The following is a 55,418-nucleotide window of genomic DNA, read 5'->3' as shown; positions in this document are numbered from 1 at the left end:
GCCGATGCTCGGAATATCAGGCCAGTAGCGCCTTCCTGTTCCCGGATCGAAAAAGCTTCCCGTCTCCTGATCGAACTGCAATATCTCGCTCTTTTCGCCGATGAAGGCAGTAGCGGTGTGGGCCAGAACGACCTCCGGATTCCGTTCGAGCAAGCCGACGCACGTTTCCAGGTAAGCCGTATGGTGCAGATCATCATGGGCCGCCCACTTGAATAGTGGCGCCGTCGAGAGCTCGAACACCCGATTGAAGTTTGCGATGGCCCCCAGATTCCGGCTATTGCGAATATAGCGTATGCGGGAATCGCGCCGCTCATATTCGCAACAAATCCCCGAAGTTTGGTCGCTCGAGGCGTTGTCACAGATCACGATCTCGAAGTCTCCGAACGTCTGCGCCAGTAGACTGTCGAGCAGTTCCGGCAAGAACTGCTGCCCGTTGAATACGGGAACTCCGATCGAGAGCTTAGGCATCGAGCTTCCGCCTTGTGCGTTGATCCACCGATCAAGTATGTCGCCCGGGGTGACCTCACTCAACGAGCGCCTGTGCGCTACTACCTTGAAGGCATCGATTCTGTCCCCGGCTTTGGGGGTAACCCTTCGGGAGATTCATCCAACAGCAGCCGGCCATTCCGCTCGAGGCCCCTGCGTCGGAATCCGGCCCAGTCGGTAACGTCGCGTCCCCAAACGAAGCGAGTTGGGCCGCTTGTGCCGCGAACGCGATATGTATTGCCGTCGAACTGGTTGTTGCCAGTGGAAATGATCGAAAAGTTTTCTTCGCCGCGCTTGGTATCCGAGGCGCCTCCTGCGCAGGGAGCGCCCTCGAATGTCATTTCGTTGGCATGAATTGTGTTGTTGCGCGTCTTGTAAGTCGCGCCTTTCTCGCTGCGGCGTCCTTGATCGATCAGCATGATCCCGCATCCGCCAGGCTCGATGGTGACGGTGTTGCCAGTCACCTCGACGCCTTCCGAGGCGGCCACAAGGATATCCGCATACCAGAACCAGCCCCTTCCCCTGCCATTGTGCCGCACCACGTTCCGCCGGATCACCGCATTGAACGAAATCTCGTGAAAGATGCCGGAGTAAAGATTGTTTTCCACGAAATTGTCCTCGAACAGGACGTTCCGGCATTCGATATCGCACCAAAGTCCGACGCCGTTGTTGTCCGTCACGCGGTTGCCACGGAATGTGACGCCATTGCTGATGGCGATCTTGACTCCACCGGCTTCCCACTCCGGATCGAAGCCGTAGATATTATTCGACCAGATGCGGTTTCCATCGATGAGGATATCCTTGCCCTCGCCTTCGATGCCGATTTGGCCATTGTGGTGCACATCGCAGCCACGGACACGTGTGCCGGTTCCGACGCTGATTCCTGCACCACTGTTGAGCTGCGCTACACAGTTCTCGATGACCCATCGCAGGCCTTCTCGGGCATGGATCGCGCCTTTTTGCGCGCGACTGCCGTACTTCTCCACCGTAAGGTTGTCGATCAGCACATCGGCCGCACTGCTTTCAAAAGCGAATCCGGCGATCGTCACCTCGACCTTGTGGACCGTCGGATCGTCGACGAGAAAAATCCGACCGCTTGCGTAATCGACATAAAACTCACCCGTTGCAAGCGCATCCTTGCTCGGCACCCTGGTCATCGGCTTGTCATCCATGAACACTGCCTGTGGGTGGTTACAGGCGGGCGCGCTCGGCAGACATTCGCCGTGTTGGGCGACGCGCTGAAGCTGGCTACGCGCCACCCAATAGCGTTCCTCGCGCGTGAAACGCTCGAGCAGGAGACTGCCATTCAGCACAGTCTCCCCTTCCCCATGAAAGTGTTGCCTCGCCCGCGGTCGGACGGCCTGCGCCCTGTGAACTCCTTTCTTCAGGCAGAGCACCGCCCCCTCGCCTGATCGATCGACCGCAGCCTGGATCGAGCTGCCGGGTTCAACCGCGATCGATCCGAGTGGACAAGACAAAGGACGGACGCCAGCAAGGGCTGCCAGTATCAACAAGCCGTAGATCGCTATCGCGGCAGCTCCCGTCCTTACCACTGTTGAACATGGTATCCACGCCATCATCGCGATGCGCGCCCAGTCTTGTAAGGGTACTTGGCGCGATAAACCATTACCGATCCAATGCCGAAGCCGAACAGGCACCAGAACCAGATGCCCTGCATCGGACCTTCGAGGGTAACGTCGAAACTCGCGTTGATGAGGATCGCCATCACGTAGCAGAAGACGAACAGAAGCAAATTGCTCCACACCTCATGTCCGCGCGCGCGCGCGGTGATGATCCACCTTGCGAGCATCGCGAACCATGACACCAGCATCAGTGCCCAAAGAACGACGGCAGGAACCCCGCCGCGCGCGAGCAGCGTCATGTGCACGCTATGCGGACTTCGCGTGAGCGGCCGATCGTTGCGCCAATTTCCCGTTTCGGCGAAGCCGTCGGCGACGGCAAGATTGATTCCGAAACCCCTGCCGGTCCAGAAGTTCGGGCCGCGAATGGTATCATTGATGATGATCTCCCACCAATTTAGCCGCCACTGCTTGGTCCCTTCCGTTTGATGGCCAGATTGTCCGACCAGACTCTGGGCGTTCTCCATGATTTGGTGCGCGCTGACCGGACGATCGATTGAATTCTTTGCCTCCTCGTGTTCTCCGAACGTCGACTCCAGTGTGAGAAGGACGGCGAATAGACCTATCGCGGTCACCATCGTCGTGAGCAGGAGGCGGAACCGCCCGAGCACGAGCATCGCTATCGTAACCGGCACGATGACGGCAAGCGTCGCACCCCGGGTCGTCGCACCGACCAAAGCGAGGGTGATGAACCAGACGAGAAGCCAGACCAATGAGACCCTGCGAAAGCCGATCAGGACGAAAACCATGGCCCCCGCCAGATGCGTTCCGACCGCGCTCGCCCCGATCTCCACGATCGGCACCGAACCGTATAGCCGGGGAATGTAATCTCCCCAGTATTTCGTCAGCCAGAAGCCTACCGGGATGGCCGGGAAGCTCAGCAGCATAATTCCAAAGTAGCGAAGCAAGGTGTTGATGCGGCGGGCATCCTGCAACAGCAAACCGATCACGAAAAAGGCGAAACAACCGTAGATCACGACCACGCTGTCGCGCAGGGACTCGAGCCCATACAGACCAACAAATGGGATGGTGCGCGCCAGAACCCAGACCATCAGCACGACAAGCAGGAGGGCCGGCAGAGTCACGAATACGCCGGCAAATGTACCTATCCGAAAGAAGATTGCGATGCCGGCGAGAAAGGCGATCTCACCGACATAGAGCGGCGGAACGCCGAGATAGGCAAATCCCTTGCCCATCAATGCGTAGCCCAGCAACACGATCGCAAGCAGAGTGAGATACCTGTCGCCCCAGGTGAGCGCCCCCCGAGAACCCTTTCTCGAGGTGCTGGACAGCGCGGCTGATACGTGGGGCATCGCCTTGACCTCACTGTTCAGCCGGGGCGCCGACGATCTTTTCGATCCGGGCGGGGCGAGTGGGACTCGCGGCCCACCCCGGCGCGCGAGATTGTTCGGTAGCGATCAGCCAGGCGATTGCAATCAGCGCGCAGGTCGTGCGCACCACGTTGGCGATCACGAGAGCGAGGCAGGCGCCGGAAACGCCATACGGACCAATGAGCAGAAAGGCCAGCACGGCTACCGTGACAACGCCTGCGACATTTACCAGGGAGGCAAGCTTGCCAGCTTCGACGCCGAGCAGCGTCTTGCTGATCATTTCCGCGATGTATTCGAGCGCACCGGCGATCAGGAGGAGCTGCAAACCGCCGGCGACCGCCAGATAGGGGGACGACGGACCATAGACAGTCTGCAGGAGCAGCCCCGGCATCAGGATGCCTGCAACGGCAATGAGCAGGATCGGGCTCAAGCCGAAGAGGACATAACCAAGGGCCGCGCGCGAGGCACCGATGATACCACCGGTACGGTAGGCATGAGCGGTGACCTGCGGTATGGCGTTGCCGATCCCGAAGATGATCGGGTTCATCATATTGGCGATGTTCAGACCGGCTTGAAGCGACGCGGTAGCCGCAGTGCCCGCGAAAGCTGCCAGCATCCACGAAAGGAGCTGAACGCGAGCGAGGACGAGCTGGTAGTTGACCAGAGACCACTTCCCGACTGAGACATATTCACGAGCCAGCTGTCGCGCTTCGGCAATATCCGGCCAGGCGTATCGCAGCTTCGACGCATGCATCATGGCGCCAACCGCAAAGGTTATCGACATCATGTAGAGCGAGGTCGCGAGCGTGACGGTGTCAAGCCAGGCCACGACTGCTATGATCACGGCCTGTCCGACATAAGCGGCGCCATCTCCTGCCACTGCCGCGCGATAGCGGAACTCGGCCAGCAGGAATCGCCGCGTTGTCTCCTGCGCCTGCCAGCACAAGAAGCAGAGGCACGCCGGCAGCACGATACTGTCGACTCCCAGCAGCTCGGTTGCGAGCGCCATGACCACCGCCAGCCCGAGACTCAGAACCCCCGTGAGCAGGACCGTGTTCCCGAGCAGCCTGGGGCGCTCCTCGTCGCTGGCAACACTGAGGCGTATCGACAGCGGATATGAGATCAGGGAAAAATCGATCGTCCGCAGGACAAAGATCGAACCGAGAAAGAGCGCAAATTCCCCGTAATCCTCCTCACCGAGCGCGCGAGCGAGTAGCACGTTCAGCAGGAAATTTCCGAGGCTCACCACGCCCTGGTCAATGAGCGTCCATGATGCTCTCGTGATGAGAAGCCTGACGGCCATGGAAACTGCCCTCTACCCATCCGGTGTGCAACGGAATCCGGGAACCTCCGCTATCGCGAAAGCGCCTGGTAGGCGAGCGTTCGCCTGCGCTCTGTTTCCTTGCCAGGCGGCAGGTAGCCCGCTGCAGGTGCAAATTTCCTGCGATCACGCCAAATTGCGAGGCCGACGCCGGCGAGCAAGGCAAACAGCATCGACAGCCCGAAGATGACAGTGCCCCTGGGGCTGGTCGGCGTATGGTTGGCCACGGCCAGTCTGACGCTCTGGTCGTCGGCGACCTCGAGTTGATCGCCATCAAGCGCATTGGTCACGGCTGCCAATGCTTTCCGCTGGGCGTCGAGGTCGTCCAGGGCCTGCAAGGTCTTCGGATGCTTGTCGCCGAAAAGCGCCTGCCGTTGCCGCAGCTCGGCTTCGGCGGCAACGACCTTGTTTTGCCTGCGCTGCCTGACCTTGTCGCGGAGATATTCGGCGACGACGGCGTTGACGACCCGCGCCGCCTCCTCCGCGGACGAGGACGTGAAGGAGATCGAGATCAGATACGAACGCGTGTCGTTCATGATGACGAGCTTGTTGCGCAACATCGCAACCGCGCGATCGAACGGCGTCTGGTTGCGGGTTTCCGGGAACCAGGCAATTCGGACGCTCTCGGACATGCGTGTCAGCCACGAGTTCGGCCGGGCCGCATTGCTATCTTCGCCGAGCCGTTTCGCGGCTTCGCGCAGGATCGCATCGGAGCGAAGGACACGGGCCTCGCCGGTGACGAGCGCTGCCCCATCGACGCTAGCCAGGGCCACGACCTTTCCTTGCTCGCCGGAGAGCAGATCCGGGTGGATCAGCGCCTCCGCCGAGTATTTGCGCGGCAGCAACGGTATCAGAATGCAAGCGAACATCAGGCCCAGGGCAACGAAAAGCGCGATAAGCCTTCCGTGCCGGATGACCGACCGGAGCATGCTCGCGCCCACGTCGTCATAATGGATGCGATAGTCCGAGTGATCGAACTGGAGATCCGGCTGTTTCTCGCGATTTAGCTTTGTGGGGGCGGTCATCGCCGACTTTATTAGCGGATTGCAAGGCAACACGGGCGGCGCTTCGGGGCGACCTCCGCGCGGCAAAGGGACTACCTCCAACGAGACGAACCGTTTTCTGAATAGACGAACGGGCCGCGATTCCAACGGGAGTACCCCTGACGTTTCGTTGACACCGTGGACCGCCACCGACAGGCTTTGGCCGGTGCATGGTGAGCTGACCCCTCATAATCGCAGCTGATGAAGCACGGCCGCCGTCGCGGATTTCGGCAGGCGCGGTTCCGTCTGTCCGCGATCGAGGCGAGACGAGGAAAGGCCGCTGAGATGAAGACGGTGCTGTTCTGCGGCGGACTGGGGGCCCGGATTCGGGACGTCTCCGAAAGTATCCCCAAGCCGATGATTCCGATCGGGGACAAGCCGATCCTCTGGCATCTGATGCACTATTACAGCCAGTTCGGGCACAAGGACTTCATCCTGTGCCTCGGCCACAAGGCCAACGTCATCAAGGAATATTTCCTGAACTTCCGGCCGCAGACCTATGCCGACTGCGTCGTCAAGGGCTTTGGCAGCCAGGTCGAGATCCTCGGCGATCCGCAGCAGGACTGGCGCATTGCCATGATCGATACCGGGATCTGGCGCAACATCGGCGAACGGCTGTGGGCGGTCCGCCAGCATGTCGCGGGCGAGGAGATGTTCCTCGCCAACTACAGCGACGGCCTGTCCGATATCGATCTCGACGAGATGACCAGGGTGTTCCGCGCCAGCGGCAAGGTCGCGTGCTTCACCGCGGTGCGGCCGTCGTTCAGCCTGCACCTGGTCGACATGTTGCCCGACGGCAAGGTCGAGCGCATGCGCGCGAGCCAGGATGCCAACCTCTGGATCAACGGCGGCTTCTTCATCTTCCGCCAGGAGATCTTCGACTACATCGAGGAGGGCGACGAGCTGGTCGAGGCGCCGTTCCGACGGCTGATCGCAGCCGACCAACTGATGGCCTTCCAGCACGAAGGCTTTTGGCGCCCGATGGATACGTTGAAGGACAAGCACGTGCTCGACGATCTGGTCGAGAAGGGCACGATGCCGTGGCTGCTCAATCAGACCCAGCGGCGGCCGCAGTTCGAGGCCGAAAGGAAAGCCGGATGAAACCGGTCGCACTCGCCGAGCCGGGTCAGCGTCTTTCCCTCCTCTGCATTGGCGCGCATTCGGACGATATCGAAATCGGCGCCGGCGCGACCATCTTGGGCTGGATCGAGCGCGGCGTCCGCCTGGACGTGCACTGGGTCGTGCTCAGCGCCGCCGGTCCGCGGGCCGAAGAAGCCCGCTCCTCGGCGCAGGCGTTTCTGACCGGTGCGGCAAGATCGACAATCGAGCTGTCGGAATTTCGCGACGGCTATTTCCCGTACCAGGGCGCCGCGATCAAGAACTGGTTCGAGGAGCTGAAGTCGCGCACGTCCCCCGACGTGATCCTGTGCCATGCGCGGGGCGACGCGCATCAGGATCATCGGGAGGTCTCCGCGCTGACCTGGAACAGTTTTCGCGATCACACCATCCTCGAATACGAGATTCCGAAATGGGACGGTGATCTGAGCCAGCCCAATCTGTTCATCCCGGCCAGCCGCGCGCTGATGGAGCGCAAGGCAAAGCTGCTGCATGACCATTTCGGCACGCAGCGCGCCAAGGACTGGTTCGACGCGCAGACCTTCATGGGGCTGGCCCGGCTCCGCGGTGCGGAGTGCCGGGCGCCGGACGGATTCGCCGAAGCCTTCCATGCGCGCAAGATCGTGGTGCAGTGAAGAGGTGAAATCATGAAGGTCATGGTAACCGGGCATTTGGGATACATCGGAACCGTCATGGTTCCGCTTCTGCTGCGCTCCGGTCACGACGTGGTCGGCCTCGACAGCGATCTCTATGCCAACTGCACCTTCGAGGCCGGCGGCCGCATCGCCTCGGTGCCGCATATCCGCAAGGACGTCCGCGACGTCGTCTGCGCAGACCTCGAGGGCCTCGATGCCATCATCCATCTGGCCGCGCTGTCCAACGACCCGCTCGGCAATCTGTGCCCCGCCCTCACCTACGACATCAATCATCACGGCAGCGTCCGGCTCGCCACGCTGGCCAAGCAGGCCGGCGTCGGCCGCTTTCTGCTGGCGTCCTCATGCAGCAATTACGGCCGCGCCGGCGAAGCGATGCTCGATGAAACCGGAGACCTCAACCCGGTCACCGCCTACGGCGAATCCAAGGTGCGATCGGAGCGCGACATCTCTCCGCTCGCGGACGCCGGCTTCTGCCCGACCTATCTGCGCCCGGCGACCGCCTACGGCGCCTCGCCGCGCATCCGCTTCGATATCGTGCTCAACAATCTGGTCGCCTGGGCGGTCACCAAGCGCCTGATCTATTTGAAATCGGATGGCTCGCCCTGGCGCCCGATCGTCCATATCGAGGATATTTCGCGCGCCTTCATCGCGGCGCTCGAAGCGCCGACCGACCTCGTCTTCAACCAGGCGTTCAACGTCGGCCAGACCGCGCACAATTACCGCATTCGCGATATTGCGGCGATCGTCGCTGACGTGGTCCCCGGCTGCCGGCTCGAGACGGCTCCCGATGCAGCTCCGGACACGCGATCCTATCGCGTCAACTTCGACAAGATCGCGCGACTGCTGCCGGCCTTCAAGCCGCAATGGGATGCCCGCCGCGGTGCCGAGCAACTCTACAATGCCTATCGTCAATCGACGCTGACGCTCGAGGAATTCGAAGGGCCGCGCTACCAGCGCATCGGTCATATCCAGAAACTGATCGCCGACGGCATCCTTTCGGAGGATCTGAGGCACCGCCGGACAACCGATCGCGGAGCGCGCAAGCTGGTCTCTGCCAGCGGCTAGAGGGAGGCAACCAATGATCTTCACCGAGACGAAGCTTAAGGGCGCCTACATCATCGATCTCGACCGCATGAAGGACGAGCGGGGCTTCTTCGCGCGGGCCTTCTGTCAGAAGGAGTTTCGCGACCATGGGCTGAAGGCCGTGATCGCGCAGGCCAACGTTGCCTCAAACGCACGGAAAGGCACCCTGCGGGGTATGCACTTTCAGTATCCACCCGCCGCAGAGAGCAAGCTGGTTCGATGCACGCGTGGCGCCATTCTCGATATCATCGTCGACCTGCGACCCGAGAGCTCGACCTACCTGGAGCATATCTCTATCGAGTTGAACGAGGACAATATGACAGCGCTCTATGTGCCCGAGCGCTTCGCGCACGGTTATCAGGTGCTGCTCGACAACACGGACACGACCTACCAGATGGGCGAATTCTATACGCCGGGCGCTGAAGGCGGGCTTCCCTACGACGATCCGTGGCTGGGGCTCAGATGGCCGCTACCTGTCTCCGTGATCTCATCAAGGGATCAGGCGTTCCGCCCATTGCGTGAGGTCGAGGACGAAATTGAGCGCAGGATGTCGCCTACAAAGTCGGCCGCGTGACGACTTCTGCGAACACAGCGCAGAATCTGCGAGAGAGTTGAGCGCCTGCAAAGGGCGGCATCGCACGATGTCAGATTGCTCGGAGAAGCACCTATGAATCTGAATCTGCCAACAGTCGTCGGGACCGAACCCAAATGCCGCCATTGTCGGTCGAAGCTGACGCTGACACTCGTCGACCTCGGCCTCTCGCCGGTCGCCAACGACTATGTCGACCCGGCGGATTGCGCGAAGGCCGAACCGTTCTATCCGCTCAAGGTGTTGGTCTGCCGCAACTGCCGCCTGGTCCAGACCCTCGATCTGCTGGCGGCAGACAAAATATTTCGCGCCGACTATGCGTACTTCTCCTCGAATTCGAGCTCGTGGCTGAACCACGCTCAAACCTATGTTGAGGATGTTACCAGGCGCTTCGGCCTCGCTGCCGCCTCCCGCCATGTCGAGATTGCGTCGAACGACGGCTATCTGCTGCAGTACTCGATGGCAAAAGGCATCAAGTGCCTGGGTATCGAACCATGCGAAAGTGTTGCGCTGGCCGGCCTGGCAAAAGGCATCGACACGCGCATTGAATTTTTCGGCGAGGCCTATTCACACAAATTGGTCAGCGAGGGCTGGACCGCGGATTTGATTACTGGAAACAACGTTCTAGCGCACGTGCCAGACATCAATGATTTCGTGTCTGGTGTGAGAATATTACTCGCCCCGGAGGGCGTGGCCACGTTCGAAGTACAGCACCTCCTTAGACTGATGCAGCTGCATGAATTTGACACCATCTATCATGAGCATTTTTCCTATTTGTCGTTGATTGCCGGACAACGCATCTTCGCAGCAGCCGGCTTGCGCGTCTTCGATGTCGAATTGCTCAAGACCCACGGTGGATCCATTCGGTTTTTTGTGTGTCATGCGCAGTCCAATCATGCGCAAACTTCTCGCGTGGCGCAGGTTCTCGCGGATGAGCGGGCCTACGGTCTTGATGACGACGCTACCTACGTCGCCTGGAGTGAATCGGTCAAAGCGACCAAGCGCGATCTTCTCGAACTCCTCATTGAGTTGAAGTGTGACGGCAAGAAGGTCGTAGGATACGGCGCGCCCGCCAAAGCCGTGACGCTTCTAAATTATTGCGGAATCGGGAGCGACTTCCTTGACTTCACCGTGGATCGTGCGCCGTCAAAACAGGGGCGGTATCTGCCGGGTGTTCGCATTCCAATCTTTCCCCCCGAAGCGATTTTTGAGGCAAAACCTGATTTCGTTCTGATTTTACCTTGGAATCTGAAGGACGAGATCAAGGATCAGATGTCGGCAATCAAGTCATGGGGAGGCCAATTCATTGTGCCGGGGCCGAAGGCATTCATCGAGAACTAGCTAGTGTGGCACCGTTTCAAGGGTAGGCTTCGGGGCGCCAGTCGAAAGATGTCTCCATGATGGTGGTGGGTTCGCAGCTGGCCTCGGAACAGGTTTTGGCCCGGCAATGTCCAAGGGGAATTTTGATGTCCAGATCCCTGGAGAACATGACGGCCTTGGTCACAGGTGCAAGTTCCGGCATTGGGCGTGCGACAGCCTCAGTTCTCGCTCGCTCCAAAGCAAGGGTTGTTCTGATCGGGCGGCGCCAGTCAGTTCTTGAGAAACTCGCGATGGAGTGTGGCTCCCTCGCATCGGCTTATCCGTGCGATATGACTGATGATGCGCAGCTGGAGGAACTTGCTAAGAAGATACAAGCCGATTTTGCTCGGATCGATGCATTGATCCATTCCTCAGGAATAATAAAATTAGGGAGGACAGAAACTGCGCCCGTGGCTGACTTTGACGCGCAGTATGTGACAAACGTTCGTGGACCTTACATCTTGACCCAGCTCTTGCTGCGTTCCTTGCGCGCAGCATCCGGACAGATTGTTTTTGTCAACTCATCGATAACCCGCGCAAGTAAAACCGACGGCCGCGGTACTTACGCAGCCACCCAGCAAGCGATGCGATCGATCGCGAACGCTTTGCGGGACGAGGTCAATGAAGCCGGAGTTAGGGTGACGACGATCTTTCCCGGCACCACCGCAACTCAAAGGCAAGTCGACCTTCACGAAATCTCCGGTAAACGATATGATCCAGATCGAATGCTGCAACCGGAGGACGTCGCTGAAGCGGTGCTGTTCGCGCTCACTATTGGGAGAACGGCAGAAATTACCGATCTGTATCTACGGCCCATGCTCAAACCCCTCGACTAGGGAAGGCATGCTGCCATGTAGTTACCCGCTGCGCACGAGGGTTTGTCCGCTATGATGCTGGCCGAATTTCCGGTCAAGGGAGTGAGCAGCTCATGTCGGTAAGGAAAAACCTATCCAACTCAGTGGAGGCTCCCCCAATCGATCTTCACGGTTTGGTTCGGGAGCTTTTTCCGATTAATCGAAGCATTACCGGCGCCGGCGTTCGCAAAACGCTGGCGATCTTGGCTCGACATAGTCAATTGGAGATCAGAGAAGTTCCTAGTGGCACTGCGGTGCTTGATTGGGAAGTCCCGCTGGAATGGAATATTCGGAGCGCTACGATTAGATCACTCGACGGTCGCTGTCTCGTTAATTTTGCGGACAACAACCTGCACGTCGTAGGTTACAGCAAGCCGATTCACAAGGAGGTCAGCCGCGCTGAGCTTGCGCAACACGTCCATACGCTTCCCGACCAGCCCGAGCTTATTCCCTATCGTACCGGATATTTTGCCGACGATTGGGGCTTCTGCATGACGGACAATCTTTGGCAAGCGATGCAAGACGAATCTTACCGCATCGACATCGACAGCGATCTTTCGCCGGGGTCGCTTACCTACGGCGAGTTGTTTCTTCCCGGCGAGCTGTCGGACGAGGTGCTGATTACCGCTCATATCTGCCATCCGAGTTTGGCGAACGATAATCTTTCCGGAATTGCCGTAGCTCTAGCGCTGGCACTGCGACAGGCGCAGCGCGAGCGACGATTGAGCTACCGCTTTTTATTCATTCCAGCAACGATAGGCGCAATCACCTGGCTCGCACACAACGAGAGCCGTCTCGATAGAGTTTGCCATGGCTTGGTACTTACGTGTGTCGGCGATCGTGGTCGCTTTCACTACAAAAAGAGCCGGAGCGGCGCATCGATAGACGGTGCCATGGCGCACGTTCTGCACCATTCAGGTCATCCTCACGAAATCATGGCGTTCAATCCATATGGCTATGACGAACGACAATTTTGTTCACCGGCCTTTGACCTTCCGATGGGCTGCTTGATGCGCAGCGTTCACGGGACTTTCCCGGAGTACCACACATCGGCAGACAATCCCGATTTTGTGAGACCCGAAGCACTCGATCAATCCTATGCGGTGGTGGCTACTTTGCTCGACCTGCTAGACGCGAACCGCACCTACGTAAGAACCGACGGAAGAGGTGAGCCCCAACTCGGGCGGCGCGGACTATATCGGGCGATTGCAGGGCAAAAGGAGGCCGGCGGCGCCAGTCAAATGGAGCTCTTGTGGGTTCTGAACCTGGCTGACGGCAAACACAGCCTACTGGAAATGGCAGATCGCGCTGACATACCCTTTCGTCGCCTGCAGAAAGCTGCGCGGCTCGCCCTTGATGCGGAACTCATCAAAGAAGTGGGTGGCTTGAGGAGCTATCGACCACCTCAACTAGTTCCGAACAGGCGCAAGCCGCGGCATTGTCCGTAGCCGGCTGACTGGCACGCGTGGCGGGGCAGCCCGGAGCGCTGCCATAGGTCGCAGCAAATCCCGCAGAAGATCGAGGATGATCGCGTTCTCTGCAGCTGCGGCGGCGACTGCCGCCCTAGTTCCGGGCTTTCGATGGGGCATCGCCCGCTACCAAGGTGGGGCATCGCCGACCCGACCACGCAAAAGGGTTTTGCCGAACGCTGGGGACAGAACCCCGCGATGGTGACGAGCTTCGCCGACGGCACCAAGATCAGCTTCGAGCAGAGCATCGTGGCCAACGCGACCGGCTTCAAGGTGCGCACGCGCGGCATGTCACGCGGACGGCAATACACCGGCGACGTGCTCAAGATCGGTGAATTGTACGACATCGAGGAACTGCGCAGGCTCGGCGGCGCGATCGATTACGTGGTGGGGACGCCGCTGACCAAGGTCTATTGCCTGGCCGAGCACCCCGATCCGAAGCAGCGGCACTACCTCGAACTGTACAAGATGGGGCCAGGACCGCTTTATTCGTTCTTCATCCCCTATCATCTGGTGCATTTCGAAGCCCCGAACGCCATTGCGCGGGCTTTCCTGTTCAGAGATCCGACCACCACGCCGCTCGGCGGTCCCGTGGTCGAGGTCTGCGCCGTCGCCAAGCGCGACCTGAAGGCGGGCGAAATCCTCGACGACTACGGCATGTACATGACGTATGGCGAGGCGGTGAACAGCGACGAGATGTGCGCCCGCCGCTACTTGCCGGAAGGCCTCGTGGAGGGGTGCCGGCTGAAACGCGATATCGCCAAGGACGCGGTGATGACGTATGACGACGTCGTGCTTCCGACCGGGCGTTTGGCCGATCGATTGCGTGCCGAGCAGTATCGCAGCTTCCGGGGCGAAACCTGGCTGGAAGAGCTGTTGAATGCCGCAGGGAGCCCCGAACGCAGCGCATCGCAAGATGATCGCACCAGCAGCTACGCGCCGGCGGACTAGAGCATGATCCGGAAAAGTGCGCAGCGGTTTTCCGAAGAAGATCATGCTCAAACAAGAAGCTAAAGCGCGATGATCAACCTAGTCGCATCGCGCTTTAGGATTTTGGCCGGGCCTCGGCGATCAGCCGGCGCCGCGTCGGAAACAGCGTCACATCGTAGCGCTCGGCGACGAGGCCCCAGAGCCCTTTCGGCGCGAACAGCATGACGAGGATGCCGAGGGTGCCGAGGAGAATCAGATACCAGGCGCCGAAATCGGCGAGATAACGCTGCATGAGATAGAAGATGATGGCGCCGATCACCGGCCCCTCCATCGTGCCGATGCCGCCGATCACGACGATGAAGATGACATAGGCGGTCCAGTCCAGCACCGCGAAGCCGGCATCGGGCGAGATCCGGGCCTTCTGCAGATAGATCAGCGCGCCGATCATGCCGGTCATGGCGGCGGTTGCGACATAGACGGCGAGCTTGACCCGATAGATGTCGACGCCGAGGCTCGCCGCAGCCGCTTCGTGGTCGCGGATCGCACCGAGCGCAAGGCCGCGGCGCGAGCGCAGGATCAGATAGACGGCCGCGAGCGTCGCCACCAGCAACGCCAGCGCAATCCAGTAGGAGACGATGTCGCGTGCCGCGGGGGTGCGCACGTCCAGCAGCGCCTTGACCCATTCGATGCCGGGCACCGACGAGGTGACGGCCGGCGTGAGCGACGTTCCGGTGCCGCCGCCGAGCGGCTTGATTTGTGCGAAGGTCAGGCGATAGACCTCTGCCACCACCCAGGTGCCAATCGCGAAATAGGCGCCGCGCAGGCGGAACACGACCAGCGCAGTCGGCAATGCGAACAGCGCCGCGATCACACCGGCGAGCGGAATCGCCAGCAGCGGATTGAGACCGCCGATCAGCGTGAGCGCGAACAAGAGATAGCCGCCGAGGCCGACAAAGGCTTGCTGGCCGACCGAGATCAGGCCGGCATAGCCCGCAAGCAGGTTCCAGCACTGCGCCAGCGCCAGCATGTAAAACAGGAAGATCAAATCCTGGATCAGGGTGCGGCCCGCGAACAGCGGCAGCAGCGTCAGCACCAGCAGCGCGACGATGACGGCGGCCAGGGCCGCGTGCGAGCCGCGGCCGGCCGTCTTGATGCGAAAGCTATGGGATGGACCGGCTGCGGTGTCGTCCATCGCTTCAGTCCTGCGCGCGGGGAAACAGGCCGCGCGGCCTGATCACGAGAACCACCAGGAAGGCAAGATGCCCGGCCAGAATCTGCCACTCCGGATCGATGCGCGCGCCGATGGTCTGCGCGAGCCCGAGCACAATGCCGCCGGCGAGCGTCCCCCAAAAACTGCCGAGACCGCCGATGATCACGGCCTCGAACGCATAGAGCAGACGCGCTGGTCCGATGGTCGGATCGAAATTCGCGCGCAACCCGAGGAACAGCGCCGCGATCGCGATGACGACGAAAGCGACGGCCATGGCGGTCGCAAAGACGCGGTTGATGTCGATGCCCATGAGCTGCGCCACTTCGAGATCGTCCGAGGTCGCCCGGAAAGCGCGGCCGATCGGGGTGCGGTAGAAGATCAGATTGAGGAACACGATCACGGCGATCGCCGACACAAGTGTCAACAGCGGCACGACGCCGACCGCAATGCCGCCGCCAAGCGGGATCGACGCCGTCTCGATCGCGCCCGCGCGCAGGCGCTGGCTGTCGGCGGAGAACAACTGCAGCAACCCGTTCTGGATGATGATCGACAGGCCGAAGGTGACGAGCAGCGGCGCCAGCAGGTCGCGCCCGAGCGTCCGGTTCAACAGCACGTATTGCAGCGCAAATCCGATGACGAACAGGATCGGGATCGCCACCAGCACCGCGACAAAGGGATCGAGGCCGAGCTTGCCCGCGATGACGAGGATCGCGAAAGCGGCGAGCACGATGAGGTCGCCATGGGCGAGGTTGACCAGCCGCATCACGCCGAACATCAGCGACAGTCCCGCCGCGAACAGGGCGTAGAGCCCGCCGAGCAGCACACCTTGAATCAGCGCATCGATCCAACCGGTCATGTCACGAACCAAAATAGGCGCGGTGGATCTGCTCGCGCGTCAGATCGCGCGGGCGGCCGGTCAGCGACAGCCGGCCCTCCTGGAAGCAGTAGACCCGATCGGCGACCTTCATCGCCTGCACGATGTCCTGCTCGACCAGGACGACGCTGGTGCCTTCCGCCTTGATCTGCGGCAGGCCGGCATAGATGTCCGCGATGATGATCGGCGCGAGGCCAAGGCTGATCTCGTCGCACAGCAGCACGCGCGGGTTGGACATCAGGGCGCGGCCGATCGCGACCATCTGCTGCTGTCCGCCCGACAAGGTCGGTGTCGCCGAATGGCGGCGCGCCTTGAGCACCGGAAACAGTCCGTAGACGCGATCGAGCGTCCACGGCCCCGCCATCTTGCGGCCGTAGCGGCCGATCAGGAGGTTCTCCTCCACGGTGAGCGAGGGAAACAGCCGCCGCCCCTCCGGTACCAGCGCAACGCCAAGCCCGACGATGTCGGCGGCGGCGCACGCGCCGATCGGCGTGCCGTCGAGCAGCACGCTGTCGGCCGCACCATGAATGAGGCCGGCGATCGCCTTGAGGAAGGTCGACTTCCCTGCCCCGTTGGCGCCGATGATGGCCACGGTCTCCCCGGCATCGAGCGTGGTGTCGATGCCGTAGAGCGCCTGGAAATCGCCGTAGAAGGCCGTGAGCTGGCGTGTCTGCAGGATCGCCATGCCTCAGGCCTCGATGCCGATATAGATCTGGTGCACGTCGGGCCGCGCCATCACCTCGCGCGGCAGGCCCTCGGCGATCTTGCGCCCGAAATTGAGCACGACCAAGCGGTCGATCACCGCAAGCAGCGCGTGAACCACATGCTCGATCCACAGGATGGCGACGCCGGTCTTGCGGATATCGCGAATGGTCGCGACAAGCTCGCCGCATTCGGCTTCGGTCAGGCCGCCGGCGATCTCGTCCAGCAGCAGCAGCCGCGGCGCGGTGGCGAGCGCGCGGGCCATCTCGAGACGCTTGCGTTCCAGCAGCGTCAGGGAGCCGGCCGGCACATTGGCTCGCTTGAGCAGGCCGAGCCGGTCGAGGATCTCGCCGCAAGACTGCGCCGCTTCGCGCTCGGACTTTTGACGGCCGTAGACCGCGCCGACCAAAAGATTCTCGAACACGGTGAGCTTTTCGAACGGCAGCGGAATCTGATGCGTGCGCGCAATCCCGGCGCGGCAGCGCCCCTGCGGCGGGACGCCGGCGAGGTCGCGGCCCTCGAAGCGGATGTGGCCTGCCGCCGGCGCAAGTCCGCCGCCGATCAGATTGAACAGCGTGGTCTTGCCGGCGCCGTTCGGCCCGATGATGCCGACCGCCTCGCTAGGAGCGATCGACAGATCGAGGTCATCGGCAACGATGATCGAGCCAAAACTTTTCTTCAGGCCGGCGACGTCCAGCAGCATGCGATGTCAAAGCGCCAGCGCGATCAGGCGATGGCCTCCATCTGGCCGCCGACGGGAATCGCCGGCGCCGTCTTGTTGTCGGTGATGACGATATCGTATTTGCCGTCCTTGAACCGCCATTGCCCGCCGACCAGCGGCGTCTTCGCAACATTCTTTGCGGCGAACGGCGGCAGATTGGCGCCGCCCCACTGCACCTTGCCGACGACGGTGTCGAGATTGGTGGCGGCGATCGTCGTCGCGATCGCCTTGCCGTCGCGGTCGGGCGCGCGCTTGAGCACATCGACCGCAACCTCGAACAGCGCGTGGATGAAGCCGATCGGCTGCGTCCACTGCTTCTTGGTCGCGGCCTGATAGGCAGCGGCGAGATCCTTGGCGCTCATGCCGGTCAGCGACGACTCGAACGGATGGTTCGGCGACCACCAGACCTCCGAGGACAGATTGTGGCCGTCCTTGCCGAGCGCCTCGACGGCGACGGGAAACAGGATCGCCTTGCCGATCGAGGCGACCTTGGGCTTGAAACCCTGCTGCAAGGCCTGCTTCCAGAACGTGGTGAAATCCGGCGGCAGCACCACGCCGGTGATGATCTCGCAATTCGCGGTCTTGAACGCGCCGATCTGCGCCGAGAAATTATCGGTGAGGTTCTGGTAGCGGCCGGGATCGGTGAGCTTGTAGCCGCCCTTCTCCAGCACCGGCGGAAAGCCGACCACCTTGTCGCCCCAGGCATTGCCGTCGCCGTCGTTCGGAAACAGCCCGCCGACGGATTTGTTGGTCGCGACCTGGCCCCACATGTTGGTGAAGACGGCGATGACGTCCTCGAGCCCCCAGAAGAAGTGATAGGTGTAGTTGAACCCCTTCCACGCTGGCGGCCCGCCGGCGGGATTGGCCTGGCGGCCGATGAACCAGGGCTGCCACGGCGCGACCGTGGAGATGCAGGGCACCTCCTCGATCTCGCACTGGGTCGAGACCGGGTTGGTGGTTTCCGGCGTCGAGGCGACCAGCATCAGGTCGACCTTGTCCTGGACGATCAGATCCTTCGCAACTTCCGCGGCACGGTTCGGATTGGACTGGCTGTCCTTGACGACGACCTCGACCGGCACGGTGGCGCTGCCGATCTTGATGCCCGCTTTCGCGGCGTCCTTGAAATTGGCGATGATGAAGTTGTCGGCTTCGGCGAAGGCGGCGAGCGGACCGGTGAGCGGCGAGACATAGCCGAGCTTGATCGCGCGCGTCTGGGCGATCGCCGGCGCCTTCAATCCGACCGACAGCGCGGCGCCGGTCGCGGCCGAGTATTTCAGGAGCGTGCGGCGGTCGATGGAATGACGATGAGTCGAACTGGTCTTGTGGCAGGTCATCTGCGCGTCCTCCCCTCTGGATGCGCCGGATTGCCATCGTGGATCGATTGACACACGGGCCGGCGTTCGATATTCGAACATACGTTCGTATGTCGACCAGTCTCCGTCAGAGGCCCAAGGGAGTCAACACAGGGAGTTACAGACCGCGGCATGAGCCAAGCTCCGCCACCCCACAAGAGCAATCCGGACGACAAGGAGTTCATGACGACCCTCGCCAAGGGCCTCGCGGTGCTCGGCGCGTTCGGCCGGCAGCGACCGACCATGACCTTGTCGGAGGCGGCCGAGATCACCGACCTGTCGCGGGCCACCGCGCGGCGCGTGCTGCGCACTCTCACTCTGCTCGGCTATGTCGAGCAGGACGGACGCACATTCTCGCTGTCGCCGCAGATCCTCGAGCTCGGCTTCGCCTATCTGTCGACGCAAAGCTGGATCGATCGCGCGCTGCCGCTGATGCGCGAGCTCAGCGAGCGGCTCGGCGAATCCTGCTCTGCGGCGATCCTGCAAGGCAACGACATCGTCTATGTTGCGCGGGTGCCGGCGCGCAGGATCATGTCGGCGGCGCTGTCGGTCGGCAGCCGCCTGCCGGCGCTGCACACCGCACTCGGGCGGATCATGTTCGGCTATCTCGATGAGGCCGAGATCTGGCGGCGGCTGCGGGCGCAGCGCATCGAGGCCTACACGCCGCAGACCATCACCGACCTCCAGGCGCTGTTCGATCGCATCCGCGCCGACCGCGCCCAGCGCTTCTCCATCGTCGACGAGGAGCTCGAGCGCGGCCTGCGCGCGCTCGCCGTGCCGGTGCTCGACCGCAGCGGACAGGCGGTCGGCGCGATCAATCTGTCGACGCACTCGACGCGCACGACCCGCAACGAAATGCGCGAGCGCTTTCTTCCCGAGCTCAACCGCATCGCGGAGCAGCTTGCCGCCATGACGGTCTGATCCGCCTTCCCTTCCCAAGCTCCTTGCCAAGCCTCTCTTGCCAACGCGCGGGGGCGGCCGTATCGTTGCGCAAGTTCGGAATACGGACAATAGTTCGATAATCGAACACGAGGGGAGATACGCGATGGCAAAAAACGGTCAGAACGCGGCGCTGGCGGCGGAGCACACCGGCAACGTCAAGGTCAGCCGCCCACAGACCGGCGCGGAATATCTGGACTCGCTGCGCGACGATCGCGCCGTCTACATCTATGGCGAACGGGTCAAGGACGTCACCACGCACCCGGCGTTCCGCAACACCGCGCGGATGGTTGCCCGCCTCTACGACGCGCTGCATGACGACAAGCGCAAGGACAGACTGCTGCTGCCGACCGACACCGGCAATGGCAGCATGACGCACGCCTTCTTCAAGGCGCCGAAGACGATGGACGACCTGCTCGCCGGCCGCAGCGCGATCGCCGAATGGGCCAGGATCACCTATGGCTGGATGGGCCGCGCGCCGGACTACAAGGCGGCGTTCCTCGCCACCCTCGGCGCCAATGCCGACTTCTACGAGCCGTACCAGGACAATGCCAAGCGCTGGTACAAGTTCAGCCAGGAGCGCGTGCCCTTCATCAACCACGCGATCATCCACCCGCCGGTCGATCGCGACCGCCCGCCGAACGAAGTCGCCGACGTCTGCTGTCATGTCGAGAAGGAAACCGACGCCGGCATCATCGTGTCGGGCGCCAAGGTGGTGGCGACCGGATCGGTGCTGACCAACTACACCTTCGTCGCGCACCACGGCCTGATCCCGCTGCAGGACAAGAAGTTCGCGGTCGTGTTCATGGTGCCGACCAACGCGCCCGGCGTGAAGTTCATCTGCCGCACCTCCTATGAGATGAGCGCGAGCGTGATGGGCAGCCCGTTCGACTATCCGATCTCGAGCCGGCTCGACGAGAACGACGCCGTGTTCATTCTCGACAAGGTGCTGGTGCCCTGGGAGAACGTCTTCGTCTACGGCGACATCGAGAAGGCCAACAACTTCTTCCCGCGCACCGGCTTCCTGCCGCGCTTCGTCGTGCACGGCTGCACCCGCCTTGCGGTCAAGCTCGACTTCATCAGCGGGCTGCTGCTCAAGGCGACGGAAGCCGCCGGCACCAAGGATTATCGCGGCGTGCAGGCCAATGTCGGCGAGGTGATCGCATGGCGCAATCTGTTCTGGAGCCTGTCGGACGCGATGGTGCGCGATCCAAAACCGTGGATCGGCGATTATGTGCTGCCGAACATGGATCCCGGCAACGCCTATCAGATCATCGCCACCATGGCCTACACCAAGGTGAAGTACCTGATCGAGCAGACCGTCGCCTCCGGCCTGATCTATCTCAACAGCCATGCCAGCGACTTCAGGAACGGCGAGATCCGTCCCTATCTCGACCGCTATCTGCGCGGCTCCAACGGCTACAAGGCCGAGGAACGCGTGAAACTTCTCAAGCTGCTGTGGGATTGTCTCGGCAGCGAGTTCGGCGGACGTCACGAGCTCTACGAGATCAACTATGGCGGCTCGACCGAGGAGATCCGCCGCTATTGCCTGTTCGGCGCGCAAGCTTCAGGCAATGCCGACCGCTTCAAGGGCTTTGCCGAGGACTGCATGGCCGAATACGACCTCGACGGCTGGAAGGTGCCCGATCTAACCGACCCCGGCGAGCTCAGCTATCACATGCTGCGCAAGTGAACGACATCACGCCGGAGCGGCGGATCGCCCGCTCCGGCAACCCTTGAGGACCCGTCTGACGTGAACATGCAGACCATCGATCCCGACCGCTTCCGCTCCGTCATGGGCGCCTTTCCGACCGGCGTCGCCATCGTCGCGACCGAGTGCGACGGCGAGCTGTTCGGCGTCACGATCAATTCCCTGACCTCGGTGTCGCTGGAGCCCTGCCTGTTGTTGTTCTGCACCAACGAGGGCAGCGCGACTGGAGCTGCGATCCGCAAGCGCGGCCTGTTCTCGGTGAACATTCTCGGACTGCATCAGTCCGCCCTCTCCACCCGCTTCACGGGGACGCTGAAGCGCCGGTTTGACGATCTGCCGATTGCGTTCAGCGCGGACGGCCTGCCGCTGATCCAGGGAACCGCCGCGCAGCTCTGCTGCCGGGTCACCACGGTCCACAAGGCCGGCGACCACGACATCATCCTCGGCGAAGTGTTTTCCGGCGACGAGGCCGCCTGCAGTCCGCTGGTGTTTCACCGCGGCGCCTTCGGCAGCTTCCAGCGGGCCTGATCGCCGGATCCTTCCCCTCAAGCAGTTGACGAGTCCCGCGGGCGCTGGTCAGGGCCCCTCGATCTCGGCTAGGATCAACAAAAAACGCCTGGGAAGATCGGGAGGGAGCGATGGCTGGTCGTCCTGCATTTTCGCACGTATCGGGCTGCAGCGTGAAGGCCGTCGGCCGGCGCAAGGCGTTCATGACGCGAGACCCGGCCCCACGGCAATTGCAGCAAGACACAACCGCATTTATCGCGTGCGAGGCAGCGCCGGCTTAACTCCGGCACAGCCAAGGCCGTGCCACGAGCAGCAACACGAGCTCAAGCGCGCTCTGCCCCGGTCGGCAGACCCCGCCGCAGGAACGAGACCGCCGACAAGGAGACCAGTTCACTTCTGAGCGCAAAGGAAACGGCAATGAAGGGAGTCGTATTCAATCTGCTCGAAGCTGTGGTCAGGCGCGACTACGGCGACGATACCTGGGAAGCACTGCTCGAGGCGGCCGAAGCCGATGGTGCCTATACCTCGCTTGGCAACTACCCCGACGACGAGATGATGCGACTGGTCGGCGCGGCGTCCGCGGCGCTCAAATTGCCCGCCGACGACGTCGTTCGCTGGTTCGGCCGCAACGCCTTGCCGCTGCTGGCGCAAAAGCATCCGAATTTCTTCACCGCCCACAAGTCGACACGCCCGTTTCTTCTGACCCTCAACGACGTCATCCACTCCGAGGTACGCAAACTGTATCCGGGCGCCGATGTGCCGGTGTTCACTTACGACACCTCCTCCTCGGACGTTCTCGTGATGCACTACAGCTCGCCGCGCAAGCTCTGCGCGCTCGCCGAAGGCTTCATCGAGGCAACCGCCGGCTACTACGCCGAAGAGGTTTCGCTCGATCAGCCGGAATGCATGAACCGCGGCGATCACCGCTGCGTGCTGCGCGTGGCCGTCAGGAAACCGGGGGCCTGACGCATGGACAACCTCGGTGATGCCGATGCCCAGCTTGCCCGGCTGAAGAAGCGGTTCGATCGGGAGCAGCGGGCGCGCGCTGAAAGCGAGGCGATTGCCGAGAGAGCGCTCAGTGAGCTCTACACCAAAAAGAAGGAGATCGAGCTGCTGCAGCTGATCACCGTCGCCGCCAACGAGGCTTCAACGGTGGACGACGCGATGCGAACCGCGCTCGATGGCGTGTGCGCCCATACGCGGTGGCCAGTCGGTCACGTTCATCTCACGGACCCGGCGGGCGCGCTGCTGTCGACCAAGCTGTGGCATCTCGATCATCCGGAACGCTACAAGGCCTTCCGCGACGTCAGCGAGGCCCTGACGTTTGCGCCCGGGACCGGCCTGCCGGGTCGCGTGCTCGAGGGCGGGAAGCCTGCCTGGATCGTCGACGTGACCAAGGACGACAATTTTCCTCGGTCGAAGGCAGCACTCGACTGCGGACTGCGCGCTGCCTTCGCCTTCCCGGTGCTGGTCGGGGACGAGGTCGCCGCCGTCATGGAGTTCTTTTCCGACGAGCCTGCAGAACCCGACGATGCCAAGCTCACGATCATGGCCCATGTCGGCAGTCAGCTCGGGCGCGTCATCGAGCGGCGACGCGCCGAAGACGCGCTCAGGCTTGCGAGCCAGCACAAATCGCAGTTTCTCGCCAACATGTCGCACGAATTGCGCACGCCGCTGAATGCCATCATCGGCATCACCGAGATGCTGCAGGAGGATGCGCGCGACGCCAACCGCGAAGACGAGTTCGAGCCGCTCGACCGCGTCGTCCGCGCGGCCCGCCATCTGCTGGCTGTCATCAACGACATCCTCGACCTGTCGAAGATCGAGGCCGGAAAGATGGACCTGCATGTCGGGTCGTTCGCCATCGCCTCCGTCGTCGAGGACGTCGTGCACACGGTCGGAACGCTCGCCGCGAAGAACAACAACGCCCTCAGGCTGGAATGCCCCGCCGACATCGGGGTCATGAGTGCGGACCAGACCCGCATCCGCCAGGCCTTGCTCAATCTCGTCAGCAACGCGGCCAAGTTCACCGAGAACGGCACCATCACCATCAGCGTCGATCGCGCCGTTGCAGAGACCGGCGAGTGGATCGTGATCGCCGTCGCCGATACCGGCATCGGCCTGACCGCCGAGCAGAAGGGACGGCTGTTTCAGGACTTCGTCCAGGCCGATGCCTCGACCACCCGCAAATACGGCGGCACAGGGCTCGGGCTCGCGATCAGCCGGCGCTTCTGCCAGATGATGGGCGGCGACATCACGGTCGAAAGCGAACCCGGTAAAGGCTCGACTTTCACGATCCGCTTGCCGGCCGGCGGGACATCGTCAGCGGCGCCGGTGCAGCCGGCAACTCCTCAGCCTACGCCCCGCGCCAGATCTATCGACCGGGCTCCACTGATTCTGGTGATCGACGACGAGGACTCGGTGCGCGACGTGACAACGCATTTTCTCAGGCGCGAAGGGTTTGCCGTGACGACGGCTAACGGTGGACGGGAGGGACTTCGGCTCGCGCGCGAGCTGCAGCCGGCCGCAATCACGCTGGATGTCATGATGCCCGATCTCGATGGCTGGACCGTGCTGGCCGCGATCAAGGGCGACCCCGCAACCGCCGGCATTCCGGTCGTCCTGATGACGATCGTGGACGAGAAGAACCGCGGCTATTCGCTGGGCGCCGCCGATTACATGGTGAAACCGGTCGATTGGAGCGCGCTCGCGGGCGTATTGCGCGCCATATGCCAGTCGGCCGGGCGGAGTGTGCTGGTCGTCGACGATGACGACACCATGCGATCCGGTCTGCGCCGCGTGCTCCACGAGAACGGCTGGCAGGTGGCGGAGGCCGAGAACGGCCGCGTCGCTCTGGCGCGCCTTGCGGAGGCGCGGCCCGACGTGATCGTCGTCGATCTCCTGATGCCGGAAATGGACGGCTTCGAGCTGCTCGACGCGCTGCGCAGCAACGGCGCATGGCGCGACATCCCCGCACTGGTCCTGACCGCCAAGGACCTGACGGACGACGACCGCACGCGCCTGAACGTTGGAATCGAGCGCATCCTTCAGAAGCGCGATCGGCACGAATTGCTGGGCGAAGTCCGCGACGTCCTCGACCGATGCATCGAACGCCGCCGCGGGGAGAACGTTGCCGTGCCATGACCAAGGTCCTCTATGTGGAAGATAACGAAGACAACGTCTATGTCGTCAAAAGCCGGCTGACGCGCAAAGGCTACACCGTGCTGGTCGCCTCCGACGGAGCCCAGGGCGTCGCGATGGCCGCGACCGAGCAGCCCGAGGTCATCCTGATGGACATGAGCCTACCGGTGCTCGACGGCTGGGAGGCCACGCGCCGCATCAAGGCCGGCGCAGGGACCCGGCACATTCCCGTGATCGCCCTCACCGCTCACGCCATGACCGGCGACCGCGAACAGGCGCTGGACGCCGGCTGCGACGACTTCGACACCAAGCCGGTGGAGATCGCCCGTCTGATCGAAAAGATCCAGGCCCTCGTCACGAAAGGCCGCGTGTCGTGACCGCGATCGAGGCTGCACTTCTGGTCGTCGACGACAATGAGGACAATCGCTACACGCTGACGCGCCGTCTCGATCGTGAGGGCTACAAGAACCTCACGATAGCGACCAACGGGCGGGAGGCGCTCGAGAAGCTGAAGGCGCAGCCGTTCGATCTCGTCCTGCTCGACATCATGATGCCCGACATGAATGGCTATGAGGTGCTCGAGCAGGTGAAGGCCACGCCGGCGCTGCGCGACATTCCTATCATCATGATCTCGTCGCTCGACGAAATCGAGAGCGTGATCCGCTGCATCGAGCTCGGCGCCGAGGACTACCTCAACAAGCCGTTCAATCCGACGCTGCTCCGCGCGCGCGTCGGCGCATCGCTGGAAAAGAAGCGCCTGCGCGACGAGGTCCGCAGCAACATGGAGCGGCTGGCCCAGGAACTGGAGGCCGCGCGCGCCTTGCAGCTGGCGATGCTGCCACGCCAGTTCCCGTCCTGCTCGCCCTCGCATCCGATCGCCGTTCACGCCGTCATGGAGCCGGCGAAGGAAGTCGGCGGCGACCTGTACGACTGCTTCTATGCCGGCGAGCACACCTTCTGCTTCCTGGTCGGCGACGTCTGCGGCAAGGGGGCGTCCGCGGCGATGTTCATGGCGCGCGCCCGCAGTCTGGTACGCATCACCGTCAATCTCTGGCGGCAATGGCGCGCCGACGATCTCGATCCGGGGGCGCTGCTGGACGCAGTCAACCGCGAGCTGTGCCAGGACAATGACGACTGCATGTTCGTCACGATGTTTCTCGGCCTGATCGACACGCACAGCGGGCTGCTGTCGTTCGCCAATGCGGGCCATCCCCGGCCCCATCTGATTGCGAGCAGCGGCGAGACCGGGCAGATCGACGCCAAGGCGGCGCTGCCGCTCGGCGTGCGGCGCGACGCCCGGTTCCCGACACTGACGCTGCAAATTCATCCCGGCGATGCGCTGTTCCTGTGCTCCGACGGCGTTTTCGAAGCGGCCAACGGCGACGGCGAGCTGTTCTCCGTCGAGCGCGTCGGACAGCTGTTGCGTCAGGCCGCTGCGGCCGAGCCCGTCGAAATGGTTCGTATCATCAAGGACGCCGTCGATGCCTTTACGGGAGGCACGTCAAGAACCGACGATCTCACGGCGCTGGCGCTGCGGTGGCGGCCGGCCCTGACCACCGCCGCGTGATCACCATGCCCCACGCCGTCGATGTCCGGATCCGCAACGACGTCTCGGACATCGTCATCCTGCGCGACACCCTGGATCATCTCGCCCGCGAGTTCGGCATCCCTCAGCGCGCCCTGACCCAATTGCAGGTGGCCCTCGACGAGGTCGCCAGTAACGTGATCAAATATTCATGGGACGACGGGGGGCCGCACGAGTTCCTCGTCCGGATCATCGTGCAACCCGACAGGGTAGATCTGGAGCTTTTCGACGACGGCAGGGAGTTCGATCCGGTGACAGCACTTCCCCCAACCCAACCCGCAGCGGGACAGCGGCCCCGGCCCGGCGGGCTCGGCATTCACCTGATCAAGCAGCTGGTCGATCGTTTCGCCTACGAGCGCATCGACGGGCGCAACCACACCACATTGAGCAAGACATGCGAGGTCGGCACGGCCGTGCAAAGGAGTGAGGAATGAATGCTCTCAGTATTGGCCAGACCCGCGCCGGCAATGTCTGTATCGTGACGTTGACGGGTCGAATTGACAGCACCAGTGCCAGCGACGTGATGGCCGAGCTCACGCGCCTGATCTCCTCAGGCGAAAAGTCGATCCTGGTCGACCTAGGCGCGGTGCTGTACCTCACCAGCGCCGCATTCCGCGCGCTGCTGGTCGCAACCAATGAAGCCGAACGCCGCGCGGCGAAGCTTGCGCTGTGCAACCTCGCCGGCCACGTCCGCGAGCTGTTCGAAATGGGCGGACTGCTCGACGTCTTCGCAATTCACAACTCGCGCGATGAAGCGCTGAAGCAGCTGGCCGGGCCGCACGCGTGACCACCCGGCCGCCCGGTTTGATCTACGCCGTCGACGATCAGCCGCCATTGGCGATCCTGGCGGTCTCGGCACTGCAGCACATCGCGCTGATGGCGATCACGCTGATCTTTCCGATCATCGTCGCGCGCGAGGCCAATCTCTCCAGGACGCAGTTTCTCGACCTCGTTTCGCTGTCGATGCTCGGGCTCGGCGTTGCCAATATCTGCTTTTGCCTTCGATTGCGCTTGATCGGCTCCGGTTATCTCTGCGGCGCCGCCTACACCGCGATCTTTCTCGGCCCTTCCCTGTTCGCGTTGCAGCAGGGCGGCCTCCCGCTGGTGTTCGGCATGACGGTGGTCGGCGGGCTCGTGCAGGTCGCCATCGCCCCGCTGCTGCGCCGGTTGCGCGCGCTGCTGCCGTCCGAAATCGCCGGTCTGGTGATTGCCGTGGTCGGTCTCACGCTGGCGGGGCTCGGCGTGCGCTATGGCCTCGGCATCGATGCGCAGCAGCAGAAGATCAACCCGGAGTATGTGATCGTGGCCGGCGTCTCGCTCGTCACCATGACGGTGCTGAACGTCTGGTCAAAGGGCTATGGCAAGATGTTCTGCGTGTTGATCGGAATGACGGTCGGCTATGCGGTCAGCGCTGCTCGCGGGATGTTTGATCCGGCCGCGATCATCCCGGAAGGCGGCTTGAGCATCGTACGCGTGCCGCAGCTTCAGCACATGGGCTTGTCGTTCGATCCGGTGCTGATCGCCCCGTTCGCGGTTGCGGCGCTGGCCGCCACGCTCCGCGCGATGGGCGATGTGTCGAATGCGCAGCGCATCAACGATGCCGACTGGGTCCGTCCCAACTTCGCTTCGCTGGCGGGCGGCGTAATGGCCAACGGCGTCGCCGTGATGTTTTGCGGGCTGGTCGGCAGTTCCGGCATCAACACCTACAGCTCGTCGATCGGATTGTCCGGCGCGACCGGCGTGACCAGCCGCAGCGTCGGCTATGCGATCGGACTGGGCTTCTGCGTTCTCGCCTTCGTTCCGCCGGTGGCGGTGGCGCTGGCGGCGATGCCGCTGCCGGTGATGGGCGCCGCGCTGTTCTTCACGGCCGCCTTCGTGTTCACCAGCGGGTTGCAGATGATCACCGCGCGCATGCTCGACGCCCGCAAGACCCTGGTCATCGGCTTCTCCTTTGCGATGGCGATCGTGGCCGACCTCTATCACGAGGCGCTGATGGAAATGCCGATCGTTCTGCAGCCGATCTTCGGCAATTCGCTCGTGCTCGGCACCGTCTGCGCCGTAGTGCTGAACCTGTTGATGCGCATTGGCGTGCGTCAGCAGGTGTCCCTCAAGCTCGCGCCCGGCGGCATCAATCGCGACGCCGTGGAACGGTTTCTGACCGAGCAAGGCGCGCGCTGGGCCGCGCGGCGGGACATCATGCAGCGGGCCATCTTCGGCGTGGTCCAGCTCCTCGAGGTGGTCGGTGATCCGCCCGGCGGCGTCGAGGTCGAGGCGAGTTTTGATGAATTCAACCTCGACATCCGAATCCGCTATGTCGGCGTGCCGCTGACCATTCCGGATCGCAGGCCGACGCCAAAGGAAATCCTGGAGAGCGAGCACGGCGAGACGTTGCTTGCCGGCTACCTGCTCCGTCAAAGCGCCGACAGTATCAGCGCAAGCGGCGATGACGGGTTCGTCGAAATGATCCTGCACTACGACCACTGAGACGTAGCGGCGGCGCAGCCGGATGCTCGCGCCGGCCGGGTCTGCGCCGAAGTCCATAGCGACGTGTCCCATAGGAACCAGGCCGCAGCGCGGATGTTGTGACGTCGCCGACCTGCGAAAGCTCGGCGACATCGCCGACGTGGAGGCGAAGGACGCACCCTGGGATACGCCAATGGCGGACTATGTGCCGTGGATCTTGGTTGCCGGCGGGATTGTGGCGCTGATCGTCGCGGCCCTGATCTGGCGGGCCCACTATGTCAGCTCCGACTAGAGCCGAATCCGACGAGAGCGGGCTCCGCGACCGGCGCTAGCTCGCTTGCTTGGTCAGGGCCGCCTCGCCCTCCGCGCGCCCGGGCACGCTGACATGGACCTCGTGGCCCATCCTGATCGCGAGCGCCGCGGCGGCGGCGGCCGACTCGAACGCGGCTTCCTTGGTGGCGTACCCGGTGTTGAGATTGCCATCGTGCAAGACGCCCCATTCCTCGCCGGCGGCAACCACCGCATATTGAGCCAGTCCCATCACTTTCTCCTTAGACAAGAGGTCGCTGCGTCATGTCTCGTTCCGCTCGTATCTTTCGCGGGTGACATCGTCGCCGGTTTGCGCCGCTCGGCGGCTGCGGAAATGATACTGAAGCACCGCGAAGATCAAGGCAGTCAGGAGCACGAACGCGCCGACGCCGTAGATGATTTCAAGGCCCATATCCATCGGTCCCTCCAGGATCGTTCCAGGATCTCCAAGATCTCTCCAGGTCTCGCCGATCACGCCGAGCAATCGACCGGCCTCGTGCGCATCACGGCTTCGCGCGCAGCAACTGCCTGAGATAGCGGAGCCCGTCGAAGGTCAGCCGGGATTCGCGCACCTCGCCGCGCGCGACTTCCGCCTCGAGAAAGGTCTCAAGTTCGGGAAGCGCGCGATCGAACGTGTCCGCGATGCCGGCCAGCTCGCAGGTCTGCTTGATGCGCGCGATCGGTTTTTCCAAGACGTCGACCTGAACCATGTGAATTTAAATTCGCCCGGTGCACTTGGTTCCTACACGCGCTGCGGCTGCCCGACGCCGAGGCGGCACATGAGATGGCGCTTGGCGCGGTGATCGATGCCGCTCGCGGCGCGGTGATAGAAGACCCGCTTGACCAGCATTTCGCAGTAGAGCTCCGCAACGGGACCGACCCGGTGCGGAGGTTGTGGCCGTCTTCAGGCGATTGCTCTTCCAAAAAGAAACGGCCCCAGCAAGGGGGCAAGGCTGAGGCCAAGTTTGCATTTTGATTGTCCAGCGCCGCCACTGGACAGCACCGGACATGTGATAACCGCCATCGACTTCGCTTCGTTCCGGTTCCCGATTGATGACCCCATCAATGTCCCTGATGGCGAAAAGGACACGTTTTTCGCGGAACCCGGAGGTTCGGACCCGCGAGCGTTGCAAGCCATGATTCTTCTGCGCTATACGGGACCCGCGACGCTTTGGGGAGACCGTCGATGTTGCGTATCGGCCTGATGCTTTTTCTGGTAACGGTGGGGCTTCTTGCACTGCTCTCGCTGCCTGATCCGGACAGCCCGGATCGTCCAATGGCGACCGCCGGCTATAGCCTCATCTGGCGCTAGGCGGGCGATACTCCCGTTCACTCGCGCGCACCAAAGAAAATGGCCCCGACGCCGGTTCCGGCACTAATTCGATAATCGAAGCCAGCAAAGTTGACCAGCGCCTTCCCTTCGCAAAGTGACAAAGCGTTGTCACCGAACGGAACGACCATGCGCAAGCGCCGGATCAGCCGCGCTGCGGCATCTCGGCAACGGTGTTAAGGCCTGGGGCATTTCGCCCGGCACGAAATGCCCGACGAACGTCAGCCGCCGGCGAGCGTTCCTCGGCGGGCGCGGCGGTGCGCCTCAGCCGTGCCGCTTGGTGTGAAGATAATGCGGCGTGAACATCGCAGTATCCTGCAGCGCTTTCAGATCGTGGATCGTCAGCAGCCGGTCCCGCAACGTGATGAGACCGGAGCCGCGCAGCTCCTGCAAGGTTCGATTGACATGAACGGCCGACAGGCCGGTTGCATCGGCCAAGTCCATTTGCGTGACCGGAAACGAGCAGGACCCGTCGTCGACCATTCCGACCGGATACAGCCGGTCATGCAGCTCGCACAACAAATGTGCGACCCGTTCCAGCGCCACGCGCCGCCCGATATTGACCGTCCATTCGCGCTGGATCGTGCTGCTCACCATGGTTTCGCACCAGAACGCCTCTGCGATCGACCGGTCGCTGGCCAACAGTTTCTCGAACGCGGCGCGCTTGATGTCTGCGTAAACGACGGGCGTCAGCGCGCCGATCGAGTGATCCATCATCGTCAGCAGATAGACGCAGGCATCGCAGGTATCGCCGGGCAGCACGAAATTGACGATCTGACGGCGGCCGTCCTCCAGTGTCTTGTAGCGACAGAGCCAGCCCGAGAGAATGATCCTGATGCTCTCGACCGGATCGCCTTCACTGGCTATGTCCTCGTCGGGGCCGGCACGTTGCAATCCTTCGAGAATCGCCTGCTGCAAAAATGCGATCCCCAGCTTCGACAGCGACCGCAACGAATTGAGCCGCAGGATCACCGGTTGCGCCAGATTCCCCTCGGGGATCGGAGGGCGCATCGCTAGCTCTCCACGGTCGGCGTATGGATGACGCGCGAGTTCATCGGGATCGTGATCGTGCCTTGCAATCCCGACCCGTTGAAGGAAAGCACGGTCTTGCCCTTGAACTCGAACGCCAGCGTCCGCTCCAGCAGCTCGGTGCCGAATCCCTTGCGCTTGGGCGCCGTCACCTGCGGACCTCCCCGCTCCTGCCATTCAAACACCAGCTGCGGCGCACTGGCTCCATTGTCGATGCGCCACGAAATCTCGACGCGTCCCGTGGTCTGGCTCAACGCGCCGTATTTCAGGGCGTTGGTGGCGAGTTCATGGATCGCGAGCGCGAACGTCTCCGCGGCCTTCGGCTGCAAGCGTATCCGCGGGCCGGAGACGTTGAGCTGCTCGCCCTCATGGGCGTTATAGGCCAGCAGCTCCTCGACCACGAGATATTCGAGATCGACGCCACCTTCCGGATCGCGCGTCACCAGCGACTGCGTTCGCGCAAATGCGTTGAGGCGACCGTCGAGATGCGAGGCATATTCCTCAACGCTGGAGCTGGTTTGCGCCGACCGCCGCGCGATCGAGCGGACCACGCCGAGCGTGTTGCGGACCCGGTGCTGCAACTCCGCAAGCAAGAGCCGCTGCCGCTCCTCCGCCCGCGTGATCGCGGTGACGTCGATGAAGGTGATCACAACGCCGGCGATGAAATTGTCGATGCTCCGGTACGGCAGGATGCGCACGATGTAGCGGGTGCCACTGTCGGGCGCGGTCAGCTCCCGCTCGGCGCTGGCCAGCGTGCGCAGCACCCGCCGCACGTCGTCGTAGAGCTCCTCGATCGGGATCCGCGCCTTGATGTGGGCGATCGGACGGCCGACATCGGTCTCGACCAGATGCAGCAGCTGGGTGATCGCCGGGGTGAAATTCATCACCTTCAGATCGTTGTCGAGGAACACCGTCGCGATCTGGGTGCTTTCGAGGAAATTCTTCAGGTCGCTGGTAGCCCGGGTCAGTTCCTGCACCCGGTGCGCCAGCTCGCCATTGACGGTGGTCAGCTCCTCGTTGACCGACTGCAATTCCTCGCGCGAGGTCTCCAGCTCCTCGTTGGCCGATTGCAGCTCCTCATTGAGCGACTGATACTCCTCGTTGGAGGATTTCAGCTCCTCATTGGTGCTTTCGAGCTCCTCGATCGTGGCCTGCAGCCGCTCGCGGATGGCGCGTAGTTCGCTCTCCAGCCGTTCGACGTGCTCGGTCCTGACCAGCGCATTGGGATTGTTCTCGGCGTGCTCGACCGGGCGGATCGGGCCGTCCTTGAACAGCACGACGAAATTACGGTGGCCGGCACTGCCATCCTGGATCGGTTCGACCGTGATGTCGACCAGAACGCGATGGCCATTGACACCGAGCTGCACCTGCTCGGCATGCGCCGCCTCATTGGTTTCCACCGCGAGGCCGAGCGCAGTGCGCAATTCGAGCCTGAGGTCGCGATGCACCAGTTGCAGCAGGTCGAGCGTCGCCGTGCCTGCGGTCGGCTCGATATAGCGGCCGGTGCGGCCCGAGAAATGCAGGATGTGGAAGCTGTCATCGGTGATCACATAGGCCGGCGCGTAGCGCTCGGCGATGCGCTGGGCGCGGCGCTCGAGGCCGACATCGGGGCCCACCGCCCGGATCGGCGGGATATCGACCGCGGCCCGTCCCGCCGCCGTCGTGATCGGAAATTCCGGCGGTAGCCGCGTTCCTGTCTCGAGCTTCCTGAAGATGCGCGCACGGCGGTCGACCGGCGTAAACAGTTTTGGATGCCGCGTGACGTTCTCGGAATTGCCGAGGAACAGGTAACGCTCCGGCAACAACGCAAAGTGGAACAGCGGGATTACGCGGTTCTGCAACTCGGCATTGAGATAGATCAGCAGGTTGCGGCAGGAAATCAGGTCGAGCTTGGAGAACGGCGCGTCCTTGATGACGTTGTGCTGCGAGAAGATGCACATCTCGCGCAGCTCCTTGACCACGCAGTAGGTATCGCCCTCGCGGACGAACCAGCGCGCCAGCCGCTCCGCCGACATGTCCTGTTCAATGCTGGTGCGGTAGCGCCCGACGCGTGCGGCGGCGAGCGCGCGGCCGTCGATGTCGGTGGCGAAAATCTGCACCTGGGGCACCGAGTCGAGACCTGCCATGTGCTCGCGCAGCAGGATGCCGATCGAATAGGCCTCCTCGCCGGTGGCGCATCCGAGCACCCAGACCCGGACCTGGTGCCCGGCGCCCTTGCCCTCGAAGATTTTCGGGATCACCTGGCTTTCGAGAACATCGAACTCCTTTCTGTCGCGGAAGAATTCCGTCACGCCGATCAGGAGATCGTTGAACAGATGCTGGGCCTCGTCCTTGTCGTTTCTCAGGAAGTCGACATAGGAGGAAATGTCGTCGATCTGCACCACCTGCATGCGGCGCTGGACGCGGCGCAGGAAGGTGTTCTGCTTGTAGCCGTGAAAATCGTTTCCGGTCTTGTTGCGCAGGATATCCGCGATGCGCGCAAGCGAGGTGGCCGCTGCCGCCAGCACCTCGTCGAACCCCTGCTTTTCCTCGAGCCGGCGCAAATGGCGGGCGTAGACGTCGATGTGCTCGGGAATGTCCTCGGGCGGCAGCACGAAATCCGCGATTGCCGCCGCCGAGCTGCCTTCATTATGCGGATTGGCCTGCTCGTTTTCAGTCCGCTCGGCGATCGCAAGGCCGCCGTGATCCTTCAGCGTGGCGACGCCAAGCGTGCCGTCGGCGCCCGTGCCCGCCAGCACGACGCCGATCGATTGCTCGGCGCGCTCTTCGGCGAGCGAGACCAGGAAGCTGTCGATGGTCGCGCGCTCGCCAGGCGCCTGCGCCGCACGCCGAACGACAAATCGGCCGTCATGGATCGTTGTGATCATGTCGGACGGACAAAGATAGATCGCGCCGCCATCGGCGGTCTGCCCATCCTTGATGTCGAACAGCCTGGCGCCTTCCGAGCGCCGCAGCACGTCGTGCAGCCGCGCATCCTCCACGGCATCGCGGTATTGCAGCACGAGCACGACGGCCTGGTCAGGATTAAGCCTGAGCCGCGAGAAAAACCGGTCCATGCTGTCAAGGGCGGCGGCGGAGGCGCCCACCCCTATGATCAGCGGCGCCTTGGACTGGCGCTCTCCATCTCCGGCTTGCGGTTGGCCGACGTCATCCATGATAGCTGCGGCTCTCATTCTCAAAGGAGGGCGTCTCGCCCGCCCCTTTGGTAGCAGAATTTGATCTTATCCCAACGGAATTAGTGTGTATCCTCAGTTCTGCCGGCGGATTTTGATCCGCGGCGCGAAGGGTGATTGCATGGCTGCCGAACCGGCGATCGAGCCGTCCGAGGAGCTCGCGGTCCTGATCAGGCGGGCTGAGCGTGCCACCGCCGACGCCTACCGGCTCATCGGCGAAAATGACCGCTGGCGCCTGCGTGTCATGCAACAGTTCGACCACATGTTCGAGCTTGGGGCCGAGTTCAGGCTGCTCGGCCGTGTTGAGAATCCTATTCGCAAGTCCGAGGATGTGAAGCCATTGGACGTGAGGTCCTAAGACGCGACCTGTCCCTCGAGATAGGCAATCCGCTGTTCGATCAGGACGCGGTGCCGCTCCCATTCGACCAAGGTCTGTTTGAGCAGGTTGACCAGCCGCTCGGCCTGCTTGGTATCGTGACCGGCCCTCTGCAGCCATTCCATCAGATCCTGCTGGTCACGGAGTCGCGTCCAGCCCTCCTCGATGTCGGTTTCCGCCTTCACCAGAAGCTGTTGTTCGATCTTCAGCTGTTGCATCCAGTTCGCGCGATCGGCGGCGACCATTACGGTTCCTTCCGCGCCGGTGGCTTCGGATCGAGCGATTGTAGCATGACCCGCCGGATCATATCGGCATATTCGCGGTATTCGACGGCGCGACGCTCATACATTTCGGCGACCGCGGCGCGCCCGCTCTGGCGGCCGTCCAGCGCCATCCGGTGCACCAGCTCGGCACGCTCCTCGATGATGCGCAGCGCGACCCGCAGCGCCTCGTCGACCCTGCCCTCCTGATCCTTGGCGAGCGCATCCGCCGTATAGGCGTGGCCGACCTGGCAGCGGAATCGGAGCGGATAGCTCGCCTTGAGCTCGGAAAGGACCCCACCGCAGGCCGGACAGGTCAGCGGCGCCGGATCGGCAACGTCCGTCAGCGTATCGCTGCCGATGCGGTCGCCGGCCGCAATCTTCACCTCGAGCGCGATTTCGGGCGGGATCGGCAACATGGCGCCCGCTCGCTCCCGAACCAGGTCGGACAGCACATCGCCGAGCCGCGCGCCGGGGATGCAGAGGTCGACGGTGGTGGTTTCCAGCGCCCGCAGCGGCATTTCGTCCGAAATCGCATCCTCGGGATCCTGAACCAGCGCGATCCCGCCGCAGCGCTTGACTGCGTTGAGGCCGGCCGCGCCGTCGGACAACAGCCCGCTCAGCACCACGCCGATCACCCGAGGTCCATAGTGCAGTGCGGCAGATCGAAACAGAGGATCGATCGCCGGTCTGACCAGATTTTCACGCGGTCCACGTCCCAGCATGATGTGGCCGTCATGGATCATGAGATGATGATCCGGCGCCGCGAGATAGACGTGGCCGTTCTCGATGACCATGCCGCTCGCTGCCTGCCGGACCGGCAGCTTGCCCGCCGCGCTGGCGACGGTGGAGAGAATGCCGATGCCGTGCGCCGGTATGTGCAGGACGATGAAGACCGCGGCCGGCAGATCGGCCGGCAGCCGGCCGAGGAGGTCTCGCAAAGGCGCGGTCGCGCCAGCCGACCCGCCGATGACGATGATGTCGCGATTCTGCATGGAACCCGCCTTGGTTAGGCTTTCGTTTGCAACAAGGTGGGCTTTCGCCCTATGTTCCTATTTTGCCGGTTTTTCGCGCCTGACGGCGCCGGAGTTGATATGTCGGAGACTGCTGTACGGTTGCGCGATCGCGCGCCGCTCGCCGGGCGCCGCATTCTGGTCGTTGAGGACGAGTATTTTCTGGCCGACGATATGAGCGCCGCGCTCCGTGCGCTGGGCGCCGACATCGCGGGCCCGGTCGGCGAAATTGGCGATGCCCTCGGTGTTCTCAACGATGGCGGGATCATCGATGCCGCCGTGCTCGACGTGAACATCCATGAGCAACCGATCTATCCGGTGGCGCGCGAGTTGCTGGCGCGATCGGTACCGATCGTGTTCACCTCCGGCTTCGACAAGGTCGTGATCAATCGCGAGTTCGAACACGTGCCGCTGTGGGAGAAGCCAATCGACCCGGTTGCCATGGCGCGTGGACTGGTCCGCATGATCGCGAAGCCGTAGTCCGAACCACCATCCAGGCCACCGGTCTGCGGCACCCCGCATCCACGTCCGGTCTGCTGACCTTCCTGTTCCCTTCCCGGACTTCGACGGCGGAGCCGCGATCATCGGCGGCTTTGCCTATGTTAGTGCAGCCACGGGCGGAGCGGCGCACGATACCCCTTCGCGATATCGGGCAGGGGCTGGACACATGATGACCGAGATCGAAAACCATATCGAGCAACTGGAGCGAACGGCAGCAGAGCGCGCGCTGGTCGCCGACCTGTCGACCACGATTGACATCAGGGTCGAAAACGCACGCCTTGCTGACGAACTGCGGCTGCTCGCCGCACGGCTCAGGGCTCAGCAGCAAAGGAAAGCACGTGCCCACTGAACTGCCGCAGGATAGAGCGGCGCAGATGGAACGGTGCCTGGAATCGGCGAACGATGCCGAACGGCTGGCCAGGGAAACCGGCAATGACGGGCTGCGCAGGGACTACGAACTGTTGGCTCAATCCTGGCGCCGGCTTGCGCAAAGCCATCAATACTCTGGCCATCTCGACCAAGTCCTTGAGGAGGTCAGAGCGGCACTGCGCCGGCGGGGGCCCGGTTCAAACCGCTGAGGTGGCGCCACGAGAGCGCTGCCCGACTAACCCGTTGCCTGTCTCCTACCCTCCATGCGCCTTCGGGACCACGCCTGAGTTCGCCTCCTCAGTGAACTCTGGCGAAGCGTCCCCCGCAGGCGAGGTGTTTCCGGCAGCCACCGGGTCGCGCGCGCGCCCGACGAAGGTCGCGGGCTGGCAATCCCTCAGAATTTTGAGCGAATGTGCGATCGCGGCCCGGGCGCCATCGATGATGGCGCCATCATGAACGGAAATGGGGGTGCGTTTGCGGATATGGCGAACGGGTTGCGTCATCGCGCGCTCCTCGGCTCTGCAGGCGGGAGCACACCAGTCTCTCAGCCATCGGCGCCCAAAAGGCGGGCCGTTGCCCGATGCCGATGATGCAAACCAACGGCGGGACCGGCAGAATGTTGCAACATCCGCCCGGCCGATGGGTTCTTTGCTGTTCCCGACTGATAACCCCATCAACGTCCCGGAATGGCCCGAGAGACCCTCGGTCCCAGGACACGCGGGCGTTGCAGGTCAGCGCTATGCGAGACGCGCGACGATTGGGGGAGACCGTCGACGTTGCGTATCAGCCTGATGCTGTTTCTGGTGACTGCGGGGCTTCTGGCGCTGCTGGCGCTGCCTGATCCGGATAGCCCTGAGCGGCCGCTGGCGACTGCCGGCTTTAGCCTGATTTCGTGCTAGCCGCGTCCGCCTCGCGAGCGCCAAAGAAACGGCCCCAGCAAGGGGGCCTGCCGAGGCCGGAGCAACTTAGTCACGAGATCGTAGACTTCCCGCTGACAGATTACTTTGCCCTTTTGGGGTACCGGAGTCATACGGGGCCAAAGTCGTGAACCTTTTGTCCCCCTCACGCGTACCAATACAGGTCAGGATTTTGCCACGACCCTCCTGGGGCTAGAGCCACGCCGTCCGCGCGTATTTCAAGCGGGCGGCGTTGCACTTTTGGAATATCCAAATTCCCCGCTGCGAGTCGTTATCAACCGGATCTCTTTAAAAAGGCCCCAGCGCAGGAACGCACTGAGGCCGTGAGAGTCCCATTTCCAGCGGCCCCCTAACGGCGCGGATTGGCCTCAACAGGGCCACATGCTGAGCGCCAACGTTCGGCCCCTCCGGCTATCCGATCAGGAGGAGCCAGCCGACGCTGACCATAAGCCCAACAAACGACAATCCCGCGAAGCCCAGAAAGCCGTACTCGACGCAATTCATATGATCCAATCTGAACATGGATAGAGAATATGCACATTGGTCCGGCAACCGCATTTAGATATGCAAGTCAGCGAGGGTGTCCTAATTCTCCTCACGCATGTCCTCGACGAGGCCCGATTGCAAGAGCGCTTTCCGTAGGGAAGACCGATATGAATGGTCTACCCCCGAGAGCGTCCGAGCCAAAACACCCAGGGTAGTTCCCTGCCGGATCAAAAATTTCCTGGTCTCCAACGTGTCCTATGTTAGAGCGGGTCGCCGCTTTCATTGGTTTGCTTACGATTATTCAATCCGGGCAACTCCAATGAAAAAGAAACGCCGCAACCGAGTCAAACAGACCACGTCACTCGAGGCGCGCCTGTCGCTGGAAGCGCAGCGCCTCCGCAACAAGGCACACCACATGCCTCTGGGATCGGCGCGCGAGCTCTTGTTTAGACGAGCGCGGCAGATGGACGAGGCGCGCGAGATGAGTGAAGTCCTGACGCTGCCACCAAGGACCTCGCAGAGCTCAGGCAGATCTCGAGGATGCTGATCGTCGGATACTGGAGCGCAAGGGAGCCTGTCATTTCCGACCTGGGTCCGCGTCGGTAGGTATCGTTGCGTTTCCCTGATTAGCCCCCAGGGATAGGTCAAGCCCTTGCAGCAAAAATATTTCGCTTTTTCGGAAGGACAACTCGGTGTATGGTCTGCCCGTCTCATCCGATCGAGGGGCGCTGCGCATCGTCATGAGCGTCGCGGTGAGATGCGGTGGACGGTTCGCATGTCCGTGACGACAGCATGCGAGGCGGACGGCGAAGTCGTGCAGGCCTGACGCCCTAGTGGCAGGTGTCTTCTCGCAGGATGGGAATGCGTCTTGCGAGGACGGTGACAAAAAAGCCCAGTCTCGCCGGGGAGAGCACGTATAAGCCGTAACCCATCGCGCAGGGAAAGCCGGGTTGTTTCCGGTTACACCTGTGGTCCTACCCCGGTGCTTTTTTTGTTGCACCGGGCCCATGGGTGCGATCGGCACCCGGCTTTCCCTGCGCCCTCTGCGAAATGAGGGGCGGAACGATTTGACAAAACTCGGACGAATCGTGTCGCGGGAACGAAAACGCACGTCATGCACGCAACGTCATGCACGGATCGGGCTCCAGCGTTAATACCTGCCCGCCTCGCCTTTGCCGGCCGAGCCGATCTGCTCACACAGAACTTCGAGCGCTTCGGCGCATCCCCTTGGCTTGGTCACCACGGGAATGTGCGCAAACCGCTCCGGCAGGTTGCTCTTGTCATAGCCGGTATAGAGCGCAATCGGCGTTCCCATCTTCAGGAGATCGTCAATCAGACCGTAGCTGATGGTCCCGTTGACGTTGACATCGACGAGCGCACCGCACGCATCGGCCAGATGTGGCCGCGCATCGTCGATCGAGCAGAACGGCCCGGCAACGCGATAGCCCGCCTGCCGCACCAACGACGCACAGTCGTCGGCTATGAAATACTCGTCTTCCACGATCAAGATCGTTCGCATAGCAGTTACCTCTGCCAGTTGACCTTCGCGGATGATGGGATGTTAACGAAGTTGCGCCGATCCGGTTTCCGCCCGGCACACCTGCGATTGGCCGCGCTGGGCGCCCGCGTTGCCCTAATTCACCTGAATGATGCATGGCAAAATGTTGCGAGGGACTTGCGGCACCGTGCCAGTCTCGGAGCTCACGGGAACGTGCAAAGACATCACGAGCCGCGGCGAACCGGCTATCAGCCGCCGACAACGAGCAGGGCGACGTAGAACCAGAGGACAACCGTAGCTGTCATCGTCGCAGCAAAGAAGTAACGGTCGATCAGGCGCATCGACTGCCCCTCGGGCAAACTCGGGACGCATACCGGTCGAAGTCGAGACTCTCGAGGTTCTGCTTTGACAATCTGCTGCGGTTCCCGCACTTACCTATGACAGGCTGTTGTTCCCATCATGCGAAACCTTGGCTTGAGCTTGGGGTTGCTCCGACATGAACGAGAGGAACGTCGATACCACTTGGACGTTCGGTCCCGGGGCTTGAACTAAAGGAGACGGGATATGAGAAAGCTGACATTGGCAGCGCTCGCGGGCGCCGGCGCCCTCATAGCCTCCGGCACCTATGCGACGGCAGGCGAGCTATACACCGGAAGCAGTTCACCGCTGCTCCAGCAGACTCGGATGGTCTGTAATGACGCCGGACGATGCTGGCACACGCGCGGCGATCGCTACGGACGCGCCGACACCTATTACCGGGAGCGGTACTACGACGACTACGATCGCGGCTACTACCGTCGCCCGGGCATCGGCGTGCACGGACCTGGCTTCAGCTTCGGCGTCGGCCCGGACTACTAGTGCCCGCTGCTAAAGCACCTTTCGTGGAGCCCGCCGGACCGCAGAGTTCGGCGGGCTCTGTCATTGCGTCGCGTCGAAGCTCAGGCGGCCGCCACCTCGTGGCTCGCCATCACCTCCAGCGCACGCAGGATCGCCGAGTGGTCCCACGCCTTGCCGCCAAGGGCGCTGCAGGCATTGAACAGCTGCTGGGCGTTTGCGGTACCCGGCAGCGACAGTCCAAGCGCCCGCGCCCCTTCCAGCGCGAGGTTGAGATCCTTCTGATGCAACTCGATGCGGAAGCCCGGCTCGAAATTGCGCTTCACCATCCGTTCGCCATGCACTTCAAGAATCCGGGACGACGCAAAGCCGCCCATCAGCGCCTGGCGCACCAGCGCCGGATCGGCGCCGGCCTTCGATGCGAACAGCAGGGCTTCGCTCACCGCCTCGATGGTCAGCGCCACGATGATCTGGTTCGCAACCTTGGTGGTTTGACCATCGCCGTTGCCGCCCACCAGCGTGATGTTCTTGCCCATCCGCTCGAACAGCGGCTTCATGGTGTTGAACGCCCGCTCCTTGCCGCCGACCATGATGGTCAGGCTCGCCGCCTTGGCGCCGACCTCGCCACCGGACACCGGCGCGTCGAGATAGTCGGCCCCCAGCGCTTCGATCTTGCGCGCGAACTCCTTGGTCGCGAGCGGCGAGATCGAGCTCATGTCGACCAGGATCATTCCCTTGGAGAGGCCCTCCGCGACGCCGCCCTTGCCGAACAGCACGGCTTCGACATGCGAGGTGTCCGGCACCATGATGATGACAGCATCGGATTCCTGCGCCACTTGCCTGCCCGACTCGCAGGCGACCGCGCCGGCCCCGATCAGGTCCGCCGGCAGCGGCGCGACGTCGTGCAGGAACAGGCTGTAGCCGGCAGCCAGGAGATGGCCGGCCATCGGGCGTCCCATGGTGCCCAGCCCGATGAATCCGATATTCTTCATTGTCGTCGCTCCTGTCAGCTTAATCAGGTCTCGAAGGTGTGGGCGGCGTGCCAGCCGAGGCTCTCGACCGTGGTGGTCCGCGGCTTGTATTCGCATCCGATCCAGCCGCTATATCCGAGGCTGTCGAGATGCTTGAACAGATAGGAGTAGTTGATCTCGCCGGTGCCGGGCTCGTGACGGCCCGGATTGTCGGCGAGCTGGACATGCGCGATGCGATCGAGATGCGTCTGCAGGGTCCGCGCAAGATCGCCTTCCATGATCTGCATGTGATAGATGTCGTATTGAATGAACAGATTGGGCGCTCCGACCTCGGCGATTAGCCGCGCCGCCTGCTCGGTCCTGTTCAAAAAGAAGCGCGGAATGTCGATCGTGTTGATCGGCTCGATCAAGAGCTTGATGCCGTGCCGGCCGAGCGCGTCCGCGGCGAAGCGCAGGTTGGACACCAGAACCTCGTTCAGCTCGGCCGGATCGGCCTCCGGCGGCGCAATGCCGACCAGGCAGTTGAGCTGCTTGCAATCCAGCGCCTCGGCATAGTCGATGGCGGTTGCGACGCCATCGCGAAATTCGTCGACCCGGTCGCGCAGGATGGCGATGCCGCGCTCGCCGGCGCCCCAATTGCCGGCCGGCAGATTGTGCAGCACCTGGGTCAGCTGATAGCGGTTCAGCTCCTCCCGCAGCATCGCCTTGTCGTGGTCGTAGGGGAACAGATATTCGACGGCGTTGAAGCCGGCGGCCTTGGCAGCGGCAAAGCGTTCGCGGAACGGCAGTTCGTTGAACAGCATGGTGAGGTTGGCGGCAAATTGAGGCACGGTCCGTTGTCTCCGCTTGAGGCAGCGTTGAAGGAGGGCTTAGGCCGGCAGCAGCGTGCCGCGTGTGCTCGGGACGTCATCCAGCGGAAGATCCAGCACCTCCTCGAACTCGACGATGTTGTCGATCTCGGTTCCCATCGCGATGTTGGTGACGCGCTCGAGGATGAACTCCACCACCACGGGGACGCGATGCTTGGCCATCAGCTCGCGCGCGGTGGCGAACGCCGCCTGGGCGTCGTTCGGATCGGTCACCCGGATCGCCTTGCAGCCCAACCCCTCGGCGACGGCGACATGGTCGACGCCGTAGGCGCCGAGCTCCGGCGCGTTGATGTTCTCGAACGACAGCTGGACCTGGTAGTCCATCTCAAAACCGCGCTGCGCCTGCCGGATCAGCCCGAGATAGGAATTGTTCACGACGACATGGATGTAGGGCAGATTGAACTGCGCCCCGACCGCGAGCTCCTCGATCAGGAACTGGAAATCATAGTCGCCGGACAGCGCGACGATCTCGCGGTCCGGATCGGCGGCGCGCACGCCGAGCGCGGCCGGCAGTGTCCAGCCGAGCGGCCCGGCCTGCCCCGCGTTGATCCAGTTGCGCGGACGATGGACGCTGAGGAATTGCGCGCCGGCGATCTGCGACAATCCGATCACGGTCACGTAGCAGGTGTCGCGGCCGAACGCCTTGTTCATCTCCTCGTAGACCCGCTGCGGCTTGATCGGGATGTTGTCGAAATGACTCTTGCGCAGCATCGAGCGCTTGCGGTCGCGGCAGGAGGCCGGCCAGGCCTGACGGTCGCGCAGCTTGCCGGTCTTGCGCCACTCCTTGGCGACGCTGACGAACAATTCCAGCGCGGCCTTGGCGTCCGACGCGATGCCGAGATCGGGATTGAACACGCGGCCGATCTGGGTCGGCTCGATGTCGACATGGACGAACTTGCGGCCCTTGGTGTAGGTCTCGATCGAGCCGGTGTGCCGGTTGGCCCAGCGGTTGCCGATGCCGAGCACGAAGTCGGATTGCAGCAGCGTCGCGTTGGCATAGCGGTGGCTGGTCTGCAGGCCGGCCATGCCCGCCATCAGCGGGTGATCGTCGGGGATGACGCCCCAGCCCATCAGCGTCGGGACCACGGGAACGTTGACCGCCTCCGCGAAGGCGACCAGCAGGTCCGACGCATCGGCGTTGATCACGCCGCCGCCGGCGACGATCAGCGGCCGCTCCGCGGCGTTGAGCATCTCGAGCGCCTTCTCGATCTGCTTGCGGGTCGCGGTCGGCTTGTAGACCGGCAGCGACGAATAGACCTCGTCATCGAACTCGATTTCGGCGAGCTGCACGTCGAGCGGAAGATCGATCAGCACCGGTCCGGGCCGCCCCGACCGCATGATGTGAAAGGCCTGGCTGAACACGCGCGGCACCAGCGCCGGCTCGCGCACCGTGACCGCCCATTTGGTCACCGGCTTGGCGATCGACTCGATATCGACGGCCTGGAAGTCTTCCTTGTAGAGCCGCGCCCGCGGCGCCTGCCCGGTGATGCAGAGGATCGGGATCGAATCGGCGATCGCCGAATAGAGCCCGGTGATCATGTCGGTGCCGGCCGGTCCCGAGGTGCCGATGCACACGCCGATATTGCCGGCCTTCGCCCGGGTATAGCCTTCCGCCATATGCGAGGCGCCCTCGACATGCCGCGCCAGAATGTGGCGGATCGAGCCGCGCTTCTTCAGCGCAGAGTAAAGCGGGTTGATCGCAGCGCCGGGAACGCCGAAGGCGCAGCTGATCCCTTCGCGCTCGAGAATGCGTACCGCTGCATCGACTGCTCGCATCTTCATTTGATGACCCCGCTTCGTTACGAGTTGGCTCGAAGAGGATCATCAAACTCGCGCGCGTCGATCTCAACGCCGGCGATTGGATTTTCCGCCCTGTGGCAACGCTCGAGATTTTTTGCGCGTCTTCAAATGATTAGCGCCGGCGAAGCGATGGAAAATCGGATGCGTCGGAAGCGGCGGCCGTCACGCCTGTTCCGGCAGTGCGTGCCGGTTTCCGCGCAGTTCGGCCGTGAACTCGGCGGCGACCTGGTGCACGATGGCGCCGATTTCCGGCAGGCGTTCATCGGTCAGCCGGTCCGCCATGCCCGACACCGAAATCGCGGCAAACGGCTCGCTGCAATCGTTGAAGACGACCGAGGCCACGCAGCGCAGGCCGCGCCGCGCCTCCTCGTCATCCAGCGCAAAGCCCTGGCGCCGCACCGTCTCCAGTTCCTTGAACAGTTCGCCGGGCCGCACGATCGACTTTTCGGTCAGGCGCGGCATGCCGCGGCGGCGGATGATCGCGTTGACATCGGCGTCGGAGTAAGCGGCCAGCACCGCCTTGCCGAGGCCCGAGGCGATCATCGCGACGCGTCCGCCGACCTTGGTCAGCGAACGCATGATCTCCCGGCTTTCGATCCGGGAGACGACGATGATCGACTCATCGTCGACCACGGCAAGGTTGGCGGTCTCTCGGGTCAGGTCGCGCAGCTTGCGCAAATAGGGCAGCGCCTGCGCGGCGCAATTGCGCCGGCGCGTGAAAGTCGAGCCGACCACGAAGCTCTGAGCGCCGATGTGCCATTTCGATTCCTCGCGATCGAACTGCACGAAGCGGCGGTTCTCCAGCGTCGTCAGCAGGCGGTGAACGGTCGACGGCGACAGGCCGGTGCGGATCGCAAGATCGGTGAGCCGGTAGCCTTCGTCATCTTCGGCAAGTGTTTCGATGATATGCAGCGCGCGATCGACGGATTGCACGCCGCCATCGCGCGAGTCCTGGCCCGGCTGGTCGCGACAGGCGGGATCGGTGGGCTTGGGCCGGGCCAGTTCTTTTTTCATGACGACCTGCCTTATCCGTTTCGCGTTTCTGACGCCGCGGTACCGAGCGCAAGCTACGGTTTCAATTGGCATTTGGCATACCAATTGATGTCTATGTCAAGCCGTCTACTGTCCCGGATAGGTAAGTATTCGTGCCATTTTCATCAGTTTTCTCTCGCAAATTACCGTTTGACAACTGGGATAATGTATACCACGATCTGCGTCGGCACGATAGCAATCGGGAGGACCTGCCATGCACGTCGCAGATATCCTGCGCAGCAAGAGCCCGCGCACGGTGGCGATCGCCTGGAACGAGACCGTCGGCGTCGCGGCCGGCCTGATGCGCGCCAGCAATGTCGGCGCACTTGTCGTCAGGAATGCCGCGGAGGCGGTGATCGGGATGTTTTCGGAGCGCGACGTTGTCGCCGCGATCGCGGAGCGCGGCGCGAGCGGCCTCTCCTCGAAAGTTTCGCAATTCATCTCGGCGCGGCCGCTGGTGTCCTGCAGGTCGCAGGACCGGCTCGCCTATGTCGAGCGCCTCATGATCTGTCATCAAATCCGCCACGTCCCCGTCATCGACAATGGCCGGCTTGTCGGCGTTGTCAGCAAGCGGGATATCGCCTTTGCCAGCGATCAGGCCGGTGCGGTGCAGGCGGCCTAGGAAGTTTCGTCTCGATCACGACCACACAAATCGTTCGGGCCGGCGCGGCTCGTCTGTCTTCACTCTGCTCGTGGGGGTTTCATGAGGATCTGCATCTACGGCGCCGGCGCGATCGGCGGTTATCTCGGTGTCGAGTTCATGCGCGCTGGCGCCGACGTCAGCCTGATTGCGCGCGGCGCCCATCTCGCCGCGATGCGGCAGAACGGGCTGAAGCTCCTGATCGGCGATGAGGAACGCGTGGTGCATCCGCGCTGCACCGACGATCCGCGCGAGCTGGGCGAGCAGGATTTCATCATCATCTCGCTGAAGGCGCATTCGATCACCGGCGTGATCGAACAGATGCAGCCCCTGCTGGGACCGCGGACCCGCATCGTCACCGCGGTCAACGGAATTCCCTACTGGTATTTCTACAAGCACGGCGGCCGGCTCGAAGGCTCGACGCTCGAGAGCATCGATCGCGGCGGCCGGCAGTGGCGCGAGCTTGGCCCGGAGCGCGCCATCGGCTGCGTGGTCTATCCGGCGACCGAGATCGAGGCGCCCGGCGTGATCCGCCACGTCTACGGCAACAATTTCCCGCTCGGCGAGCCCTCGGGCGAGATCACGTCCGACGTCACCAGCCTCTCCGAGCTGTTCACGGCGGCGGGCATGAAGGCGCCGGTTCTCGAGCGCATCCGCGACGAGATCTGGCTCAAGCTCTGGGGAAATGTCTGCTTCAACCCGATCAGCGCCCTGACCCATGCGACCCTCGACGTGATCTGCACCGATCCCGCCACGCGCGCGCTCTCCAAGGCGATCATGCTGGAGTCGCAGGCGATCGCGGAAAGTCTCGGCGTCAAATTCCGCGTCGATGTCGAGCGCCGCATCGAAGGCGCCCGCAAGGTCGGCGCGCACAAGACCTCGATGCTGCAGGATCTCGAGCGCGGACGTCCGGTCGAGATCGATCCCTTGATCACCGTGGTCCAGGAGATGGGCCGGATGACCGGGATCGCAACACCGGCGCTCGATGCGGTGCTGGCGCTGGTCGCGCAACGCAGCAGGATCGCGGGCCTCTACGACGGGGCCGCGGTCGCCGATGCGAAATCGCTGGCGGTGGCGTGACCAGAATGACCGAGATCAAACGCTGGGTCCGCTTCCGCCACAACGAAAAGGTCGGCTTCGGACAACTCACCTCATCCGGCATCGCCGTGCACACCGGCGATATGTTCGGCGAGACGCGGCCCACGAGCGCGACGCTGGCGCTCGACGACGTCGAGCTGCTCGCCCCGACCGAGCCGTCCAAGATCATCGCGCTGTGGAATAATTTTCACGCGCTGGCGGCCAAGCTGAAATCGCCGGAGCCGCCCGAGCCGTTGTACCTCTTGAAAGCGCCGACCAGCGTCACCGCGCCCGGCGCCGTCGTCACCCGTCCCTCGAGCTACGAGGGCAAGACGACCTATGAGGGCGAGCTTGGCATCGTCATCGGCAAGACCTGCACCGCGATCGCGCCTGAAGACGCCGATGATTACATCTTCGGCTATACCTGCACCAACGACATCACGGCCGCCGATATCCTCAATCGCGACCCGACCTTCGCGCAATGGGCGCGGGCCAAGGGATTTGATGGTTACGGTCCGTTTGGACCGGTCGTGGCCTCCGGCCTCGACCCGGCAAGCCTGGTGGTGCGCACCATCCTCAACGGCGTCGAGCGGCAGAATTACCCGATCGCGGACATGATCGTCAGCGCGCAGGGGCTGGTCAGCAAGATCTCGCACGACATGACGCTGCTGCCTGGCGACCTGATTTGTTGCGGCACGTCGATCGGCGTCGGCGTGATGAAGGAGCCCGTCAACACGGTCACCATCGCCATCGACGGCATCGGTGAGCTGACCAACGAGTTTCGCCAATAGGGGTCGCCAGCAGCAGATTGAATAATAGCCCTCACCATCTGGACTGCCGCCGCTTTCGACGCCATACATAGTCAACATCTGGCCGGAGTGCGGCGATTGAACGCAAAATGGACTGACCTGCGCGCGCGCACTGCCCTGCGGCAAATCTTCGATGCCGCAATTGCCAGCGCCGATCCAAAACTCACGATCGCCGGCGCCTTGCCGGCGAAGCCGAAGGGCCGATGCATCGTCGTCGGCGCCGGCAAGGCATCGGCGGCGATGGCCGCGGGTCTCGACGCGGCCTGGCCTGACGTCGATCTGTCAGGCGTCATCGTGACGCGCCATGGCCATTCGGTTCCGGCGGGCCGGATCGAGGTGCTGGAGGCCTCGCATCCGGTGCCGGACGAGACCAGCGAAGCCGCGGCGGTTCGCATGCTGCGCGCGGTTGAGGGACTTGCGGCCGACGATCTCGTCATCGCGCTGATCTCCGGCGGCGGCTCCGCGCTGATGACCCTTCCCGCGCCGCCGATGACGCTTGCCGACAAGCAGGCGGTGAACCGGGCATTGCTGGCGAGCGGCGCGACGATCGCCGAGATGAACGTCGTCCGCAAGCACCTGTCGGCGATCAAGGGCGGACGGCTGGCGCTGGCCGCCCGTCCCGCGCGGCTCGCGACCCTGGTGATTTCTGACGTTCCCGGCGATGATCCCACGGCCATCGCCTCCGGTCCGACGCTGCCGGATCCGAGCACAAAGGCCGATGCGCAAGAGATCGTCCGGCGGTTTGCGATCGAGCTGCCGGAGGCGGCGCGGCGGGTCCTCACCGAGGCCGACGAGACGCCAAAACCCGGCGAGATCGATGCCGATGTCCGCCTACTCGCCGCCCCGTCGCTTGCGCTTGACGCCGCAGCCCGTGCGGCCCGGGACGCCGGTCTCACGCCGATCATCCTCGGGGACGCGCTCGAAGGCGAAGCCCGCGAGCTCGGAACTGTGATGGCCGGGATCGCTCGCTCGGTCGCGACGCAGGCACAGCCGGGCCCTGCCCCTGCGGTCCTGCTCTCCGGCGGCGAGACGACGGTGACGATCGGCCGGGGACCGGCCGGCCGCGGCGGCCGCAACACCGAGTTCCTGCTCGCCCTCGCCGTCGCCCTGTCACGCACACCTGATATCTGGGCCATTGCGGGCGACAGCGACGGCATCGACGGAACAGAAGATGCCGCTGGTGCATTGATTGGTCCGGATACGCTGCAGCGCGCCGCCGCAGAAGGCCTCGACGCGCGCGCATTTCTGGCGGCCCATGACAGCTACACGTTCTTCGATCGCCTTGGAGACCTCGTGCGCACCGGGCCGACGCTCACGAATGTCAACGATATTCGTGCCGTGCTGATCGCAGACGGCAAGCCAAGAACGAGGTGATCCATGCGTCGTCATCGACGAGCCAAGATCGTTGCAACCGTTGGCCCCGCCAGCGATTCACCCGAGATGCTGAAAGCGCTGCTGCTGGCCGGCGTCGATACTTTCCGTCTCAACTTCAGTCACGGAACCCAGAGCCATCACGCCGAGGTTCATGCCGCGATCCGCGCGCTCGAACAAGAGGTCGGCCGTCCGATCGGCATCCTGATGGATCTGCAGGGCCCGAAGATCCGCGTCGGCACGGTGCGCGATGGCAAACTGACCGTCGAAGCCGGCGAGACGATCCGGTTCGTGCTGTCCGGATCGGATGGCGATCGCTCGGCGATCCCGCTCCCACACCCGGAGATCTTTGCGGCGGTGGCGCCCGGCCACGATCTTCTGATCGATGACGGCAGGATCCGCGTTCGGGTCAGTAGTCTCGGCAGCGATTTCATCGAGGCCAAGGTGATCGTCGGCGGCGTGATCTCCAACCACAAAGGCGTCAACCTGCCGGGGACGGTCCTCGATGTTTCGCCGCTCACCGCCAAGGACCGCTCCGATCTGGAGTTCGGGTTGAGGCTCGGCGTCGACTGGGTCGCGCTGTCCTTTGTGCAGAAGCCGTCCGACGTCATCGAGGCGCGCGGCCTGATCGGCGATCGCGCCGGCCTGATGACCAAGATCGAGAAACCCGCGGCGCTGGAGCGGATCGACGATATCATCCAGTTGTCCGACGCGATCATGGTGGCGCGCGGCGATCTTGGCGTCGAAATTCCGCATGAGGACGTGCCCGGCCGCCAGAAGGAGCTGGTGCGAGCCTGCCGGCTCGCCGTGAAGCCGGTGATCGTCGCGACGCAAATGCTCGATTCCATGATCAGCGCCCCGACGCCGACGCGCGCGGAAACCTCCGACGTCGCGACCGCGATCTATGACGGCGCAGATGCAGTGATGCTGTCGGCGGAATCGGCGGCAGGCCGCTACCCGCGCGAGGCGGTCGAGATGATGGATCGCATCATCCGCAGTATCGAGCACCACAAGATGTATCGCTCGATCATTGCCGCGACCCAGCCTAACGAGGAGCAGACCGCGCCGCATGCCGTGGCGACGGCCGCGGCCGATCTCGCCTCCGTGATCCACGCGGCCGCCATCGTGGCCTACACGTCAAGTGGAACGACTGCGGCCCGCGTCGCGCGCAAGCGGCCGAGCCTACCGATCCTCGCCATCACGCCGAGCCGGGAGGTCTCCCGCCGCCTGTGTCTGCTCTGGGGCGCGCATAGCGTGCTGTCCGACGACGTCCGCAGCTATGAGGAGATGGTCGAGCGCGCGACTGCGTTCGCGCTGGAGGAAGAATTCGCGTCGAGCCGCGATCTCTTGGTGGTCGTCGCCGGCATTCCCTTTGCGCAGGCAGGAACGACGAACAACCTCCGCGTCATTTCGCTGCCCTGAGGCGCGCACGACTAGACGTCGAAGAACACCGTCTCGCGGTCGCCCTGCAAATGGACATCGAAGGTGTAGACGTTGCCCGTCTGGCGCGTGGCGATCAGTGTCGCGCGGCGATCGGCCGGCACCTGCGCCAGCACCGGATCGCCGGCATTGCCGGCTTCGTCGTCGAAATAGATCCGGGTGTAGAGATGCAGCAGCATGCCGCGCGCGAACACCGCGAGCAGGATGTGCGGGGCCTGCGGCTTGCCGTCGGGGTCGGGCACCGAGCCCGGCTTGATGGTGTCGAACGCGTAGCCGCCGGTCTTGTCGGTGCCGCAGCGGCCAAAGCCCTTGAACGACGAATTCGGCAGCGCGCGCGTGTCCTGCGGATCGGAGAAGCGGCCCTGGGCGTCGGCCTGCCAGATCTCCAGCATGCAGTCCACGACCGCCGCGCCGTCGCCGTCAAAAACCTTGCCCTCGACGCGGATGCGCTCGCCGGAGACGTCAGGCGTCAGCAAATTGTTGGTGAAGGCGTCGTTCCACTCGTATTCGCCGTTCGGGGTCAGGCCGTATTTGAAATAGGGACCGACGGTTTGCGATGGGGTCACTCCATCAGGACGCTGGTTCGACACGTTACTTGGTCTCCATCGGCGTGGCGCTACGCCCGCGCAGCACGATATCGAAGCGGTAGCACAGCGCCCATTCCGGCTTGGTGTTCTCGAGATCGAACGACGACACCATCCGCATCCGCGCCTTCTCGTCGGTCACCGAGTTGAAGATCGGGTCGAACGGAAACAGCGGGTCGCCGGGGAAATACATCTGCGTCACCAGGCGCGACACGAAGGAATGGCCGAACACCGAGAAGTGGATGTGCGCGGGCCGCCAGGCGTTGTGGTGATTGCCCCACGGGTAGGCGCCGGGCTTGATGGTGATGAACTTGTAGTAGCCGCTGGCATCGCTCTGGGTGCGGCCGGCGCCGGTAAAGTTGGGATCGAGCGGCGCCGGATGCTGGTCGACGACATGGACGTAGCGGCCGCAGGCATTGGCCTGCCACAGCTCGACCAGCGTGTTCGGCACGCCGCGGCCGTCCTCGTCGAGGACGTGGCCGTGCACGATGATGCGCTCGCCGAGCGGCTCGCCCTTGGCCTGGATGGTGAGGTCGTTGTCGTGCTCGCGCACGGTCTCATGACCATAGACCGGTCCGGTGAGTTCGGAGAGCGTGTGGCGGATCGGGATCAGCGGCCTCGAGGGCGAACGCTTTAGCGCGCTCCGGTACGCGGGAGACAGACGCGCGGGGTGCACGCCGGTCGAAGCGAGCGGATAGATCAATGTCATGTGCCTTCTCCCGCCGGTCCGGTGACGCCGGCCGCATCACCGGGCTGTGCTTGCGCGTCAGTTCGGCGCCTTGAAGTCGTACGAGATGCGTCCGGCCGGCAGATAGAACAGGGCAATCACCGCGCCGCCCCTGACCTCGGGATAGTGCCGGCTGCCGGGATCCGGCGCGGTCCAGCCCGGGCCCTGCCATCCCTGCAGTCCCTTCAACTCGGCGCCCGCATCGAGGGGAACGACGAGATTGAGCTCGCCATAGGGATGGCCGTGATACTGCCCGCGCAGCACGTCGTGATCGTCCTCGTCCTTGAAGCGGCGCGGATCGGCGCTGTTCATGTAAACCGCGGTGATGCTGAACTGGAATGTCTCCGCGGTCGGCTCGAGGATACGGCTGCGCCGATAGTTCGGGCCCTCGACCTCCTGGTTCGCTGCCCAGCCTTCCTCGACCCCGGCCTTGATGAGGCGCGCGAGATCCTGATAGAGCGCACTATTCTCTCCGTACGTCTCGTTGAGCCATCGCTCCATCGTCGCGCCCGGCGTCATGTCCTTGACTTCGCGCAGAAACGGAATGCTGCGCTCGATAAGCTGTTCCCGGCTTCCCATGGTTTTCTCCTATTATCCGGCCTGATCTTCGAAACCCTTGAAGGACGCGAATTCCTCCACATCTGCGCGCGGCATCAAGCGCTCTCGCCCCGGCTCACTGGGGTGCCCCATCGAGATGCCGCAGGCCACCATCTGCTCCGCGGGGATCGACAGCATCGGACGCAGGACGCGGTGATACTTGGCGAGCGTCTCCTGCGGACAGGATTGCAAGCCGCGGCCCACCGCCGCCAGCATCACGGTCTGGATGAACATGCCGAGATCGAGCCAGCTTCCCACCGCCAGCCGGCGATCGATGGTGACGATCAATCCGAGCGGCGCATCGAAGAACGCAAAGTTCTTCGCGGTCTGCCTGCTCCGCGCCGCAGCGTCGCTTTGCGCAATCCCGAGCGAGCCATAGAACAACCGCCCGAACTCCTGGCGGCGGCCAAGATACGGCTCGGGGAAGTCGCTGGCGTAGTATTGATACTCGGAAACGTGCTCGCTCGCCTCCCGCTCATACGCCTGCAGCAGGGCAGCGGACACCTCGGTCTTGGCCGCGCCCGCCAGCACGTAGACGTGCCAGGGCTGGATGTTGGCGCCGCTCGGCGCGTACCGCGCGACGCGCAGGATCTGCTCGATGGTCGATCGCGACACGGGACGGCCGGAGAACTGACGGCACGACAGGCGGCCGGCGATCACCTCGTCGATCGGCGTGCGTGCAACATCGCGCTCCGCGCCGCGATCGTTCACGACTTCTTCAAGAATGGGCATCCGCCATCCTCCATCGGCTTGAAGGCTTCCTCGCCGGGAATCGTCGCCAGCAGCTCGTAATAGTCGAACCGGTATTTCGACTGCTCCGGAGACTTGACGCGGAACAGGTACATGTCGCGCACCAGCCGGCCGTCCTGCCGGATCTTGCCGTTGCGGGTCATGAAATCGTTGACCGGCAGCTCGCGCATCTTGTCGGCAACGGTCGGCCCATCGAGGGTACCGGCGGCCTCGACCGCCTTCAGATAATGCATCACCGCGCCGTAGGTGCCGGCATGGATCATGGTGGGCACCTTCCCGGTCTTCGCGATGAAGCGCTTCGACCACGCGCGCGTTTCGTCGTTGAGGTCCCAGTAGAAGGCCGAGCTCAGCATCAGGCCCTGCGCGCTCGGCAGCCCGAGACTGTGGATGTCGGCGATGAAGACGATCAGGCCGGCGAGCTTCTGGCCGCGCGTCACGCCGAATTCGCCGGCCTGCTTCACCGCGTTGATGAAATCGCCGCCGGCGTCGGCCAGCGCGATCACGTCGGCCTTGGAGGCCTGCGCCTGCAGCAGGAACGACGAGAAATCCGGCGTGTTGATCGGATGCTTCACCGCGCCGACCACCTTGCCGCCGGTGGCATCGATCACCTTGCGGCTGTCGGCCTCGAGCTGGGCGCCGAGCGAATAATCGGCCGACAGAAAAAACCAGGTCTTGGCGCCGAGCTTTGAGATCGCCTTGGTCGCGCCTTGCGACAGCGCATAGGTGTCGTAGGTCCAGTGGATCCCGGTCGGCGAGCACTCGTCGCCGGTCAGGCGGGAGGTGGCCGCCCCGGTGGCGAGAAACAGCTTCTTCTTGTCGCGCGTGATGCCCTGCACCGCCAGCGCAACCGCGGAATTCGGCACGTCGAGAATGGCCTCGACGTTCTCGTTTTCCAGCCAGCGCCGCGCGATCACGGAGCCGATGTCCGCCTTGTTCTGGTGATCTCCCGCGACGATTTGGATCTCGCGGCCGAGCACCCTGCCCTTGAAATCATCCACCGCCATCTGCGCCGCGACGACCGAGCCCTGGCCGCCATTGTCCGCGTAGAGCGACGACATGTCGGTCAGGACCCCGAGCTTGACGGGACCGTTCTGCGCGACGGCCGATGTCGCAGCCGCCACCAGCGTCAGCGCCAGTCCAAGCGACTTGCAGGTGGCCTTTCGGGCCGACCTCATCCAGGCTTTCATAGTCTCTCTCCTCCCAACCCGGTGGCGGCAATCATCGCCGGAATGCCGCGGAACGGAAGTGAAAGTCTTGCAGACTGATCCTGAACCGCCTTCAGATCGCGAGCGGCGGCAGCGGCTCGCCGGCCGGTTGCATCCACCGTCCGTCTGGCCTTAACTGCTCGTGATCGCAGCGATTTGCAGGGCGTTCGATCCGCCTCGACGGGGCTCTCATTGTGTCGGTTTCCTTCAAGACATTGGACCTCAACCTTCTGAAAGTGTTCGACGCCGTGATGGAGGAGCGCAGCGTGCTGCGGGCGAGCCAGAAGGTCGCACTGAGCCAGTCCGCGGTCAGCCACTGCCTTGCGCGGCTGCGTGAGATGCTCGACGACGATTTGTTCGTCCGCACCG

At 63.3% G+C, this 55,418-nt stretch carries 60 protein-coding genes (2 of these 60 running past the window's edge); 31 read left to right on the top strand and 29 right to left on the bottom strand.

The window, feature by feature from the left end; all coding sequences use genetic code 11:
* The 5 genes from CI41S_RS01405 to CI41S_RS01385 form a co-directional block, all read right to left on the bottom strand.
* Positions 1–468: the start of a glycosyltransferase family 2 protein gene (locus tag CI41S_RS01405; protein ID WP_139482628.1), read on the bottom strand. It extends 495 nt beyond the left edge of the window; 468 of the gene's 963 nt are visible here — the first part of the coding sequence; the start codon lies at positions 466–468; its stop codon lies off the left edge, out of view.
* 80 nt (positions 469–548) lie between these two features.
* Entirely contained in the window at positions 549–2,000 is a 1,452-nt protein-coding gene (locus CI41S_RS01400; protein ID WP_244626375.1) for a right-handed parallel beta-helix repeat-containing protein, read from the bottom strand.
* Positions 2,001–2,062: 62 nt separating this feature from the next.
* On the bottom strand, positions 2,063–3,439 hold the full coding sequence (locus CI41S_RS01395) for an O-antigen ligase family protein (RefSeq protein WP_139857094.1): 1,377 nt from the start codon (positions 3,437–3,439) through the stop codon (positions 2,063–2,065).
* Positions 3,440–3,449: 10 nt separating this feature from the next.
* On the bottom strand, positions 3,450–4,760 hold the full coding sequence (locus tag CI41S_RS01390; protein WP_139482625.1) for a lipopolysaccharide biosynthesis protein: 1,311 nt from the start codon (positions 4,758–4,760) through the stop codon (positions 3,450–3,452).
* A gap of 50 nt (positions 4,761–4,810) precedes the next feature.
* Positions 4,811–5,803 carry a Wzz/FepE/Etk N-terminal domain-containing protein gene (locus CI41S_RS01385; protein WP_139482624.1) on the bottom strand — a complete coding sequence of 331 codons (993 nt, stop codon included), beginning with the start codon at positions 5,801–5,803 and terminating at the stop codon, positions 4,811–4,813.
* A 303-nt stretch (positions 5,804–6,106) separates the two neighbouring features.
* On the opposite strand from CI41S_RS01385, the gene CI41S_RS01380 reads away from it, so the two are divergent.
* The 8 genes from CI41S_RS01380 to CI41S_RS01345 all read left to right on the top strand — a co-directional run bounded on the left by CI41S_RS01380 (position 6,107) and on the right by CI41S_RS01345 (position 13,898).
* Positions 6,107–6,922 (top strand): sugar phosphate nucleotidyltransferase, encoded by an 816-nt coding sequence (locus CI41S_RS01380; RefSeq protein ID WP_139482623.1) that lies wholly within the window; start codon positions 6,107–6,109, stop codon positions 6,920–6,922.
* A complete protein-coding gene (locus CI41S_RS01375) occupies positions 6,919–7,572 on the top strand; it encodes a PIG-L deacetylase family protein (protein ID WP_139857093.1) in 654 nt (217 codons plus the stop codon). The genes CI41S_RS01380 and CI41S_RS01375 overlap by 4 nt, the downstream gene beginning before the upstream one ends.
* A 12-nt stretch (positions 7,573–7,584) precedes the next feature.
* Complete coding sequence (locus CI41S_RS01370) at positions 7,585–8,658, top strand: NAD-dependent epimerase/dehydratase family protein (RefSeq protein WP_139857092.1); 1,074 nt, start codon at positions 7,585–7,587, stop codon at positions 8,656–8,658.
* Positions 8,659–8,671: 13 nt separating this feature from the next.
* Positions 8,672–9,250 (top strand): dTDP-4-dehydrorhamnose 3,5-epimerase, encoded by a 579-nt coding sequence (rfbC, locus tag CI41S_RS01365; protein WP_139482620.1) that lies wholly within the window; start codon positions 8,672–8,674, stop codon positions 9,248–9,250.
* A gap of 93 nt (positions 9,251–9,343) precedes the next feature.
* Entirely contained in the window at positions 9,344–10,606 is a 1,263-nt protein-coding gene (locus tag CI41S_RS01360; protein WP_139857091.1) for a class I SAM-dependent methyltransferase, read from the top strand.
* A 125-nt stretch (positions 10,607–10,731) separates the two neighbouring features.
* The gene (locus CI41S_RS01355) at positions 10,732–11,460 is read left to right on the top strand and encodes an SDR family oxidoreductase (protein WP_172626858.1); all 729 of its coding nucleotides are present in this window, start codon (positions 10,732–10,734) and stop codon (positions 11,458–11,460) included.
* Positions 11,461–11,552: 92 nt separating this feature from the next.
* Complete coding sequence (locus tag CI41S_RS01350) at positions 11,553–12,926, top strand: DUF4910 domain-containing protein (RefSeq protein ID WP_139857090.1); 1,374 nt, start codon at positions 11,553–11,555, stop codon at positions 12,924–12,926.
* A 132-nt stretch (positions 12,927–13,058) separates the two neighbouring features.
* Positions 13,059–13,898, top strand: coding sequence for an SAF domain-containing protein (locus CI41S_RS01345; protein WP_175607144.1), 840 nt, complete (start codon positions 13,059–13,061; stop codon positions 13,896–13,898).
* 94 nt (positions 13,899–13,992) lie between these two features.
* Here CI41S_RS01345 and CI41S_RS01340 read toward each other — a convergent pair whose 3' ends face one another.
* From CI41S_RS01340 to CI41S_RS01320, 5 genes are read right to left on the bottom strand one after another with little or no spacing between them, the layout of a single operon-like run.
* The gene (locus CI41S_RS01340) at positions 13,993–15,069 is read right to left on the bottom strand and encodes a branched-chain amino acid ABC transporter permease (protein WP_139857089.1); all 1,077 of its coding nucleotides are present in this window, start codon (positions 15,067–15,069) and stop codon (positions 13,993–13,995) included.
* 4 nt (positions 15,070–15,073) lie between these two features.
* Entirely contained in the window at positions 15,074–15,943 is an 870-nt protein-coding gene (locus tag CI41S_RS01335) for a branched-chain amino acid ABC transporter permease (protein ID WP_139857088.1), read from the bottom strand.
* Between the two features lies 1 nt (position 15,944).
* Positions 15,945–16,646 carry an ABC transporter ATP-binding protein gene (locus tag CI41S_RS01330; protein WP_139857087.1) on the bottom strand — a complete coding sequence of 234 codons (702 nt, stop codon included), beginning with the start codon at positions 16,644–16,646 and terminating at the stop codon, positions 15,945–15,947.
* A 3-nt stretch (positions 16,647–16,649) separates the two neighbouring features.
* Positions 16,650–17,366 (bottom strand): ABC transporter ATP-binding protein, encoded by a 717-nt coding sequence (locus tag CI41S_RS01325; RefSeq protein WP_139857086.1) that lies wholly within the window; start codon positions 17,364–17,366, stop codon positions 16,650–16,652.
* A gap of 23 nt (positions 17,367–17,389) precedes the next feature.
* A complete protein-coding gene (locus CI41S_RS01320; RefSeq protein ID WP_139857085.1) occupies positions 17,390–18,718 on the bottom strand; it encodes an ABC transporter substrate-binding protein in 1,329 nt (442 codons plus the stop codon).
* A gap of 150 nt (positions 18,719–18,868) precedes the next feature.
* Here CI41S_RS01320 and CI41S_RS01315 point away from each other — a divergent pair, with 150 nt between their 5' ends.
* The 10 genes from CI41S_RS01315 to CI41S_RS01270 all read left to right on the top strand — a co-directional run bounded on the left by CI41S_RS01315 (position 18,869) and on the right by CI41S_RS01270 (position 29,103).
* Positions 18,869–19,657 carry an IclR family transcriptional regulator domain-containing protein gene (locus tag CI41S_RS01315; protein ID WP_139857084.1) on the top strand — a complete coding sequence of 263 codons (789 nt, stop codon included), beginning with the start codon at positions 18,869–18,871 and terminating at the stop codon, positions 19,655–19,657.
* 124 nt (positions 19,658–19,781) lie between these two features.
* Positions 19,782–21,368, top strand: coding sequence for a 4-hydroxyphenylacetate 3-hydroxylase N-terminal domain-containing protein (locus CI41S_RS01310; protein ID WP_139857083.1), 1,587 nt, complete (start codon positions 19,782–19,784; stop codon positions 21,366–21,368).
* A gap of 66 nt (positions 21,369–21,434) precedes the next feature.
* Positions 21,435–21,914, top strand: coding sequence for a flavin reductase family protein (locus CI41S_RS01305; protein ID WP_244622273.1), 480 nt, complete (start codon positions 21,435–21,437; stop codon positions 21,912–21,914).
* A gap of 396 nt (positions 21,915–22,310) precedes the next feature.
* Positions 22,311–22,859: a heme NO-binding domain-containing protein gene (locus CI41S_RS01300; RefSeq protein ID WP_139482608.1), complete on the top strand. Its 549-nt coding sequence runs from the start codon at positions 22,311–22,313 to the stop codon at positions 22,857–22,859.
* Between the two features lie 3 nt (positions 22,860–22,862).
* Positions 22,863–25,037, top strand: coding sequence for a response regulator (locus tag CI41S_RS01295; RefSeq protein ID WP_139857082.1), 2,175 nt, complete (start codon positions 22,863–22,865; stop codon positions 25,035–25,037).
* Positions 25,034–25,411, top strand: a complete 378-nt coding sequence (locus tag CI41S_RS01290) for a response regulator (RefSeq protein WP_139857081.1) — start codon at positions 25,034–25,036, stop codon at positions 25,409–25,411. Before CI41S_RS01295 ends, CI41S_RS01290 begins: the two co-directional genes overlap by 4 nt.
* A complete protein-coding gene (locus tag CI41S_RS01285; RefSeq protein ID WP_139857080.1) occupies positions 25,408–26,601 on the top strand; it encodes a PP2C family protein-serine/threonine phosphatase in 1,194 nt (397 codons plus the stop codon). Before CI41S_RS01290 ends, CI41S_RS01285 begins: the two co-directional genes overlap by 4 nt.
* Before the next feature lie 5 nt (positions 26,602–26,606).
* The gene (locus tag CI41S_RS01280; protein WP_139482604.1) at positions 26,607–27,053 is read left to right on the top strand and encodes an ATP-binding protein; all 447 of its coding nucleotides are present in this window, start codon (positions 26,607–26,609) and stop codon (positions 27,051–27,053) included.
* On the top strand, positions 27,050–27,406 hold the full coding sequence (locus tag CI41S_RS01275; protein WP_139857079.1) for an STAS domain-containing protein: 357 nt from the start codon (positions 27,050–27,052) through the stop codon (positions 27,404–27,406). The genes CI41S_RS01280 and CI41S_RS01275 overlap by 4 nt, the downstream gene beginning before the upstream one ends.
* Positions 27,403–29,103 (top strand): uracil-xanthine permease family protein, encoded by a 1,701-nt coding sequence (locus CI41S_RS01270; RefSeq protein WP_139857078.1) that lies wholly within the window; start codon positions 27,403–27,405, stop codon positions 29,101–29,103. Before CI41S_RS01275 ends, CI41S_RS01270 begins: the two co-directional genes overlap by 4 nt.
* A 307-nt stretch (positions 29,104–29,410) precedes the next feature.
* Here CI41S_RS01270 and CI41S_RS01265 read toward each other — a convergent pair whose 3' ends face one another.
* From CI41S_RS01265 to CI41S_RS01255, 3 genes are read right to left on the bottom strand one after another with little or no spacing between them, the layout of a single operon-like run.
* A complete protein-coding gene (locus tag CI41S_RS01265) occupies positions 29,411–29,623 on the bottom strand; it encodes a hypothetical protein (protein ID WP_139857077.1) in 213 nt (70 codons plus the stop codon).
* Positions 29,624–29,653: 30 nt separating this feature from the next.
* Entirely contained in the window at positions 29,654–29,875 is a 222-nt protein-coding gene (locus tag CI41S_RS01260) for a hypothetical protein (protein ID WP_139857076.1), read from the bottom strand.
* A 19-nt stretch (positions 29,876–29,894) separates the two neighbouring features.
* On the bottom strand, positions 29,895–30,101 hold the full coding sequence (locus CI41S_RS01255) for a hypothetical protein (RefSeq protein WP_139857075.1): 207 nt from the start codon (positions 30,099–30,101) through the stop codon (positions 29,895–29,897).
* A 476-nt stretch (positions 30,102–30,577) separates the two neighbouring features.
* Here CI41S_RS01255 and CI41S_RS44905 point away from each other — a divergent pair, with 476 nt between their 5' ends.
* Complete coding sequence (locus tag CI41S_RS44905) at positions 30,578–30,703, top strand: hypothetical protein (protein WP_256436623.1); 126 nt, start codon at positions 30,578–30,580, stop codon at positions 30,701–30,703.
* A gap of 17 nt (positions 30,704–30,720) precedes the next feature.
* On the opposite strand, the gene CI41S_RS44900 is transcribed toward CI41S_RS44905, so the two are convergent.
* From CI41S_RS44900 to CI41S_RS01245, 3 genes are all read right to left on the bottom strand, one after another.
* Positions 30,721–30,852, bottom strand: a complete 132-nt coding sequence (locus CI41S_RS44900) for a hypothetical protein (RefSeq protein ID WP_283810756.1) — start codon at positions 30,850–30,852, stop codon at positions 30,721–30,723.
* A gap of 133 nt (positions 30,853–30,985) precedes the next feature.
* Complete coding sequence (locus CI41S_RS01250) at positions 30,986–31,732, bottom strand: Crp/Fnr family transcriptional regulator (protein ID WP_139857074.1); 747 nt, start codon at positions 31,730–31,732, stop codon at positions 30,986–30,988.
* 2 nt (positions 31,733–31,734) lie between these two features.
* Positions 31,735–34,905, bottom strand: coding sequence for a CheR family methyltransferase (locus tag CI41S_RS01245; RefSeq protein ID WP_139857073.1), 3,171 nt, complete (start codon positions 34,903–34,905; stop codon positions 31,735–31,737).
* 139 nt (positions 34,906–35,044) lie between these two features.
* On the opposite strand from CI41S_RS01245, the gene CI41S_RS01240 reads away from it, so the two are divergent.
* A complete protein-coding gene (locus tag CI41S_RS01240) occupies positions 35,045–35,281 on the top strand; it encodes a hypothetical protein (protein ID WP_139482596.1) in 237 nt (78 codons plus the stop codon).
* Here the strand turns inward: CI41S_RS01240 and CI41S_RS01235 are convergent.
* Both CI41S_RS01235 and CI41S_RS01230 read right to left on the bottom strand, forming a co-directional pair.
* A complete protein-coding gene (locus tag CI41S_RS01235) occupies positions 35,278–35,544 on the bottom strand; it encodes a hypothetical protein (protein WP_139482595.1) in 267 nt (88 codons plus the stop codon). The genes CI41S_RS01240 and CI41S_RS01235 overlap by 4 nt on opposite strands.
* The gene (locus CI41S_RS01230; RefSeq protein WP_139857072.1) at positions 35,544–36,554 is read right to left on the bottom strand and encodes a chemotaxis protein CheB; all 1,011 of its coding nucleotides are present in this window, start codon (positions 36,552–36,554) and stop codon (positions 35,544–35,546) included. Before CI41S_RS01230 ends, CI41S_RS01235 begins: the two co-directional genes overlap by 1 nt.
* Positions 36,555–36,674: 120 nt before the next feature.
* On the opposite strand from CI41S_RS01230, the gene CI41S_RS01225 reads away from it, so the two are divergent.
* The 3 genes from CI41S_RS01225 (at position 36,675) to CI41S_RS01215 (ending at position 37,651) form a co-directional block, all read left to right on the top strand.
* Positions 36,675–37,052: a response regulator gene (locus tag CI41S_RS01225; RefSeq protein WP_244626374.1), complete on the top strand. Its 378-nt coding sequence runs from the start codon at positions 36,675–36,677 to the stop codon at positions 37,050–37,052.
* A 190-nt stretch (positions 37,053–37,242) separates the two neighbouring features.
* The gene (locus tag CI41S_RS01220; protein ID WP_244622261.1) at positions 37,243–37,422 is read left to right on the top strand and encodes a hypothetical protein; all 180 of its coding nucleotides are present in this window, start codon (positions 37,243–37,245) and stop codon (positions 37,420–37,422) included.
* On the top strand, positions 37,412–37,651 hold the full coding sequence (locus CI41S_RS01215) for a hypothetical protein (protein WP_139482592.1): 240 nt from the start codon (positions 37,412–37,414) through the stop codon (positions 37,649–37,651). Before CI41S_RS01220 ends, CI41S_RS01215 begins: the two co-directional genes overlap by 11 nt.
* 45 nt (positions 37,652–37,696) lie before the next feature.
* Here the strand turns inward: CI41S_RS01215 and CI41S_RS01210 are convergent, their stop codons facing one another.
* Entirely contained in the window at positions 37,697–37,945 is a 249-nt protein-coding gene (locus CI41S_RS01210; protein WP_139482591.1) for a hypothetical protein, read from the bottom strand.
* Positions 37,946–38,218: 273 nt separating this feature from the next.
* Here CI41S_RS01210 and CI41S_RS44895 point away from each other — a divergent pair, with 273 nt between their 5' ends.
* Positions 38,219–38,341 carry a hypothetical protein gene (locus tag CI41S_RS44895; RefSeq protein WP_283813056.1) on the top strand — a complete coding sequence of 41 codons (123 nt, stop codon included), beginning with the start codon at positions 38,219–38,221 and terminating at the stop codon, positions 38,339–38,341.
* A 1,654-nt stretch (positions 38,342–39,995) separates the two neighbouring features.
* Here the strand turns inward: CI41S_RS44895 and CI41S_RS01200 are convergent.
* On the bottom strand, positions 39,996–40,346 hold the full coding sequence (locus CI41S_RS01200) for a response regulator (protein ID WP_244626373.1): 351 nt from the start codon (positions 40,344–40,346) through the stop codon (positions 39,996–39,998).
* A 561-nt stretch (positions 40,347–40,907) separates the two neighbouring features.
* Between CI41S_RS01200 and CI41S_RS01195 the strand changes: the two genes are divergently transcribed.
* Positions 40,908–41,201, top strand: a complete 294-nt coding sequence (locus CI41S_RS01195) for a hypothetical protein (RefSeq protein WP_139482588.1) — start codon at positions 40,908–40,910, stop codon at positions 41,199–41,201.
* Between the two features lie 80 nt (positions 41,202–41,281).
* Here CI41S_RS01195 and CI41S_RS01190 read toward each other — a convergent pair whose 3' ends face one another.
* The 4 genes from CI41S_RS01190 to CI41S_RS01175 all read right to left on the bottom strand — a co-directional run bounded on the left by CI41S_RS01190 (position 41,282) and on the right by CI41S_RS01175 (position 45,831).
* On the bottom strand, positions 41,282–42,169 hold the full coding sequence (locus CI41S_RS01190; RefSeq protein ID WP_139857069.1) for a 2-hydroxy-3-oxopropionate reductase: 888 nt from the start codon (positions 42,167–42,169) through the stop codon (positions 41,282–41,284).
* Between the two features lie 23 nt (positions 42,170–42,192).
* Positions 42,193–42,978, bottom strand: a complete 786-nt coding sequence (gene hyi / locus CI41S_RS01185) for a hydroxypyruvate isomerase (RefSeq protein WP_139857068.1) — start codon at positions 42,976–42,978, stop codon at positions 42,193–42,195.
* A gap of 39 nt (positions 42,979–43,017) precedes the next feature.
* Positions 43,018–44,799, bottom strand: a complete 1,782-nt coding sequence (gcl, locus tag CI41S_RS01180; protein WP_139857067.1) for a glyoxylate carboligase — start codon at positions 44,797–44,799, stop codon at positions 43,018–43,020.
* Positions 44,800–44,979: 180 nt separating this feature from the next.
* Positions 44,980–45,831: an IclR family transcriptional regulator gene (locus CI41S_RS01175; protein WP_139857066.1), complete on the bottom strand. Its 852-nt coding sequence runs from the start codon at positions 45,829–45,831 to the stop codon at positions 44,980–44,982.
* A gap of 232 nt (positions 45,832–46,063) precedes the next feature.
* Here CI41S_RS01175 and CI41S_RS01170 point away from each other — a divergent pair, with 232 nt between their 5' ends.
* The 5 genes from CI41S_RS01170 (at position 46,064) to pyk (ending at position 51,168) form a co-directional block, all read left to right on the top strand.
* The gene (locus tag CI41S_RS01170; RefSeq protein WP_139857065.1) at positions 46,064–46,471 is read left to right on the top strand and encodes a CBS domain-containing protein; all 408 of its coding nucleotides are present in this window, start codon (positions 46,064–46,066) and stop codon (positions 46,469–46,471) included.
* Between the two features lie 81 nt (positions 46,472–46,552).
* A complete protein-coding gene (locus tag CI41S_RS01165; protein WP_139857064.1) occupies positions 46,553–47,569 on the top strand; it encodes a 2-dehydropantoate 2-reductase in 1,017 nt (338 codons plus the stop codon).
* Positions 47,570–47,574: 5 nt separating this feature from the next.
* A complete protein-coding gene (locus tag CI41S_RS01160) occupies positions 47,575–48,357 on the top strand; it encodes a fumarylacetoacetate hydrolase family protein (RefSeq protein ID WP_139857063.1) in 783 nt (260 codons plus the stop codon).
* A gap of 96 nt (positions 48,358–48,453) precedes the next feature.
* A complete protein-coding gene (locus tag CI41S_RS01155) occupies positions 48,454–49,749 on the top strand; it encodes a glycerate kinase type-2 family protein (protein WP_139857062.1) in 1,296 nt (431 codons plus the stop codon).
* A 3-nt stretch (positions 49,750–49,752) separates the two neighbouring features.
* Entirely contained in the window at positions 49,753–51,168 is a 1,416-nt protein-coding gene (gene pyk / locus CI41S_RS01150) for a pyruvate kinase (protein ID WP_139857061.1), read from the top strand.
* Positions 51,169–51,179: 11 nt separating this feature from the next.
* Here the strand turns inward: pyk and pcaG are convergent, their stop codons facing one another.
* The 5 genes from pcaG to CI41S_RS01125 are packed head-to-tail and all read right to left on the bottom strand — an operon-like array spanning position 51,180 to position 55,019.
* The gene (gene pcaG / locus CI41S_RS01145) at positions 51,180–51,776 is read right to left on the bottom strand and encodes a protocatechuate 3,4-dioxygenase subunit alpha (protein ID WP_139857060.1); all 597 of its coding nucleotides are present in this window, start codon (positions 51,774–51,776) and stop codon (positions 51,180–51,182) included.
* A 1-nt stretch (position 51,777) separates the two neighbouring features.
* Complete coding sequence (gene pcaH, locus CI41S_RS01140; RefSeq protein WP_139857059.1) at positions 51,778–52,479, bottom strand: protocatechuate 3,4-dioxygenase subunit beta; 702 nt, start codon at positions 52,477–52,479, stop codon at positions 51,778–51,780.
* Between the two features lie 57 nt (positions 52,480–52,536).
* Positions 52,537–53,076 (bottom strand): 4-hydroxylaminobenzoate lyase, encoded by a 540-nt coding sequence (locus tag CI41S_RS01135; RefSeq protein ID WP_139857058.1) that lies wholly within the window; start codon positions 53,074–53,076, stop codon positions 52,537–52,539.
* Positions 53,077–53,088: 12 nt separating this feature from the next.
* The gene (locus tag CI41S_RS01130; RefSeq protein WP_244626372.1) at positions 53,089–53,826 is read right to left on the bottom strand and encodes a nitroreductase; all 738 of its coding nucleotides are present in this window, start codon (positions 53,824–53,826) and stop codon (positions 53,089–53,091) included.
* Entirely contained in the window at positions 53,802–55,019 is a 1,218-nt protein-coding gene (locus CI41S_RS01125) for an ABC transporter substrate-binding protein (RefSeq protein ID WP_139857057.1), read from the bottom strand. Before CI41S_RS01125 ends, CI41S_RS01130 begins: the two co-directional genes overlap by 25 nt.
* 224 nt (positions 55,020–55,243) lie before the next feature.
* Here CI41S_RS01125 and CI41S_RS01120 point away from each other — a divergent pair, with 224 nt between their 5' ends.
* Positions 55,244–55,418: the beginning of a LysR family transcriptional regulator gene (locus CI41S_RS01120; protein WP_139857056.1), read on the top strand. The gene runs 803 nt beyond the window's last position; the window shows 175 of its 978 coding nt (coding positions 1–175); its start codon is at positions 55,244–55,246; its stop codon lies beyond the right edge, outside the window.

This window comes from Bradyrhizobium ivorense (assembly GCF_900696085.1).
Classification (GTDB): domain Bacteria; phylum Pseudomonadota; class Alphaproteobacteria; order Rhizobiales; family Xanthobacteraceae; genus Bradyrhizobium; species Bradyrhizobium ivorense.
This window is presented reverse-complemented; position numbering and strand designations above follow the sequence as displayed.

Coding starts and splice junctions, on each gene's coding strand:
- CI41S_RS01395 (WP_139857094.1), bottom strand. CDS start 3,439: ATGCCCCACGTATCAGCCGCGCTGTCCAGCACCTCGAGAAAGGGTTCT.
- CI41S_RS01390 (WP_139482625.1), bottom strand. CDS start 4,760: ATGGCCGTCAGGCTTCTCATCACGAGAGCATCATGGACGCTCATTGAC.
- CI41S_RS01385 (WP_139482624.1), bottom strand. CDS start 5,803: ATGACCGCCCCCACAAAGCTAAATCGCGAGAAACAGCCGGATCTCCAG.
- CI41S_RS01380 (WP_139482623.1), top strand. CDS start 6,107: ATGAAGACGGTGCTGTTCTGCGGCGGACTGGGGGCCCGGATTCGGGAC.
- CI41S_RS01375 (WP_139857093.1), top strand. CDS start 6,919: ATGAAACCGGTCGCACTCGCCGAGCCGGGTCAGCGTCTTTCCCTCCTC.
- CI41S_RS01370 (WP_139857092.1), top strand. CDS start 7,585: ATGAAGGTCATGGTAACCGGGCATTTGGGATACATCGGAACCGTCATG.
- rfbC (WP_139482620.1), top strand. CDS start 8,672: ATGATCTTCACCGAGACGAAGCTTAAGGGCGCCTACATCATCGATCTC.
- CI41S_RS01360 (WP_139857091.1), top strand. CDS start 9,344: ATGAATCTGAATCTGCCAACAGTCGTCGGGACCGAACCCAAATGCCGC.
- CI41S_RS01355 (WP_172626858.1), top strand. CDS start 10,732: ATGTCCAGATCCCTGGAGAACATGACGGCCTTGGTCACAGGTGCAAGT.
- CI41S_RS01350 (WP_139857090.1), top strand. CDS start 11,553: ATGTCGGTAAGGAAAAACCTATCCAACTCAGTGGAGGCTCCCCCAATC.
- CI41S_RS01345 (WP_175607144.1), top strand. CDS start 13,059: ATGGGGCATCGCCCGCTACCAAGGTGGGGCATCGCCGACCCGACCACG.
- CI41S_RS01340 (WP_139857089.1), bottom strand. CDS start 15,069: ATGGACGACACCGCAGCCGGTCCATCCCATAGCTTTCGCATCAAGACG.
- CI41S_RS01335 (WP_139857088.1), bottom strand. CDS start 15,943: ATGACCGGTTGGATCGATGCGCTGATTCAAGGTGTGCTGCTCGGCGGG.
- CI41S_RS01330 (WP_139857087.1), bottom strand. CDS start 16,646: ATGGCGATCCTGCAGACACGCCAGCTCACGGCCTTCTACGGCGATTTC.
- CI41S_RS01325 (WP_139857086.1), bottom strand. CDS start 17,366: ATGCTGCTGGACGTCGCCGGCCTGAAGAAAAGTTTTGGCTCGATCATC.
- CI41S_RS01320 (WP_139857085.1), bottom strand. CDS start 18,718: ATGACCTGCCACAAGACCAGTTCGACTCATCGTCATTCCATCGACCGC.
- CI41S_RS01315 (WP_139857084.1), top strand. CDS start 18,869: ATGAGCCAAGCTCCGCCACCCCACAAGAGCAATCCGGACGACAAGGAG.
- CI41S_RS01310 (WP_139857083.1), top strand. CDS start 19,782: ATGGCAAAAAACGGTCAGAACGCGGCGCTGGCGGCGGAGCACACCGGC.
- CI41S_RS01305 (WP_244622273.1), top strand. CDS start 21,435: ATGCAGACCATCGATCCCGACCGCTTCCGCTCCGTCATGGGCGCCTTT.
- CI41S_RS01300 (WP_139482608.1), top strand. CDS start 22,311: ATGAAGGGAGTCGTATTCAATCTGCTCGAAGCTGTGGTCAGGCGCGAC.
- CI41S_RS01295 (WP_139857082.1), top strand. CDS start 22,863: ATGGACAACCTCGGTGATGCCGATGCCCAGCTTGCCCGGCTGAAGAAG.
- CI41S_RS01290 (WP_139857081.1), top strand. CDS start 25,034: ATGACCAAGGTCCTCTATGTGGAAGATAACGAAGACAACGTCTATGTC.
- CI41S_RS01280 (WP_139482604.1), top strand. CDS start 26,607: ATGCCCCACGCCGTCGATGTCCGGATCCGCAACGACGTCTCGGACATC.
- CI41S_RS01275 (WP_139857079.1), top strand. CDS start 27,050: ATGAATGCTCTCAGTATTGGCCAGACCCGCGCCGGCAATGTCTGTATC.
- CI41S_RS01265 (WP_139857077.1), bottom strand. CDS start 29,623: ATGGGACTGGCTCAATATGCGGTGGTTGCCGCCGGCGAGGAATGGGGC.
- CI41S_RS01255 (WP_139857075.1), bottom strand. CDS start 30,101: ATGGTTCAGGTCGACGTCTTGGAAAAACCGATCGCGCGCATCAAGCAG.
- CI41S_RS44905 (WP_256436623.1), top strand. CDS start 30,578: ATGTTGCGTATCGGCCTGATGCTTTTTCTGGTAACGGTGGGGCTTCTT.
- CI41S_RS44900 (WP_283810756.1), bottom strand. CDS start 30,852: ATGGTCGTTCCGTTCGGTGACAACGCTTTGTCACTTTGCGAAGGGAAG.
- CI41S_RS01250 (WP_139857074.1), bottom strand. CDS start 31,732: ATGCGCCCTCCGATCCCCGAGGGGAATCTGGCGCAACCGGTGATCCTG.
- CI41S_RS01245 (WP_139857073.1), bottom strand. CDS start 34,905: ATGGATGACGTCGGCCAACCGCAAGCCGGAGATGGAGAGCGCCAGTCC.
- CI41S_RS01240 (WP_139482596.1), top strand. CDS start 35,045: ATGGCTGCCGAACCGGCGATCGAGCCGTCCGAGGAGCTCGCGGTCCTG.
- CI41S_RS01235 (WP_139482595.1), bottom strand. CDS start 35,544: ATGGTCGCCGCCGATCGCGCGAACTGGATGCAACAGCTGAAGATCGAA.
- CI41S_RS01230 (WP_139857072.1), bottom strand. CDS start 36,554: ATGCAGAATCGCGACATCATCGTCATCGGCGGGTCGGCTGGCGCGACC.
- CI41S_RS01220 (WP_244622261.1), top strand. CDS start 37,243: ATGACCGAGATCGAAAACCATATCGAGCAACTGGAGCGAACGGCAGCA.
- CI41S_RS01210 (WP_139482591.1), bottom strand. CDS start 37,945: ATGACGCAACCCGTTCGCCATATCCGCAAACGCACCCCCATTTCCGTT.
- CI41S_RS01195 (WP_139482588.1), top strand. CDS start 40,908: ATGAGAAAGCTGACATTGGCAGCGCTCGCGGGCGCCGGCGCCCTCATA.
- CI41S_RS01190 (WP_139857069.1), bottom strand. CDS start 42,169: ATGAAGAATATCGGATTCATCGGGCTGGGCACCATGGGACGCCCGATG.
- gcl (WP_139857067.1), bottom strand. CDS start 44,799: ATGAAGATGCGAGCAGTCGATGCAGCGGTACGCATTCTCGAGCGCGAA.
- CI41S_RS01175 (WP_139857066.1), bottom strand. CDS start 45,831: ATGAAAAAAGAACTGGCCCGGCCCAAGCCCACCGATCCCGCCTGTCGC.
- CI41S_RS01170 (WP_139857065.1), top strand. CDS start 46,064: ATGCACGTCGCAGATATCCTGCGCAGCAAGAGCCCGCGCACGGTGGCG.
- CI41S_RS01165 (WP_139857064.1), top strand. CDS start 46,553: ATGAGGATCTGCATCTACGGCGCCGGCGCGATCGGCGGTTATCTCGGT.
- CI41S_RS01160 (WP_139857063.1), top strand. CDS start 47,575: ATGACCGAGATCAAACGCTGGGTCCGCTTCCGCCACAACGAAAAGGTC.
- pyk (WP_139857061.1), top strand. CDS start 49,753: ATGCGTCGTCATCGACGAGCCAAGATCGTTGCAACCGTTGGCCCCGCC.
- pcaH (WP_139857059.1), bottom strand. CDS start 52,479: ATGACATTGATCTATCCGCTCGCTTCGACCGGCGTGCACCCCGCGCGT.
- CI41S_RS01135 (WP_139857058.1), bottom strand. CDS start 53,076: ATGGGAAGCCGGGAACAGCTTATCGAGCGCAGCATTCCGTTTCTGCGC.
- CI41S_RS01130 (WP_244626372.1), bottom strand. CDS start 53,826: ATGCCCATTCTTGAAGAAGTCGTGAACGATCGCGGCGCGGAGCGCGAT.
- CI41S_RS01125 (WP_139857057.1), bottom strand. CDS start 55,019: ATGAGGTCGGCCCGAAAGGCCACCTGCAAGTCGCTTGGACTGGCGCTG.